The following is a 57,671-nucleotide window of genomic DNA, read 5'->3' on the forward strand; positions in this document are numbered from 1 at the left end:
GCAAAATAAACTTAGAAAGTGAACTTGGCCACGGAAGTTCCTTCTTCTTTGAAATGGACATTAAATGTGATACCAATGCAATGGATGAGGTTTCCTTTGAATTAGATCCGGAAGAATTTGAATTTAAGGGATTACATATTTTGATTGTGGAAGACAACAAAATAAACCAAGTAATCACCAAGAAAATGTTAACCAAAAAGGAGATTACCTGTGATATTGCAAACAATGGCAACGAAGCTATAGATATGGCCAAGGCAAATACCTATAATGCTATTCTAATGGATATTCATATGCCCGGAATAAGTGGTGAAGAAGCTACCCGTCAAATAAGAAAATTTGATGAAGAAATTCCCATTATCGCCTTAACGGCTATTTCTTTGGACGACAGTTTGGACAGCTTTTATGAAGCTGGCTGTAATGATGTAGTAACCAAACCATTTAAGCCAGAGGTATTCTACCAGAAAATTGGAGAGAACATCTTTAGAAAAAAGATGGAGGGTCAAGTCTAAATCAATTCAATCACGGCCTTTTTCAATACCTTATGATCTTCATCTGAAAAATGATGGGCCACTTCCAAATAATAAAGATTCTCAACTTTACCTTCTAACCTAACAAAGTCTTTTTCAGTGGTCAGCACTACATCATAGTCTTTAAATTGACGTATTTCTTGATCCGAGAAATAATGATGATCGCTATACTCAAAATGTTTGAATTCCAAACCAAGATTGATTAGATAAGAAACTAAGGGTTTGGGAAAAGCTATTCCAGTGACCAATGCAACCTTTTTACCATTTAGCTCAGAACGCTCAACACTTCCCTCTGCATTTTTAAAGCTATTGGCATACTTAAAATGGCAAAAAAGCACTTTTTGATTATTTGATGGTTTCAACTTTTGTGAAATGGAGGTTTTTTCATCTTCCAATAAAGATTCAGGGCATTTTGTAACAATAATGATATCTGCTCGCTTTGACTCCTTTTTACTATCTCTAAGGTTTCCTGTTGGCAAATACCAATCGCTGAAAAACAAATTGTCATATGCCGTTAATAAAATAGAAAAACTAGGTTTTACCTTTCTATGCTGAAAAGCATCGTCCAAGAGAATAACATCTGGCTTGACGGTACTTTGAAGTTTAGTAATGCCATTTCTTCTATCCGCGTCAACCGCTATTATGGCCTGCGGAAATTTTTTAAACAACTGAAAGGGTTCATCACCCAAATCCTCTACTGAGCATTTTTTATCAGCAAGCAAAAAACCTTTAGACTTTCTTTTATAGCCCCTACTTAAAACCGCTACCTTTTTATCACCAATTAATCGAATTAAATATTCTATCATTGGTGTTTTACCAGTGCCACCAACACTCAGGTTACCCACGCATATAGTAGGCGTTTTATACCTTACAGATTTGAAGAATCCAATATCATAAAGAAGATTCCTTACATAAACGACCAATGCATAAATAAAAGAAAATGGAAATGCTATTTTCCGAAGCAGTTGCAGCATATAGCGAAAATATAATATTTTATCTTTAGCAACATTAAGAAACATCAAATGACCGTAAAGGATATTACAAAAATACTGGAAGAACTTGCTCCATTGTCCCATGCAGAAGAATTTGATAATGTAGGATTACTGGTTGGCAATTATAACATGAATGTAAAAGGCGTTTTAGTTACTCTGGACACTCTTGAAAATGTTGTGGATGAAGCTATTAAGAAGGACTGCAATATGATTGTGAGCTTTCATCCCATCATATTTAAAGGGCTTAAAAAACTAACTGGAGCTAATTATGTAGAAAGAGTAGTTTTAAAGGCCATAGCCCATAATATTGCCATTTACAGCATGCATACGGCCTTGGACAATAGCAATATGGGGGTAAATGCTAAAATCTGTGAGGTCTTGGGCATTCAAAATCCAAAAATTCTTATACCAAAAAAAGGAACAATCAAAAAATTAACCACTTATGCCCCAATAGCTAATGCCGATGCTGTTAAATCTGCTTTGTTCAACGCTGGGGCCGGAGAAATGGGGAAATACAGTAATTGTAGCTTTAGCACCAATGGTGATGGTAGTTTTAAGGCAGGGATTGATGCCAATCCAACAATTGGTAAAATAGGAGAAACCCATTTTGAAAAAGAAGTGCAAATCAATATGATTTTTTCCTTTGAAAAAGAAAAATCCATCGTATCAGCCCTTTTTGAAGACCATCCTTATGAAGAAGTAGCATATGAAATAGCCACTTTAGAAAATACCAACCAAAATATTGGTATGGGAATGTATGGGGTTCTTGATACTGAAATGGATGAAAGCACTTTTCTTCAAATGGTTAAGAAAAGAATGAATGCTTCCGTTGTTAGACACTCCAATTTGCTTGGTAAAAAGGTAAAAAAGGTAGCGGTACTAGGTGGTAGCGGTGCATTTGCAATTTCCGCGGCAAAAAAAGCAGGTGTTGATGTTTTTATTACTTCTGATCTAAAATATCATCAGTTTTACGAAGCGGAGGGTCAATTGGTACTAGCAGATATTGGGCACTTTGAAACTGAGCAGTTTACAAAAGACTTATTAGTTGATTATCTTATCAAAAAAATTCCTAATTTTGCAATCTCGTTATCGGAAAGTATAACAAATCCCATCAAGTATTTATAATTTATGGCGAAAAAAAAGGAAAACACCGTTGAGGAAAAATTAAGAGCGCTGTATGATTTGCAGTTAATTGATTCTCGGGTTGATGAAATACGCAATGTAAGAGGTGAATTGCCTCTAGAAGTTCAAGATTTGGAAGATGAAGTATTGGGTCTTAAAACCCGTATGGACAAATTGAAAACGGATGTAGAAACTGTAAATTTTGAAATTGCAGCTAAGAAGAACCTCATTGAAGAAGCCAAGACGCTTATTAAGAAATATGCTGAGCAGCAGAAGAATGTAAGAAACAGTCGTGAATTTAATTCTTTGAGCAAAGAAGTTGAATTCCAAGAATTGGAAATTCAATTGGCTGAAAAAAATATAAAGGAGTTCAAGGCCCAAATAGATCAGAAAAAAGAGGTCATAGCAGACACCAAAGAGAAATTATCAGAAAGAGATGGCCACCTAAAGCACAAGAAAAGTGAGTTGGATGCTATTCTTGCCGAAACCGAAAAAGAGGAAAAGGCACTTTTGAAAAAATCTGAAGAGTTTGAAGAAAAAATCGAAGAGCGTTTGATACAGGCTTACAAGAGAATTCGCCATAACGTAAAAAATGGTTTAGCTGTTGTTCCTGTAGAGAGAGGAGCATCTGGTGGTTCTTTCTTTACTATACCTCCGCAAGTGCAGGTAGAGATTGCTTCAAGAAAGAAAATCATTACTGATGAGCATAGTGGAAGGATTTTGGTAGATCCACAGCTTGCAGAAGAAGAACAAGTAAGAATGCAAGGAATGTTCGCTAAAATCTAGAAACATTTTTTTTCTAAAAAGTATAAGCCACCTTTTCAGGTGGCTTTTTTTATTTTATTTCCTATGAATTAAGCTTAGGTACTGGAAAGTAATTCTATCATTTTTTTCTCTACCTCCTCAGAATCCCATTTCGTTTCAATATCTGATAACTTCATGATTTCTTGCATGATTTTCTCTTGCTCATCCCCTATTGCCAAAGCCTCGGCATAAGGTCTTTCTGAAAATGTGACCCTACTATACACGGGAATCCATTTATCTGGATGCTTCGCAGCAAATCTTTTTTCAATTTTCTTTTGCAATAGAAAGTTTGGACTAGCAGTCTTACTGCTCATTTCAATAAAATTTCTATAACTAAGTTCCGCTATTGCATCAGCATTGGGTTTTCTATTTGTCTGGTATTTACTAAATATAACCTCCCAATCATCTCCATAGGTTGTCATTAATTCATCCAACTCATAAATGTCTTCAAAGCCAGCATTCATTCCTTGCCCATAAAAAGGAACAATGGCATGTGCAGAATCACCTACTAAAGCCACCTTATCCCAATAAGTCCAAGGATAACATTTCATGGTAACCATGGCACTTGTTGGGTTCTTAAAAAAATCTCCCGTCAAATTCTCAATCTCCTTTTTAACATTGGGAAAATAAGTTTTAAAGAAAGCCTTTGCCTCTTTTTCAGTGGTAATATTTTCAAAAGAAACTTCGCCCTCAAAAGGTAGAAACAATGTACAGGTAAAACTACCATCAATATTGGGCATTGCGATAAGCATGAATTTTCCTCTAGGCCAAATATGGAAAGAGTTTTTATCCAGTTTATGGGAACCGTCCTCATCTGGGGGAATAGTAAGCTCTTTATAACCAACATCTATAAAGTCCTGAGAATAGTCAAACCTACTTCGACGTTGCATTTTATGCCGTACTCTGGAAAAAGCGCCATCACAACCAAAAATTAAGTCGTATTGATATTCTTTCCATTCGCTCTTTTCTGATTCTCCCGTAAATATCTTAGCATCAGATAGGTTAATATCCCAAACTTTTTCATTGAATCGAAAAATAGTTCCAGCTGCTTCAGCTAAATCAATCATTTTTCGATTTAAAATACCTCTTGAGATGGACCATATGGCTTCTCCTTCCTTGCCGTATTTTTGAAAATATACTGGCTTATCATTTACATGCATAGCCCTTTTGTTTAAAGGAATTGCAATGTTTTTGATGCTGTCCTCCAAACCTACTTTTCTAAGTGATTTCCAGCCCCTATTACTCATGGCCAAATTAATGGAACGTCCAGAAAAATCAATTGTCCTAATATCGGGCCTTCTGTCAAAAACTGTAACGGAATGCCCATGTCTTTTTAAATAAATGGCTAAAAGCGAACCCACCAATCCAGAACCGATGATGGCAATATTTTTAGGAGTTTGTGTCATACATGCCCATAAGGCCAATTCTAGTTAAATAGTAAAAATAAGAAATTTCAAAACTTGCTCATTAGTCCTTAGTAAATAACAAAATAGGAGTTTGCAGTCCTAACTCTATGGTAAACAACAAAAAGGGCGTTAAAAACTTAAAACTTTGTGGTTTTTTTAACAGTAGATCGCAAGCTTTTGGTACTAAAGTTGATGTATATAAAGTAAATATTCCGCTTAGGCGTCCATATATATGCAAAAAGTCCTTCACAAAAATTGTGAAGGACTTTTTCCCTTTTATAATATGTTTAATGATTATTCTAAAATTCCATCTACAATACCATACTTGACAGATTCCTCTGCTCCCATCCAGTAGTCGCGATCAAAATCTTTCATTACTTTATCATAATCTTGTCCGCAGTTATCGGCCAATATTTTTGCCCCAAGTTCTTTGGTTTTAATGATTTCCTTAGCTTGGATTTCAATATTCGAAGCTTGCCCCCTTGCACCTCCACTTGGTTGGTGAATCATTACACGGGCATGGGGCTGTATAAACCTTCTACCCTTCTCGCCTACTGATAACAAAATAGAACCCATGGATGCGGCCAAACCAGAACAAACGGTAGACACCGGGCTCTTTATTTGCTTTATTGTGTCGTAAATAGCGAAACCAGAGGTTACATATCCACCCGGACTATTGATAATCAATTGAATTTCCTTGTTGTTTAGTAAATCCAAATAGAGTAAACGGTCAATAACGTGCTTTGCAGAATCATCATCTACCATTCCCCACAAAAACACTTTACGTTCCTCTAATAATTTTTCTTGGACTAACTCTTGAACCTTGCCTTTTTTTGAACTCATTTTTTATTTGTTGAAAGTTTCAAAATTAATCAAATTCTAAGGAAGTTATAGTCTTCATGAATCTACTTGTTCAAATAAAATTATTTTGTTTTTATCTCGACCTTTTTTGATACCACCTCTTTAATAGGAATTACAAATTTTCCAGTCTTGGTCAACAATGTCAATGTATTATTTTCTATTGCTTCTATTGTCCCTTCATTTTTGCCAATTACAACTTTATCACCCACTGCATACGTTCTTCTTGTATAAAAAGAACGCAACAGGTCTGTAATAATGTCTCGGGAACCCAGCCCCAATCCAATTGCGAATGCCAAAAGGAACGACCCCAAAATTAAGGTGATGTTGTTGGTAATAATTGTAGTGTCAATACCCGCTTGGTTTAGCGCAGTTATAGAAATAAAAATTACAATAATGTAAAACAACATATTACTTACTAAATTAGATCCTCCAAATTCCAAGGAATCGAACAATTTTTTTACCGTTGTTTTGATAAAATTCCCAATATAAAGTCCAATCATCATCAACGCCAGAGCACTGAACAATCTTGGCAGATAGCGTAAAAGATTCCCTATTTCTGTAGAAATGATTTCCCAACTGAGTATATCTGCTGCAACTATCAAGAACACTAGGAGCAACAACCACTTAACAAAACCAAGAATCACTTTAATAATATCAATTTTAAAATCTCCCTTTCCAAAAAGGTCCATCTCATTGATTTTATCACTAAGCGTATCCATTTTAGCAAGTTTTAAAACCTTACCCAAAACAAAAAGAACAATTTTGGTAACTAACCATCCTACCAAAAGAATAATTAGTGCCCCAACAATTTTGGGCAACGCCAATGCCACATCTCTGCCCATTGCAGCTAGGGAATCAAAGGTCAAGTTCTTCCATTCGTTAATTGTTTCCATATCTATAGTTTTATACTGTTGTTTTTAATTGTTTCCTGATGTTCTAAAAAGCTTTCGCAAAGCTGACCCAATATTAAAAGAGAACAGGGAAGCCAAGTCCATAATCAACTTTGCTGCTGCAATATCGTTCATTACCTTTTTCTTCATTCCAGGAGGTACCTCTCTCAATGAGGCCTCTAACTCCCTAAACGGATTTCTTTTTTTCTTTGCCATCTATTATAAGGTATTATAGATTTCCAATAGTTTCTCTTTTGCCCTTTTTAAGCGCATTTTCACCGCACTTTCTCCAAGTTCCATCAATGTCACCAGATCTTTTATCGAGGCTCCATCTTGATATTTTAACAACAAAATGGATTTGTCTTCCGCAGATACCAGTTCTAGTGCTTCTTTTAGCTTATTAGCCTTCATTTCGAACAGGCTATCATCTGGCACTTCAACGATTAACTTATGTTCCGAATTTTCAACTGGAACAGACTTATCACTCATTTTGCGCTGCTTGTTCCTGTTTACATAGTTCACACAAAAGTTATATGTAAAGGAATATAGCCAGGTAGAAAACTTGGACTTTCCCTTGAACATTTTCAACTTAATGAACAATTGTAGAAAAACATCTTGAGTTAAATCCTCTGCCTCGTCCTGTGATCTGGCAAATCCATAGCATTTGTTATAGACCATTTTTCCGTAACGATCGTACAACTTACCAAATAACATAGGGTTGTTGTTTGCAACAATTCGTTCTACCAATTCCTCATCAGATAAATGAGCATATGGGTCATCTGCTTCCAAAGATTTCTTATCTAGGTTATTTATAAGAATTAGAAACAGCCTTTTTAGAAAAGTCACTTGAAACGTTTTTTAGGTCCTATTAAATTCTTTGTAGAATCGTTGAACAAGATAATTTAAAATGAGAGTATATTTGAACTAAAATTTATCATGAAAGTCACTTCTCTTTTCACGGCCTTATCTTTTTTCATCTTTTTGTCTTGTAAAACAGAGCCAAAGAAGACAATATCAGAAGAAAAGACAGAACAAACGGTTCTTGAAAAAATAGCTTTTGCCCATGGTTACGAAAATTGGAAATCGGTAAAAGAGTTTACATTCACCTTTAATGTGGACAGGGATAGCTCTCATTTTGAACGTACTTGGATTTGGAAGCCAAAGTCAAACCATATTACATCCATTTCTGAAAATGATACCCTTGTATACAATAGGAAATCCATGGATAGCATTGCCACCAAAAGAAATGGTGGTTTTATTAATGACAGATATTGGGTTTTAGCTCCTTTTAATCTTATTTGGGATTCTGAAAATTTCACTTATAAACATGCTGAAGAAGAAAAATCTCCTATTAGTGGTGAACCTATGCAAAAACTGACCATAGTATATTCCAATGAAGGAGGATATACTCCAGGTGATGCTTATGATTTTTACTTTAAGGATGATTTTATTCTTCGTGAGTGGGTTTTTAGGAAAGCAAATCAAGCTGAGCCATCAATGACAACGACTTGGGAGAATTACATTGATATGGATGGTCTAAAACTGGCACAAGATCATAAAAAAGCTGAAGGAGTTTTCAATATAAACTTCACCAATTTGATGGTTCAAAAAGAATAGTCTAAAAACATTCTAAGACCTATTCTTTTTCAATAACATTGTTACTGCTAAAACAAGTAAAATACAACCTAAAAGGGCATAAAAGCTATGTTTTAAGGATGCACTCTCGGCTAGAAACCCCAAAATAACAGGACCTAACAAAAAGCCGGAGTAACCTGTACCAGCAATAAAAGAGACTCCTTGGGCAGAATCCACTCCTTTAACATTTCCACCGATTCTAAATAATTCTGGAACAATAACAGAGAAACCAAGACCATTGAGAGCAAAGCCTGTTATAGCCCAAATTGTATGTCCTGAAAGCACAAGTAGATAACCAAAAACTGCAATTAAAGAACCCAAGCCCACAATTTTTACTGAGCCTATTTTAGCACTAATTCCATCTCCTAAAAATCTACCTAAGGTCATTGCTGCAGAAAATGCCAAGAAACCTGAACCAATAAGTGCTTCTGGTGCCAAGGTTATTTCTTTTAAATAAAGTCCACTCCAATCTATGATTGCACCTTCACTGCCCATAGCCACAAAACCTATTATCCCCAATAAGAATAAGGGTTTAAACAATTTTAAGCTAAAGGGTTCTTTTTTAACAGGCGCAGCAACTATATGTTTATAGTTCTTATAAATAAGAAGATTGATTATAAAAACAAAGGCAACGGTGATACCCATATGCAATGCAGGGTTTCCAATAATTGGAATCAAAAAACTACCTAAACCAACAATTACACCACCTAGGCTAAAAAAGCCATGAGCAGCTGACATAAAATTTTGCTTGTCCTCTTTTTCAATTTCTGTAACCAAAGTGTTCATAGAAATATCTAAAAGTCCATTAGATGCTCCTAAAAAGAACAGAGAAATCATTAACAAGTAATAGTTTGGAACTAAAAGTGGAAATAGCGCCGCAATACTGCTTAAAACCACACCTGCCCAAGTAGCCTTTCCTACACCAAGTTTGTCAATAATCTTTGAAGCTATAGGAAATATGGTAAAAACACCCAGAGATAGACAAAAGATGGCAATACCCAAGTCAGCCTTATCAATTCCCAATTTATCTTTTATCGTGGGAATGTAAATGGCCCAAGTACCAAACCAAATATTGAGACTTGCAAATACCCATGCCGGTGCAAAATATCTAGGATTGGAAAAAATAAGACGAAGTGACCTCATAGTATCGAATATCAAAACAAAATAACTAAGGTTATAGCTCAATTTTTAACATAAAACATTCAGGAGATAAGACATTTTATTCTGAAATGCTTTTATGAGTCTTTTATTTGGGTAATTTTACTATATGAAACCAATGCTAGAAGCAATCAATGTTGACACAAACACCTCTTTGAAGGCAGAAACATACAACAGTTCAAGTTATTGTGAATCAGCTGGTTGGCATATTCATCCAGAGTTTGAATTGGTCTATGTAAAAAATGGTTCTGGCCTTCTTAATATTGACTCTAAAAAGAAAAAGTATGATAATGGGGTGCTTGTTTTCTTGGGCGGCAACATTCCACATGCCGATTTTGGAAATAAAGATCATGATGATGGTCTAGAGGTAGTCATTCAATTTAAAAAAGAGTTTCTGGATGAAAAACTCAAAGTATTTCCTGAATTAAAAAGAATAAAACAACTTATTGAAAAATCAAAGCAAGTTTTAATTTTTGACCAAGAGAGCAAAAATGCACTCTGGAACAGTTTCAAAAATTTTGAACATATGGACAATCAAGGCAAACTGATAAACTTGTTATCCATTCTTGATTACCTATCCAAAAATGCAACTTATGAAAGCCTATTCGATACCATTTCGCTGAGTAATTATAAAAAAGATGAGATTTGGAGACTAGAGCAGACCTTTGAATACGTTAATACTAATTATCATAAAAACATTTCGGTTACAGAAATCTCTAAGAAATTAGGTTTTACCCCCAATTCTTTTTGCCGATTCTTTAAAAAAATGACCAGTCAGAAATTTATCAGTTTTGTTAATGAATTTCGGATTGGCAAAGCACTTGAATTCTTTAATGAGAACAATACAGTTATTGCAGAGGTAATGTACAAGTCTGGCTTCAATGATCCTTCCTACTTTACCAGACAGTTTAAAAAGTATCAAAATACAACACCTTCTGCCTATTTAAAATCAAAATATAATGAATCACTTTTATAAGATTCCTTGTATTAAAATCTGTTTAAAATCATACTCAAAAGAAAAGGAGAAATAACATTAGTAAATGCCTAGCTTACTTTATAAAAAAGACCGTCCCGAAGAACGGTCTTACATTTTACAACTAGACAAGTTGTCTTAGTGTTAACCCCTGTTGTTATTAATTACATCTTGTTATAAAATTCCATCTGGTAAAATCCCTCTCGTACAAACTTCCACGATAGGTTACACGTTCTCCAACAAAATACCTCCTAGATCGAGACCATTCTTCAACACCATCACATGGGTCTGTTTCTCCCCCAGTATCTGGGTTACCATCTGTGGATGGGTATAAAGAATTTGTTCCTTCTACATCCAAGGTAGATATTCTCGCCTGTCTTTGCGGTAAAAGGTTTCTATTTAAATCTGTAATTGTTGGTCTTCCGTTTTTACTAAAAGTAAAGCTGCCGTACATCATGGTAGAGTTTATATCAAACTGACCTGTCAACAAGGTTGCCGAGTTACTTTTAAAAAACTGATCTTGTGCACCATCTTGTATATTTTCAAAATTGATTCTAATAAAACTATCTCTATCTGACCGATTTTGTTCATGAATATATCCCAAGGTATGTCCAATTTCATGTATGATGACCACAGCTGTGGCTCGAGTGCCCAATCGAATAAAACCTCTGGTTCCATTCATTCCAAGAGTTGCTACTCCAGAATTGCTATTAGATCCTGAAGAAGAAATAGTTACATAATTGGACTGATTTGTGCGTTCCTTGAACGTTACACTGGTTTTACTGGACCATTCATCAAATGACTTTTGAAGCTCAGAACGTACCGAGGAACTAAGTCCATTGATCACATAATAGACAACGCCGTTAGTCCATTTGCGAACACCGCCTCCCAATCCTAGATTGGTTAAGCTTGCATCCGGAACCGGGTTTTCCACAAAAGAATCCGCAGTATCCGACAATTGTTCTTCAAACAATCTAGTGTCACTGCCTGCTAGACTGTAGGTGCCATCTTCTTCAAGCCTAACTTTTACTGGTTCTCCTAAAAAGTATTTGGTAATAAATGCAGTATCCTGATCTTCTATGGATACTTCTTCATCCGGGGTTATCGCATTTTGATCATCAACATCATTCTTCTCGCAAGAAGCAAAGCACATAACCATAATAGTTGTCAAAACCAGCAGTTTTCTTAAACTGATTTTGTGTCTCATTTTTTCATTTTTACGTTTCATGTTCATTTTAATTTTGGGGTTAAAACTTAAATATGTACGTAAGAAAAACTGAGATAGTAAGTGATTACTGCATCTTTTCGATGAACGGAAGGCAAATAGAACGATACTTGTACAATCAATAACAATCTGGAAAACGGAACTGGGAAATAAAAATCGCTATCCTGTTATAGTTTCTTTTTGGAAAGAATGCCCTGTTTTAAAATCTGTCCAAAACTATACATATCTGAATAAGAACAATAAAATGGTGCTGGAGCCAGCCGGATAACGTTAGGCTCTCTCCAATCTGTAATTACACCATTCTTCATGAGGTAATCGAACAAAGCCTTGCCTTCTCCATGTAAAAAAACGGAGAGCTGGCAACCTCGGTCCTTAGGAGTAATAATTTCAAAAGAACTTTCTACTTCTTTATCAATCTCCTTTAAAACAAATTCAAGGTAGGCCACGATTTTTTTCTGCTTTTCAATAAGAGCGTTCATTCCAACCTCATTAAAAAGTTCCAAAGAAGCCAAGTACGGTGCAATAGACAATATGGGCGGGTTGCTTAATTGCCATGCATCAGCAGTCTCAATTGGGTCGAATTCTGGCTGCATCAAAAAACGGGTTTCTTTTTTTGTGCCCCACCATCCTTCAAAACGCGGAATATCTTTCTTGGCCAAGTGTTTTTCATTTACAAAAATGCCCGAAGCATTTCCCGGGCCACTGTTCATATATTTATAACTGCACCAAGCTGCAAAGTCAGCATCCCAATCATGAAGTTTGAGTTCCACGTTGCCAACAGCATGAGCCAAGTCCCATCCTACAAAAGCACCAACAGATTTTCCTGCGCTTGTAATGGTCTTCATGTCCAGCACTTGTCCGTTATAATAGTTGACTCCCCCTATAAGTACCAAAGCCAACTCATCCCCTACTTCATTGATTTTTTCAATAATATCTTCTGTTCTCCAGGAATGTTCTCCATTTCTCTTTTTGACCTCAATTATGGCTTCTTTTGGATCAAGGCCATGGAACCTCACCTGGCTTTGCAGCATGTACTGGTCTGAAGGGAATGCTTTTTCCTCGCAGAGAATTTTAAAGCGTTTATTATTTGGTCTGTAAAAAGACACCATCAATAAATGAAGATTTACAGTAAGTGTATTCATTACCGATATTTCTTGAGCCTTAGCACCTACCACTTTGCCCAAACCTTCCGCCAAGCGTTCATGATAATCCCACCATGGTTTTTCTGCGTAAAAATGTCCTTCTACTGCAAGTTCCCGCCAATCTTTCATTACATCGTCTACAAACTTCTGAGTTCTTTTAGGCTGCAACCCTAAAGAGTTTCCAGTAAAGTAGATAACATCCCTGCCATTTACCTGTGGATGGTGAAATTCTTGCCTGTATTTGGAAAGCTCATCTTCTGCATCCAACTGTTGTGCAAATTCAAGGGAATTTTGGAAAGCCATAGTTTTGGTTTGTTTCAAAAATACAATTTGTGGGCTTATTTAATTTGTGTAATTCACTCTAATCGCATTTCAATAAGGTGTTTTTTAAAGCCTACTTTTTCATAAGCCTTTATTGCTGGAATATTATCTTCATAGACGGTCAACCTAACTTCTTTATATCCTTTTGATTTTGACCAATCTTTCAATTCTTCCACAATTTTTGCATTGATACCTTTTCCCCTAAAATCTTGATGGGTGAACATGAAGCCCAGGTATGCATAATATTCATGGTCAAGATAGTGTCTCGCTTTTTTGGGAACTGCATATCCAGATGCTACCACCCGTCCCTCTATTTCGACTACCAAAACACAAGAATTCTCATCTAGTACTATTTGTTTTAGGTCATAGTAACTAATAGGATCTTCCTTTAAAGTAACATCAAAAGGGCGTTCTGCCGTAATGAGTTCTTGTTCAAAATCTAAAAGAACTGGCAAATCTTCCAAGGTCGCATTTCTTAACTTAAAATCTGGTGATGTCATAATCATCCATTTAATTAAAAAGTGAAATCCTAATGTAGTTCTTTTCTATATTTTTACGAAAATTTAAGCATGCATTTCCTATCACCCATATTGGAAAATTATATCAGGGACAACTCTGAGGCAGAACCAGAAATTCTCACAGAACTGACAAGGGAGACTCATTTAAAAGTTGTGCAACCCAGAATGATCACGGGACATTTTCAAGGTAGGGTGCTCAGCTTACTTTCAAAAATTATATCTCCCAAAAATATTCTTGAAATTGGCACCTATACTGGTTATTCTGCTATCTGCTTGGCTGAAGGGCTGCAACAAACGGGCGAATTACATACTATTGAGGTAAATGAGGAGTTACATGATTTACAGCGAAAGTATTTTGATAAAAGTGGTTATGAAACTCAGATTGTACAACATACTGGTGATGCCTTGGATATTGTTCCAACGCTAAATCTATGCTTTGACCTTATCTTTATTGATGCACAAAAGGTAAACTATGATGCTTATTTTGAGGCTGCCATTAAAAAAACAAGGTCTGGCAGTATTATTCTTTCTGATAATGTTTTATGGTCCGGAAAAGTTGTGGAGCCCTTAGCTAAATCTGATAAAGCCACTGCTGTTCTGATTGACTACAACCAAAAACTAAAAAATGACCCTAGGGTTGAAACTGTTATTCTTCCCGTTAGGGATGGATTGACTCTGAGTAGGGTAAAATAAAACGGTTGTACAATTTGTAAAAAAGTAGTCCAGTTAAAATACCAACTAAAGCTCCTACTATAATATCTAGAGGATAATGAACGCCTACATATATTCTACTTATTGCAAATAGCAATGGCCATATAAAAAACAAAACCAACCATCTGACCTTTTTCCTAAGGAAAAGAAAGACCAAAACGGTTATTGAAAAAGAACTTGCAGCATGTCCTGAAAAAAAACTGTAGTCTGTAGGGCTTTTTAAAATACGGATCAAAGTATTAATTTCTTCTGTATTATTAGGTCGAAGACGTCCTACCCATGTTTTGGTCAAGTGTGTAACAATAATGATAAAAAATACCAATCCAAAAATGGTCATTAGCTTATAAAATGCCTCTTTCTTTGGAAATTTCAATACAAGAAGTACTATGAGCAATAGAAATAAGGGAATCCAAGTGGTTATTTCAGTTATGATAGTCCAGAAAGCATCATATTTTTCTGTACCAAGGGCATTAAGATAAACAAAGGTGTCCTTATCCCACTTAAGAAGTTTCTCTAACATGGGTTATTTAGTGCTTCTTTTAACGGCACCAGTAACCTCATCTACATTTTTCTTGACCTCATTAATTTCTTTCCTGATATCTTTTGTGAAATCCGTATCAATACCCTGTTTTTCAGCACTTTTTTGAATTTCACGCTTTATATCATCCGTGGCATCACGCAACTGCCGCATTCCCTTGCCCAATCCTTTGGCTATTCCCGGGATTTTATCCGCACCAAATACCATCACCACTATAAAGAGGATAAAAAAGATTTCGCCGCCGCTTATAAATAGAAAATGCATAGAACAAATATAATGAGAACTTGGTAGTAAAATAAAAAAAGCCCTGTGAAATCACAGGGCTCTTAACATTCATTTTGAGTTATTACTTGCCTTTGATATTTTCTTTGAATTTATCAAAGTCAGATTTCTCTTCTTTAATTGGCCAAGAATTATTGGCAGTATCAATATCTGCAGTCTCTAATTTTGGGTCAACTATAATACCAACCAATTCTTTTTCTGAAGAAATTACCCTTTTTACTTCAGCATCATTCTTTCTCCAAATTTCGGCGGGGTATGTAACATTTTCCTTGGTTCCATCTGCATAAGTGTATTCAACAATCAATGGCATGGGTATACCTCCTGGTTTGTCAAAAGTAACCTCATAGAAATATTTAGGCTCTACAACCTGAGCTCTTTCAGCCTCGGTCATGTTGTCCATCATAAATTCCTTCAAGTTTTGAGAAGTTTCTGTTGGTGACTTCCCTTTTAACTCCGGAGAAAAATCTTCACTGTCCTCTTCTGCTAAATATACCAATGGTGGCAAATCAGCTTCCGTTAAATTCCTGTCAGCCATATATTTTTCCATTTCTTTGGTAGGCTTATCAGAAACAAAGTATTTTTTCACTCCCTTAACGCCTATATCAACATAATCCGTGGTGTAGAACCAACCTCTCCAATACCAGTCTAAATCTACTGCAGATGCATCTTCTAAGGTTCTAAAGAAGTCTTCTGGGGTAGGATGTTTAAATTTCCAACGTTGTGCATAGGTTTTAAATGCATGGTCAAACAATTCTTTGCCCATAACCGTTTCTCTCAAAATATTTAAAGCTGTAGCCGGCTTTCCATATGCATTTGGCCCAAGTTGATATACATTTTCTGGGTTCGACATAATGGGTGAAATATGGCTTTGATCCCCGCTCATGTACGGTACTATTTTAGAAGGTTCTCCTCTACGAGATGGATAGTTACCATTTGGAGCGATTACTTCTGGGTAGTTTTTACCAAACTCTTGCTCTGCCAAATACTGCATAAAAGTATCTAAACCTTCATCCATCCAACCCCACTGGCGTTCATCAGAATTTACAATCATTGGGAAGAAGTTATGACCTACTTCATGAATGATAACGCTGATCATCCCATATTTTGTTCTATCAGAATAAGTACCGTCTTCATTAGGACGTCCGTAGTTCCAACAAATCATTGGATACTCCATCCCTTGATTTTTTGCATGTACAGAAATCGCTTTGTGGTAAGGATAGTCAAACGTGTGCTTAGAATATGTTTTTAAAGTTTGTGCAACTGCTTTGGTTGATTGTTCTTCCCAAAGTGGGTTTCCTTCTTTTGGATATAATGAAACAGCCATTACGTCTTTACTGCCAATCTTTACAGCTTGCATATCCCAAACAAACTTTCGGGAAGTTGCAAAACCATAATCACGTACATTGGTAGCTTTAAATTTCCAAGTCTTTTTCTTTTCTGAAAAGCCTTTTTCAGCAGCTTCCGCCTCTTCTTGCGTTACTATTACCACAGGCTTGTCATAAGACTTTTTAGCCATTTCGTATCGCTTCATCATATCTTTTGAGAAGACTTCTTTTCTGTTCTGCAATACTCCTGTGGCATCCAAAACATGATCAGCAGGAACAGTGATGTTTACATTATAGTTGCCAAATGGAAGTGCAAATTCTCCACTGCCCCAAAATTGGTGGTTCTGCCATCCTTCCACATCGCTATATACTGCCATACGCGGGAAGAATTGTGCAATTACATAGGCACGATTTCCATCTTTTGGAAAATATTCATAACCTGAACGTCCTCTTCCATTAACATGATCGTTAATATTGTACCACCACTTAATAGAAAAAGAAATTTGCTCCCCACTTTTTAGAGGTTGAGGAATATTCAACCGCATCATGGTTTGGTTTATGGTGTATGATAAAGGTCTGCCATTGGCATCTTTCACATATTCAATATTGAAACCACCATCAAAAGGTTCACTAACATAAGTATTTGCGAAGTTTCCAGTTGTATAAGCAAAGTTTACACCGTTGCCATCCCTTAATGGGGATTTAGAATCCTTAGCACGAACATTTTGATCCAATTGCACCCAAAGGAACTCTAAATTGTCCGGAGAATTATTAAAATAAGTAATCGTTTCTTCACCATATATTTTGGAGTTTTTATCGTCCAATTCAATATTCATATCATAATCTGCCCGTTGCTGATAATAATCTGGGCCAGGGGCTCCTGAGGCGGAGCGATATGTGTTCGGAGTAGCGAACTCCTCGTACAACTGTTTAAACCTGCTTTGATTGTAATGGCCTGGGTCTCGCCCTTCTTTGACTTCCTCCTCTTCCTGTGCTATGGCCATAGCGCCAAAAAGGAACAATATAGAAGCAAAATAATACTTGATTTTGTTCATTTTCTTTTTGATTTTAAAACGTTGAAAAATAACTTTTTTTTAACCAATTGTTAAGGATTAGTTATAAGTTTAACATTCCTTTATTATTCTCTTTGATCAACACAAAACTCTTCTTTTGTCCATTCCATTTTATATGGACAATGTTTTGCTGTTCTTCGAACATATCGGTTAAGATCTCATTTTGGATGGATATTGACTTCAGTTCAGAAAAATTTACATCGGTCAACTCTAAATAACAAAGCACTACATCATTGTCATATTTTTTTCCCAAAAAGGAATACTGTGCTATTTCACCATTAAGTTCAATGGCAAATTTTGCTTTAAAATATTTTTTAATGTATTCATCAGAAACTTTGGCTTCATCGCTGGTGGCCAACTTAGCATTAATATCGTATCGCTCTTTTAACAGTTCCTCTAAATCATCAATAAAAATGCGACTGGTAATTTGAAATGATGCATTTTTTTCTGAATACTCCACATTGGTCACGCTAACATAGAACTTATGTGCTACGGTAAAAGATAAAAATAGTATTGCCATTATTGGCAATACCATGTTTCTTACTACTTTCAAATTCATCATATCTTAATAGACTTGGTAACAATTATGATGTTACACTATTTTCCGAATAATTCTTTCAATCCAAACTGTACAAACCACATGCCAAATTATGAATCAATCAAGACTATTGTTTTTTCGATAGGCCCGACTCTTCAAAACTAGAAAATCCCACAACTTTAATTTATCCTTTGAATCCACCGTCTGCTGAAATTGCTCATCAACTTCACAGAAATACATAAAATCCTCAATTTTTTCCGAAGGAATTTTTAAGGTGACCACAAAAAGGGAGTCAACATAAAAATCTTGGACTCTTTGTGTTCTTGCATAAGCCTTATCTACTTTGACTCTATTCTTCAGCATTTTTGTCCGTCCAGTAATAGCATTGATGATAGGATCCAAAGGTGGGGTTAAAATCATCCCTACATTAAATTTTCCAAAAGTAGCTTGTTGTAGTTTACGTTGACTTTGTGATGGTATTTTTTGATGGGCATTTGGCAATCCCAACGCCTCCGCACTTACATCTTTTTCCAATTGCAATCCGCCCAAATCTTGCCCCAAATCTCCAGAAAGATCATATGGTTTAACTACTACTTCACTTAACTCATTTACAAATTCCTCCAGAGGAACTGTTATAAAACTTGTATTGAAAAGCACTTCATTAACCGGTAAAATTTTTCTTTTAAACTGAACAGCAGAAAATATAAGGGTATCATTCAGTTTTATCAAAATGGAAAAGTTTCCATCAATATCAGTAATTACCGCCTTTTCGGTAGTAACATTCTGCACAACAACCCCAACAACATCTTTGCCTTTACTATAAACCTTTCCTCTTAATTCCTTTTGTTGGGCGCTAACCGAAAAAGCAACCAAGAACAACAATGAAAAAAGGAGCTTAATCCTCATCCAACTCGGCTAAATACGTTTTACTATGGGTTACCAAAAAATCAATCAACTGAAACTCATTCTCCTTCCGCAGTAAGGTTTGGGATGGTACTTTATCGTCACAGTAAATTAAAAAAGCATCAATTTTATCTTGGGGCAACCTTAAGTCAACCACAAAAAATTCATCTTCATATACTTGGCGCAATACTTCACTAACCTTTAATGGGGTTTTGTCTTCACCATCTTCCTTCTTTGAGTTGAACATCGCCTTAAAAATATTCACAAAATTTATGCCGTCCCGCATTCCACGTACACTGCGCGATTCAGCTACATTTTCCACTTCTGTGCTACGATCAATTTCATATTCAAAACCTTTAAAGTTATCATTTTTCACTTCTAGAAATTTCTGTTGATTTTCTGGGGTTATGACCACTTCATCTAATTGCGTCACTTTTTCTGTTACCTCGACCACCAATCTGTTGTTGTTCAAAATTTCTGGTGTAATCGTAACCACTTCCAACTGATAATTCACTGCAGTAAAGACCAGTTGATCCCCTTCTTTCACCAAAATGACGAATTGTCCATCATCATTGGTAATTGTAGCGGTTTCAGAGGTGGAGTTAATAACATTTTCATTGGCAACATTACTGCCTCTGTATAGTACCTTGCCTCGCAAAATCTGCCTGTTATCCTGTGCTAGCGCAGCAATTGAGAAAATAAAAGAAAATAAAAGTAGGATAGTGTTTTTCATAAAAAGCCATTTAGCTCAAGTTAAAGAAAACCCTTGAGAAGCATATAAAAAAATAAACACACTCTAAACTTTTGTTAATTCTATAAAATAGCTTGATTCACAGGCATGTCCGTTCACCTTAGAACTAAGGTATTTTGACGGTAATAATTAGAATAATCCGATCATAAAGTTAGTTTTGTCAATTACGTTTTGAAAATCCTCAAATACTCAAACACTGTGAAAACACAACTTCTATATTTTGTCCTTGGCCTACTCCTAGCGACGACTTCCCTTAAAGGGCAGATTAAAATTGGTGACAACCCACAAACATTAGATCCTGCATCCGTTTTAGAATTGGAGAGCAACTCTCGGGTATTGGTCATTACCAGAATGACCACAATACAAATGGAAAACACATCTCCCTTAAGAGGTGCTGTTGTCTATAATACAGACACGCAATGTGTTCATTTTTATGATGGAGCCCTTTGGATCAATCTTTGTGATCGACCCGATGAGCAAACCTTTACTACGGATGCCATCGTAAATTTTAGTCCAACCATGATCATAACCCCAGATGCCAATGGTACCAACTTTAATTTTGAAGTTGGAGAAATACGGGGCGAAAATATTGTAGATACATCCATAAATGGTTCTGTTGATATACAAGAAGGCTCTATTACAGGCCTTCAATTGCAAGATGCTACGGTATCCTTTGATAAATTAGCAGAAGGAACATCTAGTGGAGAACTTTTACAATGGGCTGGTCCTTTAAGTGGTTGGGTTTTGATAGATGAATCTGCTCTAACGGTTACCGAGATTGATGGGGTTATAGGAAATGAAATTGTAGATGCTGCAGACGGAACATTAGTACGCACCGGATTAGGAGATAATGCGAATCCATTTGTATTAGATGTCAGTGTGGGAGGAATAACTAATGCAGAGTTAGGAGCAGATGCAGTTACTTCGGATAAAATTTTAAATGGCGAAGTGGATACAGATGATATTGCGAATGATGCGATAACAAATGCAAAAATGGCGGATGATGCCATCGATACCGATGAAATTGTCGATGATGCCGTGACAGCAGATAAAATAGACCTTAGCGTTGCAGGAACTGGACTCAACCAGGCCGTGGATGGTTCCCTGGAAGTGGACGTGACCGCAATTTCAGGCGATGGGGACATCACATCAACCGATGGGACGATAGCATTCGTGGGAACGACCACAGATGCACTCTTCGAGGATGTGTCCTTCGACGTGGCGGACAATGCCATAACAAATGCAAAAATGGCGGATGATGCCATCGATACCGATGAAATTGTCGATGATGCCGTGACAGCAGATAAAATAGACCTTAGCGTTGCAGGAACTGGACTCAACCAGGCCGTGGATGGTTCCCTGGAAGTGGACGTGACCGCAATTTCAGGCGATGGGGACATCACATCAACCGATGGGACGATAGCATTCGTGGGAACGACCACAGATGCACTCTTCGAGGATGTGTCCTTCGACGTGGCGGACAATGCCATAACAAATGCAAAAATGGCGGATGATGCCATCGATACCGATGAAATTGTCGATGATGCCGTGACAGCAGATAAAATAGACCTTAGCGTTGCAGGAACTGGACTCAACCAGGCCGTGGATGGTTCCCTGGAAGTGGACGTGACCGCAATTTCAGGCGATGGGGACATCACATCAACCGATGGGACGATAGCATTCGTGGGAACGACCACAGATGCACTCTTCGAGGATGTGTCCTTCGACGTGGCGGACAATGCCATAACAAATGCAAAAATGGCGGATGATGCCATCGATACCGATGAAATTGTCGATGATGCCGTGACAGCAGATAAAATAGACCTTAGCGTTGCAGGAACTGGACTCAACCAGGCCGTGGATGGTTCCCTGGAAGTGGACGTGACCGCAATTTCAGGCGATGGGGACATCACATCAACCGATGGGACGATAGCATTCGTGGGAACGACCACAGATGCACTCTTCGAGGATGTGTCCTTCGACGTGGCGGACAATGCCATAACAAATGCAAAAATGGCGGATGATGCCATCGATACCGATGAAATTGTCGATGATGCCGTGACAGCAGATAAAATAGACCTTAGCGTTGCAGGAACTGGACTCAACCAGGCCGTGGATGGTTCCCTGGAAGTGGACGTGACCGCAATTTCAGGCGATGGGGACATCACATCAACCGATGGGACGATAGCATTCGTGGGAACGACCACAGATGCACTCTTCGAGGATGTGTCCTTCGACGTGGCGGACAATGCCATAACAAATGCAAAAATGGCGGATGATGCCATCGATACCGATGAAATTGTCGATGATGCCGTGACAGCAGATAAAATAGACCTTAGCGTTGCAGGAACTGGACTCAACCAGGCCGTGGATGGTTCCCTGGAAGTGGACGTGACCGCAATTTCAGGCGATGGGGACATCACATCAACCGATGGGACGATAGCATTCGTGGGAACGACCACAGATGCACTCTTCGAGGATGTGTCCTTCGACGTGGCGGACAATGCCATAACAAATGCAAAAATGGCGGATGATGCCATCGATACCGATGAAATTGTCGATGATGCCGTGACAACTGACAAGATATTAAACACTAATATCACACCAGCCAAAATAGAACCCTCTCTAACGGATGGACAAGTGTTGACAACTGTTAGCGGGGCAGCAGAATGGCAAAGTCCTTACCATGCAATTGGAAAAGTAGATACTGCTACTCCAGCAAACATTTCAGGGGCTAGTATCGCAATCATTGGAACAGGAAATTATCAAGTAGTTTTTTCATCTAATGCAACTTCATTGGATTATGTAATACAACTAACTGTTTTGAACGTTGCAGCAAATGGATATTCCATCGAAGTGGTTACCCAAGCAGTAGACAATTTTACTGTTCAAATTACGGATTCGACTGGGGCAGCAATGGATGCTTCATGGTATTTTACAGTAATTGATTTTTAAGACTTTGAAAAACCTTCTTTACATATCGTTCTTCCTTTTTACCAGCTTTATCCAGGCTCAAACAGCTCTATATAACAGTGGGAACATTCGTATACACCCAAACGGCAATCTAGGTTTTCACACCAACCTGATTAATGAGGTAACCTTTGATCAAAATCAAGGATTGGCCGGGTTTTATGGAGATAATGTCATTCAAGTTTCGGGGAGCATATCCCCTACCTTTAATGATATTGAAGTTATGGCTTCCAACAATGTCTTTTTGCAGAATTCAGTCAATGTGCTTAACAACGTAAATTTTGTAGATGGTAATGTTCTTTCTCCGCTAAATGACCAAACAACCTATCTTAATTTTTCCAATAATGGTTTTTTCACGGGCGAAAATGATACCTCCAAAATAACTGGTTTTGCAGCAATTACTAACCGAAGTATTTTTTCTTTTCCTGTAGGTGACCAATTCCAATTGAGGCCATTACTTTTAGAATCTCAAAATGAAACAGCTTTAGCCGTATGTGCGTATTTCTTTGAAAACCCATCTAACCCATCCTCTATTTTAGAAAGTTATAATGTGGAGGAAAAAGTAAGGGATATTGGTACAGTGACCAATCGGGAATTTTGGATTATACAGAGTGATCAAACAGCGACAGTAACCATTAGTTGGAATGAAAGAAGCGCTTTGAGTCTAATTCCAAACACTACGGCAGGCGCAATTATTGTAGTTGGTTGGAGCAAACAAGCAAACCAATGGGTCGTTATTGGTAATTCAGCTTTAAGTGGCGATATTTCTCAGGGGTTTGTTACCTCTCAACCCTTTGTCCCTAGTGATTACGAGGCCATCACCTTTGGAACAGTTCCATTGCCAACAGATACTTTTGCAGTAGACAATCCTACATTGGGCAACTATTTTTTAAGCCCAAACGGAGACGGTACTAATGAATTTTTAGTACTTGAAGGCATGTCCGAATCTCCAAATAATAGCTTAAGAATATTTAATCGCTTTGGACAAAAGGTTTTTGAAAAAATTAATTATGTTGATGAATTCACAGGAGTTTCAAATACAGGCAGTCTTTTACTAAGTCAGGATATTGGCCTTCCCGAAGGCGTCTATTATTATCTCGCCACCTTGGATGATTTAGAATTAGAATATCAAGGTTTCCTTTTTCTAGATAGATAAAGTGTAAGAATAATACTTCAAATATATCGGCTTAAATCATTATAAATTAGCCTTTTGACACGCTATATTTCATTTTACAACATTCCTATCTAACTACACAACATTTACTGGTAATTCCTAGGGTATGCTCTTATTTTTAGCCAGTTATCAAATGTGTAGCGATGAGATTGAGAAGAATTTTACCCTTTTTTGCCCTATTATTTTCTGTTTTTGTTTTTTCTCAGGTTAAAGTTGGAACCAATCCAAACGTAATTGACCCTTCGTCAATTATAGAATTGGAAAGCAACAACAAGGCTTTAGTCTTAACCAGATTGACATCCGCACAAATGCAAAGTATTGACCCATTGCATGGTGCTTTAATTTATAATATTGAAACATTATGCGTGCACCTTTACAATGGAGCACAATGGGTTAATCTTTGTAATTCTTCCAATACAACAGGATTTTCTTTTGTAGATAATAATGATGGAACCTTTACCATCAATTACGATAACGGAACAGTTTTTACATCTTCAGATTTAACAGGACCTACAGGGCCACAGGGGCCAACGGGACCCACAGGGGCCGATTCAACAGTACCGGGACCGCAAGGACCGGCAGGGGCCGATTCAACAGTACCGGGACCACAAGGACCGCAAGGACCAACGGGACCCGCAGGAGCTGACTCAACAGTACCGGGACCACAGGGACCGCAAGGACCCGCAGGAGCCGATTCAACAGTACCGGGGCCACAAGGGCCGCAAGGACCAACGGGGCCACAAGGACCACAGGGACCAACGGGACCCGCAGGAGCCGACTCAACAGTACCGGGGCCACAAGGGCCGCAAGGACCACAGGGACCAACGGGACCCGCAGGGGCCGACTCAACAGTACCGGGACCGCAAGGACCACAGGGACCTGCAGGGGCCGACTCAACAGTACCGGGACCGCAAGGGTCACAAGGACCCGCAGGGGCCGACTCAACAGTACCGGGGCCACAAGGACCGCAAGGACCACAGGGACCTGCAGGGGCCGACTCAACAGTACCGGGACCACAAGGGCCGCAAGGAGCTGCAGGGGCCGACTCAACAGTACCGGGACCGCAAGGACCGCAAGGACCCGCAGGGGCCGACTCAACAGTACCGGGGCCACAGGGACCGCAAGGACCCGCAGGAGCCGACTCAACAGTACCGGGACCACAAGGACCGCAAGGACCAACGGGACCCGCAGGAGCTGACTCAACAGTACCGGGACCACAGGGACCAACGGGACCCGCAGGGGCCGACTCAACAGTACCGGGACCGCAAGGACCACAGGGACCGGCAGGGGGCGACTCAACAGTACCGGGACCACAGGGACCGCAAGGACCCGCAGGGGCCGACTCAACAGTACCGGGGCCACAAGGACCGCAAGGACCAACGGGGCCACAAGGACCACAAGGACCACAGGGACCTGCAGGGGCCGACTCAACAGTACCGGGACCGCAAGGGTCACAAGGACCCGCAGGAGCCGACTCAACAGTACCGGGACCACAGGGACCGCAAGGACCCGCAGGGGCCGATTCAACAGTACCGGGACCACAGGGACCGCAAGGACCCGCAGGAGCCGACTCAACAGTACCGGGACCACAAGGACCGCAAGGACCAACGGGACCCGCAGGAGCCGACTCAACAGTACCGGGACCACAGGGACCAACGGGACCCGCAGGGGCCGACTCAACAGTACCGGGACCACAAGGGCCACAAGGGCCGCAAGGACCACAGGGACCAACGGGACCCGCAGGAGCCGACTCAACAGTACCGGGACCACAGGGACCGCAAGGACCCGCAGGGGCCGACTCAACAGTACCGGGGCCACAGGGACCGCAAGGACCAACGGGGCCACAAGGACCACAGGGACCCACAGGGGCCGACTCAACAGTACCGGGACCGCAAGGACCACAAGGGCCACAGGGACCCACAGGGGCCGACTCAACAGTACCGGGACCACAGGGACCAACGGGACCCGCAGGGGCCGACTCAACAGTACCGGGACCGCAAGGACCACAGGGACCAACGGGACCCGCAGGAGCTGACTCAACAGTACCGGGACCACAGGGACCGCAAGGAGCCGCAGGAGCCGACTCAACAGTACCGGGGCCACAAGGGCCGCAAGGACCACAGGGACCAACGGGACCAACGGGACCCGCAGGGGCCGACTCAACAGTACCGGGACCACAAGGGCCACAGGGACCAACGGGACCGGCAGGGGCCGACTCAACAGTACCGGGGCCACAAGGGCCGCAAGGACCACAGGGACCAACGGGACCCGCAGGGGCCGACTCAACAGTACCGGGACCGCAAGGACCACAGGGACCAACGGGACCCGCAGGAGCTGACTCAACAGTACCGGGGCCACAAGGGCCGCAAGGACCACAGGGACCAACGGGACCCGCAGGAGCCGACTCAACAGTACCGGGACCACAGGGACCGCAAGGACCACAGGGACCAACGGGACCCGCAGGGGCCGACTCAACAGTACCGGGACCGCAAGGACCACAGGGACCGCAAGGACCCGCAGGAGCCGACTCAACAGTACCGGGGCCACAAGGACCGCAAGGACCACAGGGACCAACGGGACCCGCAGGGGCCGACTCAACAGTACCGGGACCACAGGGACCGCAAGGACCCGCAGGGGCCGACTCAACAGTACCGGGACCACAGGGACCGCAAGGACCCGCAGGAGCCGACTCAACAGTACCGGGACCACAAGGACCGCAAGGACCAACGGGACCCGCAGGAGCTGACTCAACAGTACCGGGACCACAGGGACCAACGGGACCCGCAGGGGCCGACTCAACAGTACCGGGACCACAAGGACCACAAGGACCGCAAGGACCCGCAGGAGCTGACTCAACAGTACCGGGACCACAGGGACCAACGGGACCCGCAGGGGCCGACTCAACAGTACCGGGACCACAAGGGCCGCAAGGACCTGCAGGGGCCGACTCAACAGTACCGGGACCGCAAGGACCGCAAGGACCGGCAGGGGCCGATTCAACAGTACCGGGACCACAAGGACCGCAAGGACCAACGGGACCCGCAGGAGCTGACTCAACAGTACCGGGACCACAGGGACCGCAAGGACCCGCAGGAGCCGACTCAACAGTACCGGGACCACAAGGGCCGCAAGGACCTGCAGGGGCCGACTCAACAGTACCGGGACCACAAGGACCGCAAGGACCCGCAGGGGCCGACTCAACAGTACCGGGGCCACAAGGGCCGCAAGGACCACAGGGACCAACGGGACCCGCAGGAGCCGACTCAACAGTACCGGGACCACAGGGACCGCAAGGACCCGCAGGGGCCGACTCAACAGTACCGGGACCACAGGGACCAACGGGACCCGCAGGGGCCGACTCAACAGTACCGGGACCGCAAGGACCACAAGGACCACAGGGACCTGCAGGGGCCGACTCAACAGTACCGGGACCACAGGGACCAACGGGACCCGCAGGGGCCGACTCAACAGTACCGGGACCACAGGGACCGCAAGGACCCGCAGGGGCCGATTCAACAGTACCGGGACCGCAAGGGTCACAAGGACCCGCAGGAGCCGACTCAACAGTACCGGGACCACAAGGACCGCAAGGACCAACGGGACCCGCAGGAGCTGACTCAACAGTACCGGGGCCACAAGGGCCGCAAGGACCACAGGGACCGCAAGGACCCGCAGGGGCCGACTCAACAGTACCGGGACCACAAGGACCGCAAGGACCCGCAGGAGCTGACTCAACAGTACCGGGACCACAGGGACCAACGGGACCCGCAGGGGCCGACTCAACAGTACCGGGACCACAAGGACCGCAAGGACCCGCAGGGGCCGACTCAACAGTACCGGGACCGCAAGGACCGCAAGGACCCGCAGGGGCCGACTCAACAGTACCGGGGCCACAGGGACCGCAAGGACCGGCAGGGGCCGACTCAACAGTACCGGGACCGCAAGGGTCACAAGGACCCGCAGGAGCCGACTCAACAGTACCGGGACCACAGGGACCGCAAGGACCCGCAGGGGCCGATTCAACAGTACCGGGACCACAGGGACCGCAAGGAGCCGCAGGAGCCGACTCAACAGTACCGGGACCACAAGGACCGCAAGGACCCGCAGGAGCTGACTCAACAGTACCGGGACCACAGGGACCAACGGGACCCGCAGGGGCCGACTCAACAGTACCGGGACCACAAGGGCCGCAAGGACCTGCAGGGGCCGACTCAACAGTACCGGGACCGCAAGGACCGCAAGGACCGGCAGGGGCCGATTCAACAGTACCGGGACCACAAGGACCGCAAGGACCACAGGGACCAACGGGACCCGCAGGAGCCGACTCAACAGTACCGGGGCCACAAGGGCCGCAAGGACCACAGGGACCAACGGGACCCGCAGGGGCCGACTCAACAGTACCGGGACCGCAAGGACCACAGGGACCTGCAGGGGCCGACTCAACAGTACCGGGACCGCAAGGGTCACAAGGACCCGCAGGGGCCGACTCAACAGTACCGGGGCCACAAGGACCACAGGGACCAACGGGACCCGCAGGGGCCGACTCAACAGTACCGGGACCGCAAGGACCACAGGGACCTGCAGGGGCCGACTCAACAGTACCGGGACCGCAAGGGTCACAAGGACCCGCAGGGGCCGATTCAACAGTACCGGGACCACAGGGACCGCAAGGACCACAAGGACCACAGGGACCTGCAGGAGCCGACTCAACAGTACCGGGACCACAAGGACCGCAAGGACCAACGGGACCCGCAGGAGCTGACTCAACAGTACCGGGACCACAAGGACCGCAAGGACCAACGGGACCCGCAGGAGCTGACTCAACAGTACCGGGACCACAGGGACCAACGGGACCCGCAGGGGCCGACTCAACAGTACCGGGACCGCAAGGACCGCAAGGACCAACGGGACCCGCAGGAGCTGACTCAACAGTACCGGGACCGCAAGGACCACAAGGACCAACGGGACCTGCAGGGGCCGACTCAACAGTACCGGGACCGCAAGGGTCACAAGGACCCGCAGGAGCCGACTCAACAGTACCGGGACCACAGGGACCAACGGGACCTGCAGGGGCCGACTCAACAGTACCGGGACCGCAAGGGTCACAAGGACCCGCAGGGGCCGACTCAACAGTACCGGGGCCACAAGGACCACAGGGACCAACGGGACCCGCAGGGGCCGACTCAACAGTACCGGGACCGCAAGGACCACAGGGACCTGCAGGGGCCGACTCAACAGTACCGGGACCACAGGGACCGCAAGGACCCGCAGGGGCCGACTCAACAGTACCGGGACCACAGGGACCACAGGGACCTGCAGGGGCCGACTCAACAGTACCGGGACCGCAAGGGTCACAAGGACCCGCAGGGGCCGACTCAACAGTACCGGGGCCACAAGGACCGCAAGGACCACAGGGACCTGCAGGGGCCGACTCAACAGTACCGGGACCACAAGGGCCGCAAGGAGCTGCAGGGGCCGACTCAACAGTACCGGGACCGCAAGGACCGCAAGGACCCGCAGGGGCCGACTCAACAGTACCGGGGCCACAGGGACCGCAAGGACCCGCAGGGGCCGACTCAACAGTACCGGGACCACAAGGACCGCAAGGACCAACGGGACCCGCAGGAGCTGACTCAACAGTACCGGGACCGCAAGGACCACAAGGACCAACGGGACCTGCAGGGGCCGACTCAACAGTACCGGGACCGCAAGGGTCACAAGGACCCGCAGGAGCCGACTCAACAGTACCGGGACCACAGGGACCGCAAGGACCCGCAGGAGCCGACTCAACAGTACCGGGACCACAAGGACCGCAAGGACCAACGGGACCCGCAGGAGCTGACTCAACAGTACCGGGACCACAGGGACCGCAAGGACCCGCAGGGGCCGACTCAACAGTACCGGGGCCGCAAGGACCGCAAGGACCCGCAGGGGCCGACTCAACAGTACCGGGACCACAGGGACCGCAAGGACCCGCAGGAGCCGATTCAACAGTACCGGGACCACAGGGACCACAAGGACCGGCAGGGGCCGATTCAACAGTACCGGGGCCGCAAGGACCAACGGGACCCGCAGGGGCCGACTCAACAGTACCGGGACCGCAAGGGCCACAAGGACCACAGGGACCTGCGGGACCAGTAGGACCTCCACAAACGTTAAGTAAATCTGGGGTTACTATTTCTTTAAGTGACGGAGGTGGGTCCGTAGACGAAACAACAACAACATTAACTCAAAATAATACTACAGGAGTAATTACCTATACTAACGAAGCATCTACTCCTCAAACGGCAAATACGGTTGGTGTTGAAACTAATAATAGCATTACAGTAGCAGCAAATGGAGGCGCTTTTTATGAAAGCCCAATTAAGGCATTTGGTAAAATTGCTTCTAATGGATCGGTGACCAAAGCTACCGCAGGTATTACGGTCACCAAGCTTGGCGGAAATGGTCGTTATCGTGTTAATCTACCAGCTGGATTAGTATCGGATGCAAACTATATCATTCAATTGACTCAACCTGGCAGAGGTGGAGCTGGAAATGATGACCCCGGCATATCTTACAATAACCAGACATCATCAAGTTTTGAAGTCATAGTTGGCGATAATGACAATGGTGGAGGCGATCGATTTCGATTTAATTCTGAATTCATGTTTACCATTTTAGATTTATAAATAACTATGAGAAAAGTATTTGCAATATTAATTTTTGTTCTAACGGTCCACTTTTCTTATGCTCAAATTGAGGCAGGTTTACTGTTTAGCCTCAATACAGGAAATACCTCTGAAATAAATGCCATTACTGGTATGCAGCAGGGACAAATGTTATTCAATACGGATTCTCGTGAACTACTAGTTTTTAACGGAACTAATTGGGTCACTACTTCAAACTCAAATTGGCTTTTGACCGGAAATGCAGGAAACACTGGATCATTCTTAGGTACAACCAATGATGTCAGTATGGATATAAGATCTAACAATGTTAGTACCCTTGAGTTTGGAAGAAGACAAACATTAGGATTAGTCCAAAATTATAATGATTATACGGATGGAAATCAATACCTAACATATCTTAAAGGTGCTAATGGAGTTTCAGCTTTACAATTTCAGGCAGATGCCGCTGCCTTTTATAAACCTATGTTCTTTACCAATAGTGACGGAAACTTTAGACTTAAAGGAAGTGCAGCAGGCACTGACTTTTTTGAAATTGGATCTAATGGAGTTTCCAATGCTGGAGAATTAGAGTTTATTATCGCTGATGATGGTGCTGAACCTTTTCTTTTTAAACGCTTTGATTATAGAGACCAACAACTTAAAGAGCTTTTTAGAATTCAAGGAAGTGCAAATGCACAAAATGCAAAACCCAGAGTAGGTATAAACACTGGGCAAATGGCCAATTCAACCCTTGAGGTTAACGGATCTGTGTCCACTGCAATCGTAAGAATCACGAATAATATTACCCTTACAGAAGATCATCATACTATTATCATGACAGGTGGTTCCCCAAATATAACCTTACCAAATGCAAATAGTTGTCAAGGGAGGGTTTACATTGTTAAGAATTATTCAGGCGGTACCAGGTTCAGTTCAACCTATAGGGCTGATAGTGGAGGAACCAGTACTCAAATCCGTAATGGGAGATGCTATACTTTTCAGAGTGACGGTGTAGAGTGGCAACAAATAGTAAGAGACTAGGATAGATCTTTAAAAAAGAAAGAATGAGAGTACCCATATTTGTTATTTTATTGTTTTCGTTTTTGACCATAGCAGCTCAAACTCCTACTGCGGGTGAATTGATACAAGTACACAACGCCACTTCAATAGAAATGAATTCTATAAACAGCCCTATTGATGGATCTATTATATACAATACAACTACCCGTAGTATACATTTTTATAGCAACTCCAACTGGGTAGAAGTACCCAATGTAGCAAATATCTATGTAGGGGCATTCCAAATTTCTGGTTTGGGAAATCAAAACATAACTGGTCTTCCATTTGAACCCAGTAATATTACATTTTCTGCACACGCCAATGTGGAAAGTTTAAACCTTAATTCAGACAATGCAGTGGGCAACAACAATACAGGTATTGCAAATTCCTTTGGTTCGATGAATGGATTTGCCAGAAATGATGGCAACACTATTGCGGAACAGGTAATATATGTAGGTGGAAGTGGAAATTCCATCAATGACATTTCAAGATATGCTTCTAACTCGCATTGTATTGGTTTAAGATATGGCAACCAAAACGGAAACAATCTTGGTGTAACTTCAGCAAGTGTTACAAGTTTTAACACAGACGGTTTCACCATCAATACAGATAGTTTTGCCGATGGTATTATAGTACTCTTTCAAGCGTATAGATAGATGTTTATAAGAAACAAATACATACAATCATTATTTTTAGGTTTATTCCTAGTATTTATAACCTTTTCTTGGGGGCAAGATGCTGTCCACAATTTTGGAAACCTTCAATTTCATACAACTGCTTCTGTTGGGTTTCATATTAACTTGATAGATGATGGTGTTTTTGATAAAAATCAAGGACTAACCGGTTTCTATAGCCAAAATCAGTTGAGAATTTCTGGGACTTCAAACCCAATTTTTGATGACTTAGAAATTGTTACAGAAAACGGGTTAATTCTTGAAACTTGGATGGGAGTCACTAACAATTTAAACTTTGTTGTAGGTGATATCATTACTTCAAAAAATGAAAATAACAATTATCTCAATTTCATAGATACTTCATTTTATGCTGGTTCTGGAAACCTTACCCATATTAATGGATATGCAGGTGCCACAAACAAGGAACTGATTACTTTTCCTGTAGGTGATGGTGACCGGATAAGGCACCTTACCTTGACATCTGATGCAATTAACAGTTTAGCCAGATGTGCTTATTTTAACGAAGACCCCAACAATCCAGTTTCTTTAACTCAACAATTTAATACCGACAACAAGGAATTTGATGACTTACAAATAAGCGAATTAGAATTCTGGCGATTAGAAGGCAATCAACCTTCAGTAGTAAACTTAACTTGGGACATTAATAGCAATACAGGATTACTGGCTGAAGATATTGAAAACCTAATGGTTGTTGGTTGGAACAAGACAGAAAATAGATGGGAAAGATTAGGTAATTCTTCTATTTCTGGAAATTTGCAAGTAGGCAGTATTACTTCAGAAACTTTTGTTCCAGACGACTATGAAATAATTACTTTAGGAGGGACGGATGATCTTCTGGAGCCTTTTACCGTTTTAGATTTGGACAATTACTTTTTGACTCCAAACAACGATGGGATAAATGATTTTTTATTGATAGATGGTATTGAAAATACTCCCAATAACCTTCTTAACATTTACAACCGCTACGGCGTTCTGGTCTATTCCAAATTGAACTATTCCAATGAATTTAATGGCCGATCTAATCGTAACACAGTAATCAGCAGAAGTTCTGGACTATCCGCAGGAATTTATTTCTACATTCTTACTGTAAATGATACTCGAGAAAAATTTCAAGGGTATATGTACATTTCTGATTAAGAATGGTCGGTCCCAAGATTCAGTAGGACTAAAAAATACTTCTTAACTTGTCACATAAATCAAATCCATTCTATGAAAAGAAGGACTTTCATCAAAAAAACAGCAGCTTCAGGTCTTGCTTGTACTTTTCCACCGGTTTTAACTCTTAATTCTGACCCAGACTATTCTATTCTTGAACTTATGGGCAAAGCCGAAATAGCACTTTATGGAGAGGGTATTAATTTAAGGGAAGAGGCATATGAGGCTTTTGTAAAAATGAAAAAAGCTGCATATTCAGATGGTTTTGATATTAAAATGGTATCAAGTTTCAGAGATTTTTACAGACAGGAAGGTATTTGGGAACGAAAGTACCTACGTTACACAGAAGATGATGAAATGCAACCCTTGGATGCCATTGATAAAATTATTGAATATTCCACAATCCCTGGCACCAGCAGGCATCACTGGGGAACGGACATTGATATTATTGATGGATTTCCTAAAATTACCGGTGATGTTCTTGTTCCTGAAAAATTTGAAGAAGGAGGTCCATTCATGAAGTTTAAGGCATGGCTTGATGAAAACTCAGAAAGTTTTGGATTCTATTTGGTTTATACCGATGAACCCAAAAGAAGAGGTTTCAAATACGAACCTTGGCACTATAGCTATGCCCCTATATCAATTCCTATGTTGACTGCCTTCAGAAAAAAGAATATTCTTAAGTTACTTCAAAATGAAGATTTTGTTGGCTGCGAACATTTTACTACCGGATTTCTAAAGACTTACATTCAAAATAATATTTTAGATATCAATCAAAACCTGTTATAAGCCTTTTTTGTATCTTGAATTTCTAAGAACACTATTACCATGAGAAGAGGAAGTTGGAAAATTCGTATCCTTATCGGCTTGGCTATTGTAGCTTTTGCATTTGTCCAACGCTGCAGTAATAAGGAAGAGAATCCATATACAGGAAGAGTTCAAAACATAAACATGTCTGCTGACCAGGAGATTGCCATTGGTTTGCAAAGTGCTCCAGAAATGGCCCAACAGCATGGCGGACTGTATCCAGATGAAAGAATGCAAGCTTTAGTAGATGCTGTAGGCAATAAGCTCATTCAGAATAGTATAGCAAGAGAAACACCTTATAGATATGATTTTCATTTATTGGCTGATGATAGAGCCATAAATGCATTTGCATTGCCCGGTGGGCAGTGTTTTATTACTTATGCCCTATTCTCGCAACTTACAGAAGCACAGCTGGCAGGTGTACTTGGTCATGAAATTGGTCATGTAATAGGAAGGCACTCTGCTGAACGGATCGCTGAAAGCAGTTTTTGGCAAACTTTGGCAACCGGCGCATCGGTTGGTGGTGATATGGGCAGCTTGGTAAGCGGTATTGGCCAGAATACATTGTTGAAAAATGGAAGGGGTGATGAACTGGAAAGTGATGAGCTCGGAGTATTATTTATGATTCAGGCTGGCTATGACCCATACGAAATGATCAAGGTGATGGAAATTTTAAAATCAGCTGCTGGTCCAAATAGAGTTCCAGAATTTCAAAGTACCCATCCCGACCCAGAAAACAGGATTGAAAAAATCAAAGAAGCCATTGAAAAATATTCAGGTCGATAGAATCGGTGTGTTCATCGATTAAAACTTTCTATTCATCAATTTTGACTACCTTTGATTGACCCCAAATCATTAATACCTATCTATAACCTCCTTTGTGCTATCTAACGAGAAGAACACATGGGAACACTATTACATTTCAAAAGTCTTTACACGGAAGCGTTTGATGACTGTAGGCCTAGCTTTGTTGTCCTTTTACTGAAAGGATATGCTATATTTTGCGGCATACTGTTATTTATGGCACTGTACGCATTTTTATATCGAGCCTTTACTGGGTTCGATTTTTAAAAAAAACGAGAATCGTTTACTCTTTTACATGAACACTATAAAAGTAGATGAATAAAAAAGCCCATCCTTTGGATGGGCTTTTTGCTGAATGAATAAACTCCTCAATTTATTTCTTCATAGCCAATTTAAGTATTTCCATTGCTTCCACCGCATTTGATAGCTCAGCATATTTTTTCGCAGTATAGCCTTTGTCACATCGCTTTTTAATGTTTGCTCCATTAGCAATAAGCAACTCCAAAATTTCCGTTTGATTGTAACGAGCTGCAAAATGGATTGGAGCCATTCCTAGCGATTTTTGATTTACATCCTCTCCCAATTCAATCAGCTTTTTCACTGTTTCAAAATCCCCTTTTACAATTGCTTTGCAAAAGGAACTAAGTTCAACAGAAACCTCTGTCGAATTCAAATCAGCTTCAAAAGTTGTTGCTGTTTCATTGGCGCATACGCCTGTAACTGCCAGCATACATGCTGCAGCTACTGTTAGGATTGTTTTTCTCATGATGAATAATTTTTGATTATAGATTTAACTTATATAAAAATAGACTCCGTCAATCCCCAAATGTTACAGCATTAACACTTAAATAACTAAACTTTAACAACACCGTTTTTTTTAACATAAATTATTAACAAATCCGCAAGTAGAAAAGCCTAAAAAGACTAGGGCATCCAGCTAAATCATTATATTTTTGGAACTCAATACAATACCATGAACAAGAAGACAATCCTGATGATATTGGATGGCTGGGGTAAATCGCCAGACCCAAAAATTTCAGCTATCGCTCAAGCAAATACTCCATTTGTAGATTCTCTATATTCCAAATACCCTGATGCAAATCTGCTTACAGACGGAATGAACGTAGGTCTTCCAGAAGGTCAGATGGGAAATAGTGAAGTGGGCCACATGAACTTGGGTGCAGGAAGGATAGTTTACCAAGATTTAGCAAAAATCAATAAGGCCGTAAAAGAAGACACGCTTAAACAAGAAGTGGTTTTAAATGATGCTTTTGATTATGCCAAGTCCAACAACAAACCTGTACATTTTTTAGGTTTGGTAAGTGATGGCGGTGTACATAGCCATGTAGACCATTTAAAAGCTTTAATAAAAGCATGCCATGAAAGTGGGGTGCAAAAATCCTTTGTTCATGCGTTTACAGATGGGAGGGATGTCGATCCAAAAAGCGGGAAAGGTTTTTTGCAAGATATTACCGACTACTGCTCAGATAAAAATACCAAACTTGCAACCGTTATAGGGCGGTATTACGCCATGGATCGTGATAAAAGATGGGAGCGGGTTAAATTGGCCTACGATGTAATGGTGAATAATGAAGGAGAAAAGGTAAAGGATATTTCTGAGGCCATTCAAAAAAGTTATGATCAAGGTGTTACGGATGAATTCATAAAGCCATTGGTCTTAACCGATACGGCATCTAATTCCTTGGCAAAAATTGAGAATGGAGACGTTGTAATTTTCTTCAATTTTAGAACGGATAGAGGGCGGGAACTTACACAAGTATTAAATCAGCAAGACTTTCATGAACAAAATATGCATAAGTTGGACCTGTACTATGTTACTATGACCAATTATGATGATTCGTTCAATGGTGTTAAAGTTGTATACGACAAAGAAAATCTAAAAGATACGCTAGGCGAAGTTCTTGCCAGGAACGGAAAAAAACAAATACGTATTGCAGAAACAGAGAAGTATCCCCATGTGACCTTCTTCTTCAATGGAGGTAGAGAAGAACCTTTTGATGGAGAAAAAAGAATTTTATGTCCTTCGCCCAAAGTGGCGACCTACGATTTGAAACCGGAAATGAGCGCCTATGAAATTAGGGATGCCATTATACCAGAGTTACAAAAAGGAGAAGCTAGTTTTGTGTGCCTTAACTTCGCAAATCCAGATATGGTAGGCCATACAGGGATTATGGAAGCCGCAATCAAAGCCTGTGAAACTGTTGATGAATGTGCCAAAGACGTCATTACGGCTGGATTGGAAAATGGTTATTCAACAATAGTGATCGCTGATCATGGAAATTGCGACACCATGGTAAACCCAGATGGAAGTCCCAATACTGCCCATACAACAAATCCAGTTCCGCTTATATTGGTAGACAATGATATCAAAGAAATAAAGGATGGGGTATTGGGTGATATAGCTCCAACTATTTTAAAATTAATTGGAGTTGAAAAACCTTCGCTGATGACTCAAGAATCATTGATATAGCGAAAATTCTCCTGTTTCTTATGAAACCACAATTAATTGATTTCCTCTTATCTTTGCCCTCATGATAAAGATTAAGACTGCAGAGGAGATAGAACTAATGCGAGAAAGTGCATTAGTGGTTTCCAGAACTTTAGGGATGTTGGCCTCTGAGATTAAGCCAGGAGCAAATCCATTACAGCTGGACAAATTGGCTGAGGATTTTATTCGCGAGCAAGGAGCAGAGCCAGGTTTTTTGGGTATGTACGATTTTCCCAACACATTGAATTGGAGTCCAAACGCGCAGGTTGTACATGGTATTCCAAATAATGAACTACTTAAAGATGGAGATATCATATCAGTGGATTGCGGCGCATTCAAAAATGGATTCTATGGAGACCATGCATATACTTTTGAAGTTGGCGAGGTAGCAGAAGACACCAAAAAATTACTTAAGGTCACTAAGGAATCCCTTTATATGGGAATTCGAGAATTTAAATTGGGAAACCGAGTGGGTGATGTTGGTTTTGCCATTCAAAACTATTGTGAAAACCATGGGTATGGTATCGTTAGAGAATTGGTAGGTCATGGATTGGGCACTGAGCTTCATGAGGACCCTCAAATGCCTAACTATGGTAAACGAGGTCGTGGGAAGAAGTTTGTGGATGGAATGGTTGTGGCCATTGAACCTATGGTAAACATGGGTACTCGAAGAATAAAGCAACTTAAGGATGGATGGACCATTTTGACTGCTGATGGAAAACCCAGCGCTCATTTTGAGCATGATGTAGCCCTTATAGATGGAAAGCCAGAACTGCTTTCCACTTTCCAATATATTTATGATGCCCTTGGTATTGTAAACAATGAAGAAGAAGAGTTTAGAAGTAAAAAATTACAACTTTAGACCACACCATCTTGCTTTTGCCAGGATAAAACCAAATGAAACGGCTCTTTAAATTTTTCTTGAACCTTATCCCAAGACCATTACTTATTAAACTAAGTTATTGGGTAAGACCATTAGTAGCCTTTTCTTTAAAAGGGAATAATTACACTGACCCTATTGACGGAAAAAGTTTTAGAGCATTTCTGCCTTATGGTTATGAAAATCCCAGGGAAAATGTGCTCTCCCCCTCTACCCTATCTTTAGAACGGCACAGATTGCTATGGCTGTATTTAAAAAATGAAACTGACTTCTTTACCAAAGCAAATAAAGTGCTTCATTTTGCGCCGGAACAAGCTTTTCATAAGAGATTTAAACAACTAACCAATATTGATTACACCACAACTGATTTAAACTCTCCATTAGCCGAAGTAAAAGCAGATATCTGCAATCTTCCATTTAAGGATGATTCTTTTGATATAATTCTCTGCAACCATGTTTTGGAACATATCCCTGATGACACTACTGCTATGCAAGAGTTATTTCGCATTCTAAAACCGGGAGGTTGGGGGGTTTTTCAAATTCCGCAGGACCTAAAAAGAGCGGAAACTTTTGAAGATGATTCCATAACCAATAGAAAGGAAAGAGCAAAAATTTTTGGTCAATATGACCATGTTCGTATTTATGGCAAGGATTATTTTGACAAATTAAGAAGTATTGGTTTTAAGGTTGAAGAAGTTGATTATACGCAAAAATTACCTAAAGAAGAAGTTGAAAAATATAGATTGGCCAAAGGCGAAATCATTCCCTTTGTCAGGAAATGATTTTCGCCATAGTAAGCTGCTTTCAGCTATACTTATCTTACTGCATTCAATTTCACCTCAAGCTCTTCTGCATTGATGTTTTTTGCTATAATTATTCCTTCAGGATCTAACAAAAAATTGGAAGGAAGTGATGAAAGCAGATAAAGTTTAAAGATTGATTGGTCTTTATCCAGGATTTGATTCCAACCAATTCCATCTTTTTCAATTGCTTTTCGCCATAAAGAAGCATCTGAATCAATACTAACACCAATAATATCGAACTTGACATCTTTATATTCCTCATAGAGTACCATTAGTTTGGGGTTTTCAACCCTACAAGGCCTGCACCAAGATGCCCAAAAATCTACCAGCACATAAGAACCCTTAAAATGGGCAAGATCCACTAAAGACCCTTCCATATTATTAGCTTTAAAATTTATAGCCTTACCTCCAATTTTGAACTGATCTGCCATATCTATTCTTATCCGTAGTGAACTGCTCATTCCACTTTCTGGATATTCGGCTTCAAATTTTTCTAACATTTCCTTGAAAAACTTATTGTTCTTATAAAGGTCAAAATAAGCCAAGGCGTCATATGCCAAGGCTGAAGGTCCCATTTTGCGAACAAGATTTTCCATTGCTGCTATAAATTTGACCAAAACTTCGTCTTTCCTTTTTTCTAATTCAGCAATCCGTTCCACATCATTATTTTTCATGGCCAGATCAAAATCCTGAATCATATCCGCAAAAAATTCCTTATTAAGGCTTTCAATACTTTGGTTGAAATTAGACTCAGCTGCCACATTGGACTCCAATAAAATCTCCTCATCTAACCTTAACTTGATTAAACCACTTTGCTCCACCGCAATTCTCATTTCTTTGCCTGTATTCAGTTTTACGGTATAAATAGAAGGCTCCAAATACTGATCTATTATTCGATAATTTTCACCAAGCTCACCAAAGGATAGAGATTCCAATTCTACAAACTTTTCACTTTCAAAATTATACTTAGAGACCAGAATTCCAGTGATTTTTTCAGAACCAACCTCAAATGAAAAAATAGTTTTTAGTTCTTGATTTGACTTACACCCATTTATAAACAGGCACAGCAACAATAGAGTTTTGATTGTTTTCATAATTGATGTTTATTTTAGTCAAATGTATGCTGGCAATGAACATCAGTCGTCTTAAAACGTGAATCCGAACCCTTTTTTCAGAATCATTAAAAATCTAGAATGTTAATTATATTTGGCTTTAAACTCAGAAGGAGTAATTCCTGTTTTTTTCTTGAAGGCCGTATTAAAAGATGACTTTGAATTAAACCCTACTTCATACAATACTTCCAATATTGTCTCATTGGGATCTTTGGGGCTCATTAACCTTTTTTTAGCGCAGTTTATTCTAAAGGTGTTTATAAAATCTACAAAGTTTTGATCATAATGATCATTGATTAGTTCAGACAGTTTTCGTTTTGGAATATCCACCTCTTCTGCAAGCACGGCGATGGTCAAGTTTAGGTTCTTAAAAGATTCTGTTTGGGACAAATGGTTTTCTATTCTGGAAATAAGAATTTTATTTTCTTCCAGTGATGTGTTAATTCTTTTTCGGGAAATCAATGAAGTCGAAAATTCCAAATCCTCTTTACTATAACCAAAAGGCTTTCTTGATGAAGTAAACCCATTAAAGTAAAGTAGATTAATGGCCATAAGTACTAATATGTAGACAATATTTTCTAGCAGATAGGTATTAAATTTAAAGAGGAAAGCGATAAACTGGGTTATGTCAACAAATACTATCAATGAAAAAATGATAAAAACCCAATGAAGCCAACCCATGTTTAACCACTCCAATCTTGAGTAACTATCCTTTACTACCTTCTTATATCTTCTAACTTCTAAAAAACATAATAAGATGTAAATAAAAATATGTGTCCCATAAGCAATATAGATTTCAGGTATGCAAATGCCTCCCTCACTAATTACAATTCCAATACAAATGGCTAGAAACGGAAGAAAATGAAGCACTTGCTTTGTTTTAAAAACAAATTGTTTTTGTGCTATAGCGTTAATATAGATAAAGAGTAACGGTCCATAAAGAAAACCGTAAGCACAGTTAATACTCTGAAAATAAGTGCTTCCAATTCCTCGATTAGCGAGAAACAATCCCAAAATTTGCATTGTTAATGTCCCAATTATGGCTGCCAGTATAAAATCACCCTTATCTTTTTTGAGGTTAGAAACCAATATGTAAAGTGTGAGTAAAGCTCCTTGAAAAATTATAATGATATGGATAACATTGGTAAAGGAAAACATGTGGTATGGCCTGGACGAATATGTTGGCTAAATATACAAAGAGGCTACTAGATATAAATACCAATATTAAAGCACGCTATTTTAAGGCTTCAATTATCGGAGTTTACAATCAAACTTTTAAATCCAGGGGTCATAAACTCTTGCGTTTCTCCCCTTTCATCCAAATAAATGATATACGCTTCCAAATTATCCTGATTAGCCAACAAGTTTCTGGTGTCGTCCAAATCCATTGCCATAAAAGCTGTTGCATATGCATCCGCCTCAGCGCAGGAACTTGCTACCACACTAGTTGCCAAAACATTTGAGTTTTTAGTATATCCAGTTTTAGGGTTGATTGTATGTACATACTTTTTTCCCGTTTCTGGGTCTATTCTAAACTTCCTATAATTTCCAGAAGATGCCATTGCCTTATCTTCTAGAACGATTATCTGTTTCAACTGTCGTCCAACCTCAACCTGAGGGTCGTCTATCCCTACACTCCATTGTTTACCTGAAACACTATTTTGGCCCCTCGTTATAACTTCTCCACCTAATTCAACCAAATAATTCGTTATTCCTTTAGTGTCCAATAGCGTTCCTAAACGATCAATAGCGTACCCTTTAGCAACAGCATTAAAATCAAAACGTAATTCTGAATGGGTTTTAGTTATTGTACCATCATGGTTCAATTTTACTTTATCCCAACCTACATACCCCAATAAACTATCAACTTTAAGACTATCCAATTTTAGCTGTTTTCCCGGCCCAAAACCCCAAGCGTTTGCTAAGACACCAATAGTTGGATCAAAGTAGCCATTAGAGGCTTCATATACCTCACTAGAAGTCTTAAAAACCTCCTGGAACATATGATCCACCGTTATGGTTGAATCACCATTATTAATTTTTGAAATATCTGATGTAGTGATATAAGTTGAAAGTGATTGATTGATCACTTGAAAAACAGAATCGATTTCTTGTTGATAATCCAGTTCTATATCTGAAATATAGATAATGGAATAGGTAGTGCCCAGTGCATTACCAACGTTTTGATTTTTTATCAATGTATTGGAATTGCATCCAAGAACCAGGACAAGTCCAATTATAAAAAGTATTCGTTTTGTCATTTATATTTCAATTAGTCCTTGATAATCCACAATGTATTCTTCATTTAAATATACTGGTAACTCCTGGTTTGATGCGTTGGAAAGTCCCACACCCGCATAATACGTCTTAGCTTCAAATTTATCAGCATGACTCTTTAATTTCTGCATCAGCTTCACATCAAATTCTTTTGTGTTCTGGGGATACACTACGTTGCGTACCACAATAAAATGTAGAATTTTGTCCTTAAGACAAACGTACTGGGGATTCTTCTTTGGTTTACTGTTGATACCCATAAATTCAAAACCATCTTCCTCCAATTGTCTACCAACAATATTCATGGCCAAATTATGAAGCTCTTGTTCTGTTAATACTCTTCTCATATAATTAAAAAAACCGATACTTGAAGGTATCGGTTTGTATTTTAGATTCCCGCCTTGGCAGGAATAGCAATCCGTTCATTATCCTCCAAAGTCATCAAACCTGATGTGCTCATCTGGAATACCAAAATCCTCTCCCATTTTCTGAACAGCTTTGTTCATTAACGGAGGACCACAGAAATACAATTCTATATCTTCAGGAGACTCATGATGATTTAGATAATTATCTATAACACAGTTATGAATAAATCCAACAAAACCATCTCCATCAGCATCCATATCTTCTTTTACTTTCCAATTATCCTCTTCCATAGGCTCAGAAAGCGCCATATAGAATTTAAAATTTGGAAATTCTTGTTCTAATTGTTTAAAGTGATCAATGTAGAACAACTCTCTTTTTGAACGTCCTCCATACCAATAGGTAACTTTTCTATTTGTTTTTAGGGTTTTGAACAAATGATATAAGTGTGAACGCATTGGAGCCATACCTGCACCACCACCTACATATAGCATTTCAGATTCTGACTCGTTGATAAAGAACTCACCGAAGGGTCCTGAAATAGTAACAGGGTCGCCTTCTTTTAATCCGAAAATATAGGAAGAGGCAACACCAGGGTTCACATCCATCCATCCATTTTTGGAGCGATCCCATGGTGGAGTCGCAATCCGCACATTCAACATGATTTCACGACCTTCCGCAGGATAAGAAGCCATGGAATAAGCACGTTCCACAGTTTCCGGATTCTTCATGATCAGTGGCCACAAATTAAATTTGTCCCATTCATTCTTGAATTTATCCGGAGTTTCATGCTCTTCTGGGTGAGCCGTAATATCAATATCCGAATACTTCACTTCGCATGGAGGAATTTCAATTTGAATATATCCACCTGCTTTATAATTCATATCCTCAGGAATCTCAACAACAAATTCCTTGATAAACGAAGCAACGTTGTAGTTACGTACAACTTTTCCTGCCCATTTTTTAATTCCGAAAACTTCTTCAGGAATGGTAATCTCCATGTCTTGCTTTACCTTAACTTGACAGGCCAAACGCGCACCATGTTGAAGCTCTTTTCGAGAAAAATGCGGAGTTTCGGTAGGCAATGCCTCACCGCCACCTGAAAGCACGTGACACTCGCACTGAATACAGGTTCCACCACCACCGCATGCTGATGGCAAAAATACTTTTTGGTTTCCTAATGTAGAAAGTAAAGTGCCGCCAGAGGCTACTTCTATTTGCTTCTCTCCGTTAATGGTCAATGTTACCGGACCAGAAGGTGAAAGTTTTTCTTTGGTGAAAAGTAACAACGCTACCAAAAGCAATAATAAAACTAGAAATGCAACTACCGTTATTAAAATAGTACCACCCGTACTTGTAGCTAATATCATCTTTATTTGTTTATGACTTCATTATAAGAGACCGCTTTTTCTTCGTCTTCAATCTCTTTTTTAATTTCTTTTTCTTCAATAGTTTTTGCTGTGGTATTCTCCACTGGTTCAGGAGCTTCATTATCTCCTGTCAACATTCCACCAAAACTTTGAAATCCTATTCCCATCAATCCGGTAATGATAAATGTGATTCCCAATCCACGAAGTGGTGCTGGGACATTGGAATATCTGATTTTTTCACGAATCGCTGCAATGGCCAAAATTGCCAAAAACCATCCTATTCCCGAACTAACTCCATAATTGAAAGCTAATCCCAACGTAGGAATTTCTCTTGCTTGCATAAATAGCGAACCTCCTAAAATTGCACAGTTAACAGCTATCAAAGGCAAGAAAATACCCAAAGAATTGTATAGGGATGGAGAGAATTTCTCTACTACAATTTCTACCAATTGCACCATAGTTGCTATAGTAGCAATGAATAAGATAAATGATAAAAAGCTTAGGTTATAATCTGCATACTCTGGGCCTAACCAAACCAATGCTCCATCTTGCAAAAGGTATTGATCCAACAACCAGTTTAATGGCACGGTAACCGCTAAAACGAATATTACCGCAGCGCCCAATCCTACAGCGGTTGCAACTTTTTTGGATACGGCCAAATAGGAACACATTCCTAAAAAGACCGCAAATACCATATTATCTATGAAGATGGACTTAAAAAACAGTTCTAAATGTTCTAACATATTCTCTTATTTATGCTTCTTCTATTAATGCTTTATTTCTTGAACGCTGCACCCAAATAATGATTCCAACAACTATCAATGCTGCTGGTGGTATAATCATAAATCCGTTGTTCTCATATCCTGTTGCATATAGCCAAGTCTTTGCTATTGGATCTCCCAATACAGGAATTCCAAATAAGGTCCCTGAACCAAAAAGCTCACGGAAAAACCCAACAATGATCAGTATTACTCCATAGCCAAGTGCGTTACCAATGCCATCTAAAAAGGATTTCCATGGACCATTACCCAAAGCAAAGGCCTCAAAACGCCCCATGATAATACAGTTGGTTATAATCAACCCAACAAAAACCGAAAGGGTTTTACTCAACTCATACGCAAATGCCTTTAAAACCTGGTCTACAATAATTACCAAGGTTGCCACAACGATAAGCTGAACGATAATCCTGATTTTTGAAGGAATCACGTTACGCATCAATGAGATGACCACGTTACCCACTCCCAGTACGAAAATCACCGAGATTGCCATTACCAAAGAGGCTTTAAGTTCCGCTGTAATTGCTAATGCTGAACAGATTCCCAAAACCTGAATGGTTATTGGGTTGTTATCCGCTAATGGGTCTAAAATTAGATTTGCATCTTTTTTTGAAAGCAATGCCATATTAATTCGTTCTAATGGTTTCTAAGTAAGGTTTGTAAACCTTTAAGGTTTCTTTTATCATCGCTGAAACTCCATTTCCAGTAATCGTTGCACCTGCAAGTGCATCCACTTCATTATCCTCTTTATCATTGTTCAATGGATCATTGTTTCCTTTTGCTACACTTACACCAGCATAACTTTTGCCTTCCAATAAAGATTCTCCTATGAAATCATCCATAAAAAAGCGCATTTTTATATTTGCGCCAAGACCGGGGGTTTCCGCTTTATGATCAAAATAAACTCCCTGAACGGTCATACTATCATCAACCGAAATAAAACCCCAAATGGCATCCCATAATCCTTTACCGTACATTGGTAGAATATATGATTTCTTGCCATCTTTTTCACCGATAAAAATGGGCAACCGTGCTTCACCTCCGCTTTTAAAGGCAGCCAGCTGTTTCTTCATATCAATCAAAAAGGCTTGGTCATCTTTTTGAACCTCACCATCCACAAAAACATATTGTTCTTTAATGTATTTTAAAAACTCACCCTCAACTACATCTGTAGGAATAAAATTTACCCCACTATCTTCTGTATTCTCATTTACACCCATGGCGTAAAGGATATTCTGTTGTTTTTCAAAACGTTCATTTTCCTTGATTCTATCATTTAGGCCAGATGCCAAAAAAGCAAGGACAGAACCTACAATTACAACCATTATGATTGCAAAGATTACGGTATATGAGTTTTTATCTGTGTTAATTCCCATTATTATACTGTTTCCGTTTTTAACGCTTCAACACCATCAGTAACCTTAGGATGTATAGTAGCCGTCTTTAATCGTTTCATTCTTCTTTTGATATTACCTCTTACCACATAGTGGTCAATTGTAGGTGCAAAAACGTTCATTAACAGGATTGCCAAGAACACTCCTTCTGGGTACCCTGGATTGAATACACGAATCATTACAGACATAAACCCTATCAAGAATCCATAAATCCATTTACCCCTATTGGTCTGCGATCCGGTTACAGGGTCAGTTGCCATGAAGACTATACCAAAGGCAAGACCCCCTACCAACAAATGTTGCCAGTATTCAAAACTCATTAATCCATAGAACTTGCTATACTCCGGAATCCATTCAGCAGCAACTATTCCATTAAAAATTAGTCCCATTGCAAGAGATCCGATCACGGCGCTCAACATAATTCGCCATGAAGCTATTTTTGAGAAAACAAGGAACAATCCGCCAAGTAAAATCAATACTGTTGACGTCTCGCCTACTGAACCAGGAATAAAACCGTAAAACATATCTGAAAGCGAGTATGAAAATTCAGTACTCCCTTGAGCTAAATATCCCAAAACGGTCTCCCCAGAAATGGCATCAGCGGAACCCGCTTGCGTTACACCTTCTTTGGCACCATGCACCCATACCTTATCACCACTCATCCAAGTAGGGTAAGCAAAGAATAAGAAAGCACGAATGGTCAATGCGGGATTCAATATATTCATCCCAGTTCCTCCAAAAACTTCTTTTCCTATTACTACACCGAAGGCTACTGCAACGGCTAACATCCATAATGGCGTATCTACAGGTACTATAAGAGGAACCAACATTCCAGTCACCAAATATCCTTCTTCTACTTCATGACCTTTTATTACGGCAAAAATGAATTCAATTGCCAATCCAACTCCATAAGAAACTATAACAATTGGTAACACTGTTATTGCTCCTAACCAAAAGTTCTCCCATGTTAGAAAGTGTTCGAAAAGTGAAAATTCTGCAGGAAAACCATTAATTGCGGAATAATGTTGATAACCCGCATTGAATATTCCAAATAAAAGACATGGAACCAAAGCCATAATCACCGTATTCATCGTACGCTTTAAATCGTCAGCTGAACGAACATGACTGCCAGAATGCGTAGTTTCATTTGGCGAATACAGAAAAGTATGTATGGCATTAAAGGCAGGTGCCATTTTTTTACCTCTATACTTTAATTTAATCTGATGTAATTTTTCTTTCATGCCCATATTATCCAATTTCTTGATGCAATAAATCCAAACCTTCCCTGATTATCTGCTGGTGTGGTTGTTTTGAAATACAAATGAATTCCGTTAATGAAAAATCCTCCGGAGCCACTTCATACAATCCCAATTGTTCCATTTCATCTAAATCCTTAACCATACATGCTTTAAGTAGTTGCAACGGGTAAATATCCAACGGAAAAACGTCTTCATAAAGGCCTGTGACCACAAAAGCTCTATGCTCACCATTGGTATTGGTATCCAAATCGTATTTCTTTTTGGGCTGCATCCAAGAAAAGGTCAAAGCTCTTGTGGATGATATTTTGTTGAAAACTGGCTTATTCCATCCAAAAAATTCATAATCATCGCCTTCTGGAATAGCGGTTACTGTATTATTGTAGAATCCAAGATAACCTTCTGGGTGTGTTTTTGAACCTGTAAGCACATCGCCATTAATCAATCTAAACTTATCTTGATTAACTCCGCTTCCATATAAAAAAGTAGAAATTTCAGCGCCTATTTTAGTACTATAGTATTTTGGAGCTTTTACAACAGAACCCGCAAGTGCGATTATACGCTCCGCATTAAACTTTCCTGTTAACAACAACTCTCCTATAATCACCAAATCTTGGGGAGTTACGGTCCAAGCAACCTCTCCTTTATTAATAGGATCAATTTTGTTTATTTGGGTTCCAACCAATCCTGCAGGATGTGGTCCAGATACTTTATGAAGTGTAATCCCGTCTAATTTCTCAAGAGGAGAATTACCTGCTCCACCAACTGAGACATGCACCTGACCGGGTGTTAACTTGCCCAAAGCAGAAATTGCCGCTTGCAGCTCTACTTCTTTACCGTTTAAAACATAATTGGCATCTGCCGCTAAAGGGGCTGTAGTATAACCAGATATGAATATAGCCTTAGGTGTTATTTCCGGATTTGCGATAATATCATAAGGGCGTTGTTTTAAAAATGACCAACCACCAGATTGCAATAAAAAAGTCTTGATACTCTCAGCATCAGATTTTTCTATATTAATTGTTTTATGCTCCAAATACTCTTGCGTTTTATCCGCAAGGATTTTGAGCGTTAAGATTTTTCTTCTAGCTCCACGAATAATTTCCACCAATTCACCGCTTACTGGAGAAACAAAGAACATATCTTCTTTGTTCTTGTTGTAAAAAAGAGGTTCTCCCGCTTTAACTTCGGCCCCCTGTTTTACCAACATTTTTGGTGTTATTCCGTGAAAATCATCTAGGTTTAGGGCGTATACGTTACTTAAAACGGCTTTGGAAGTAGTCTGTTCTGCTGCCCCGATAAGGTTGATGTTTAACCCTTTTTTAATCCGGATGTCTTTAGACATATTGTTGTAGACCTTTTGTTAACAAAATTGCAAGCAAATTTAGCACTAAAAGGATTGTTTTCATAATTATTAACCATAAAAATGGGATTACATCGAGCTAAACTTGCTAGGCACACTTTTTGTTTACCTTTACCCAAAATTTACGCCCTAAATGCGCTTTGTGATCAAACAAATCTTTTTACTCCTTTTTGTTTCCAGCATTTTTGCACAGGTACAGGAAGAAGTTAATCCTCCAGTCAATATAAAGTCCATAGTTTTTAAAGGTCCTACAGAAGATCAATTCCCTCTCATCAAACTTGGAGAATCCATGACTTTGGAATTTGATGACCTTACAGCTAATGAACAAGACTATTATTACAAAATTATACATTGTGATTACGATTGGACCCCATCACAATTGTTAAAATCGCAATACCTAATTGGAATAGATAACCAGCGCATCATTGATTATGAAAATAGCTATAACACTCTTCAGCCCTATTCCAACTATAGACTGACCATCCCCAATGAAAATGTACGTTTAAAAGTAAGTGGCAATTATGTTTTAGAAATTCATAACAGTTATGGCGAACTGCAATTTTCACGAAGATTTTTGGTGTACAGAGATTTGGTAACCGTTGGTGGCACCGTAAAACGCTCTAGGGATTTTAACTTCCTTAATGAAAAACAGGTAGTTCAATTTAATGTTAATACCGCAGGGTTCCCTGTGGTTAACCCAAAGAAAGAAGTTAAAGTGGCTATTTTACAAAACCACTTTTGGCCAACAGCTTTGTACAATATAAAACCGCAATTTACGGTTGGAACCGAACTTGTGTACAAATATGACCAGGAAACAAGTTTTTATGGAGGCAATGAATTCTTGAATTTTGACACCAAGGATTTAAGGTCACCAACTTTTGCCATATCCAAAATTGAGTTCAAAGAATTATATAATCACTATCTATTTACCAACACCTATAGGTATGACAGACCGTACACCTATTTCCCTGATATAAATGGTGACTTTGTTGTACGAACCTTACAAGGTGAAGATGTATCTAGAGAAGCGGAGTATACCGAAATTCATTTTAGCCTTCCTTATTCAAACGAGATTGGGCTGGACAATGTTTACGTTTTTGGAAAGTTCAATAACTATGACTTAGGTGAAGAAAACAAAATGACTTTTAATTCAGAAACAGGAAAGATGGAACTTACCCTTGTTATGAAGCAAGGCTTTTACAATTATAAATATGTAGTTGAACGACAGGATGATACCATTGACCTTAACTATGTAAGTGGAAACTTTCACTTTACTGAAAACAACTATCTTATTCTTGTTTATTACCGTGATTTTGGTGATATGTATGATAGTATTATAGGAATAGGCTCCGTTAATTCTAGAAATATCAGCAATTAATTATCTTTAGCTCCTAATCCTTGAAATGGAATGGAGGATAAAAAACCAACCTTAATAACCAAAGGCCGCTATGAACTTAAGTTTAGAGGAACCAAATGTCTTAATTGTGGTCACCTTCTTGACATAAGCGATAAATATTGCCCCAATTGCTCTCAGGCCAATAGCACCAAGAAATTAGTCCTTAAAGATTTTTGGGATGAGTTCTTTTCTAACTTGATCAACTACGATTCCAAGTTATTAAAAACACTATATGCCCTTCTGGTAAGACCGGGCACCATGACCAAAGATTATATTAAAGGTAAGCGTATCGCCTATACCAATCCATTCCGATTTCTATTAAGTTTGGCATTTCTGTATTTTTTAATGGTCACTTATGATAATAGTTTTTCCAATTTGGACAATCTTGGTTTAGAAGATAAAATTGAGCAAACTGGCCCCATGTCCTACAGTTTTAACAATGGAAAAACTGCCGCTGACAGCATCAACGCAAAGGAACAGACCGAAAAAGCACTAAAACAGCTTGATTCCCTGAAAAATTTAGAAAACGTTCCTATTCCAGGAATTCAAAATTTAGACTCACTGCAGACTTTAATAGGTCAAGGGATAAAAGAAGAGGCAAAAAAAGATTCTTTTATGCTTGCAAATCCTCGAAAATATTTTGAAAACCTTCAAAACAACAATTCTGGAGGTCTTGGGGGAAGAATGGAGTTTTTCTTTACATTTCTGCAAAAGGACTCAATAAAAACCTTCGAAGAAGCAAAAGAAAAATATGGGGCCAATGAAACATGGAGAAATAAAGTGGCCTTTAATGGATCCAAGAGCTCTCTTAAAGCAATTGCACAACCTGGTACATACTTAAACAATACAATTGCCAAGCTGCCTTTGGTCATTTTCTTCTTTCTTCCCATATTCACAGTTTTCCTTTGGGTGGTTTACATCAGAAAAAAATACACCTACACCGATCATCTTATCTTTAGCTTTCACAACCAATCATTATTATTTATCTTGCTCATCCTTAGCCTAATAATAGATTCTATTTTTAGTGTGACGAGTGCCGGTATTTTTTTACTGATTTTCGGTTTTTACCTGTACAAAGCAATGAGAAAATTTTATGGGCAAGGAAGGGTTAAAACGATTGTCAAATACATTTTCCTAAACACGATGTTCGCCTTTTTAGGTTTTATTGTGGTAATCATTTTGTTTACGGGAAGTGTCTTTACCTATTAGAACTATGTTCACTCAAATCACAAAAGGAATTAAAGTATCTGTGCAAACCACTTTCGAGGGCACATTCTTTAAAAACTACAAAATGCATTATGCTTTTGGATATACTATCACCATAGAAAACCAAAGTAAAGACTCGGTTCAGCTAACTGCTAGGCATTGGGATATTTTTGATGCACTTAAAGAAATAGAAACTGTTGACGGTGAAGGTGTAATTGGTAAGAAACCTGTAATAAAACCTGGTAAATCGCACACCTACAGTTCTGGTTGTTTGTTGGCATCCCCTATTGGTGCTATGCGCGGCTATTATCACATGGTCAATTTCACTTCAACAGAAGAATTTGAAGTAGATATCCCAACCTTTAAGTTTGCAGCTCCTTTTGCCATAAACTAGTTAGAATTCATTTTATATTGGCTATTCCTTTCACTACCTTTGGTGGAATTTTTAACACATAAAATTCACCATTATGGGAAAAGGTTTTTTTCAAGTTCCAACGGCATATAACGAGCCAATAAAGAGTTTTGCTCCCGGCACTCCGGAACGTGAAGAAGTACTGCAACAATACGATGCATACTACAAGGGTAATGTTGAAGTTCCTTTATATATAGGTTCTGAGGAAATAAAGACTGGAAATACTAGATCCATGTCGCCACCACATGAGCATAAGCATATAGTTGGAAAATTCCACTTAGCTGAAAAGAAACATGTAGAGCAAGCTATTGCAAACGGTTTGGAAGCGCGAGAGGCTTGGGCCAATTTAACTTGGGAACAACGAGCTGCTATTTTCCTAAAAGCTGCAGAATTGATAGCGGGTCCTTACCGCGCAAAAATCAACGCTGCCACCATGATCGCGCAGTCTAAAACAATTCATCAAGCTGAGATTGACGCCGCTTGTGAATTTATAGATTTTCTTAGATTCAATGTAGAATACATGACTCAGATTTATACTGAGCAACCAGAATCTGCAGAAGGTATCTGGAATCGAGTTGAATATCGTCCATTAGAAGGTTTTATATACGCCATTACACCATTTAATTTTACTGCCATTGCAGGGAATCTACCAGCAAGTGCAGCAATGATGGGGAACGTTGTTATCTGGAAACCAAGTGACAGTCAAGTGTTCTCTGCAAAAGTAATTATTGATGTTTTCAAAGAAGCTGGGTTGCCAAACGGAGTAATCAATGTTGTTTTCGGAGATCCGGTAATGGTTACCGAGACTGTTCTTTCGAGCCCGGATTTTTCTGGCCTTCATTTTACAGGTTCCACTTTTGTCTTTAAAGAATTATGGAAACAGATAGGAAATAACATCCACACTTATAAAACATATCCAAAGATTGTTGGAGAGACAGGTGGAAAAGATTTTATTGTTGCACACCCATCTGCAAAACCAAAACAAGTATCCACAGCCATTATTAGAGGAGCATTTGAGTTTCAAGGACAAAAATGTAGTGCTGCATCAAGAGTATATCTACCAAAATCTATCGCAACTGAAGTTTTAGATTTTGTTAAAGCGGATATTGCCTCTTTTAATAAGCCTGGTTCTCCTGCGGATATGAGTAATTTTATTACTGCCGTAATCCACGAAGGTTCTTTTGATAAGCTTGCCAAATATATTGATCAGGCCAAAGCTGATAGCAATGCAGAAATAATTGCTGGAGGTAACTATGACAAATCTGTCGGTTATTTTATTGAACCTACGGTTATCTTAACCCAAGACCCAAAATACACTACAATGTGTACTGAGCTTTTTGGTCCTGTAGTTACCATCTATGTATATGAGGATGCTGACTGGGCGAAAACTTTGGAATTGGTAGACAGCACATCAGAATACGCTTTAACAGGTGCTGTTTTGGCCACAGATCGTTATGCAATTGATGAAGCCACTAAGGCTCTTCAAAATTGTGCCGGTAATTTCTATATCAATGATAAGCCAACCGGAGCTGTAGTAGGACAACAACCATTTGGAGGAGCAAGAGCTTCAGGTACCAATGATAAAGCCGGTTCTGCTCAAAATTTATTGCGTTGGGTATCTCCAAGGTTGATAAAAGAGACTTTTGTTACTCCAGAAGATTACAGATATCCATTTTTGGGGTAAATAAATCACATACAATGAACGTTTCGGCCTATTTGAAAAGAATTAATTATAATAAAAAGGTTGAAATTGACAAACAAACTTTGTTTGGACTTCAAAGGGCACACTTGTTAAGTGTGCCCTTTGAAAATTTAGATATTCATTACAAAAAACAAATCGTTTTGGATATTGATACAATTTTTGAGAAAATCGTCAACCGTAAGAGAGGTGGGTTCTGTTACGAACTTAACAGTCTTTTTTATACTCTTCTGAAGGAAATTGGATTTAACGCAAAAATTATTTCTGCACGGGTATATTCTGAAAAAGAACAATACGGCAAGGAGAAGGATCACTTGGCTATCCTAGCAAACATTGGGACAGAACAATTCCTGGTCGATGTGGGCTTTGGGAAATTCTCATTAGAACCTCTTCCATTAAAGTTTAATAAAACCCTCGTTGATGATTACGGAAAGTTTGTTTTTGATAATTATGACAAAGATTATTTGAGGGTGTCCGAACAAAAAAATAATGTTTTAGAACCCCAGTATATCTTTAGCACAAAACAGCACAAATTATCTGAATTTAAGGATATGTGCGAATATCATCAAACCAGTAAAGAGTCTCATTTCACTCAAAAAAAGGTGATTTCCATAAGCACTGAGCATGGACGTATCACACTGAATAACAGTAAAATAAAAATTACCGATGGGTCAAAAACTAAAGAAATCGAATTTAGCAAAGACCAATTCGAGACTTATCTTAAAGAATACTTCGATATTATTGTAAAAATTGAAGAACCAAAGTAAACATAGAGCTTTCTTTCTTGTACCGCCAGAAGTACAGCTTCTGGACATGGCAGGTCCAGCGCATCTTTTTTATGAAGCAAATGAGTATGGTGCCCAGATTGAAACTCATTATTTAAGTCTAAACACATCGAACAAAGAAGTATCAAGTGCTGGGATTTCGCTAGGTAATTTGGAGAGTTTTGAAAACTTTACATTGGGAATTCATGATCTTCTTTTTATTCCAGGTTTGGAATCCCATCTATTTTTTGATGAAAAATTTGTACAACAAAACCAGCGATTTTTTCTGTGGTTGCAAAAACTAAATCAAAACGGCGCTAAAATCTGTTCTATCTGTACTGGTGCATACGTCATAGCTTTTGCAGGTCTTTTTGATGGAAAAAATTGCACTACCCATTGGAAATATTTAGAGGAGTTTCAATCAAGGTTTCCCAATACAAAACTACGTTCAGATAGGTTAATCGTTAAAGACGGTAATCTATATTCCAGTGCTGGAGTTTCATCAGGAATAGATTTAGCTTTATTTCTTTTAGAAGAACTCTATGGACCTGTTTTCGCTACAAAAATCGCCAAAGAAGTAGTGATATACCTTCGCCGAACAGAACACGACCCACAACTTAGCGTCTTTTTACAGTACCGAAATCATTTGGACAATCGCATCCATCAGGCCCAAGATACTTTAGCTCAAAATCTTGATAAAAAATTAAAAATAGAAGAGCTTGCTGAAAATGTGCATATGAGCCCAAGAAACTTGACACGCTTGTTTAAAAAGACCACTGGAATTACAATAGGCGATTATTTGGTTAAGCTTCGTGTTGAGCGTGCCGTGCAACTACTCTCAAATGGCTCTAAGGTGAGTACAGTATCCACGGCATGTGGATTTCAAAGCAGTAATCAATTAAGAACTTTGCTTAAAAAACATACTGCCTCTCTTCCTTCAGAATGGCGAGAATAATTGTCCCGATGTTGCGCATGGTTGTCCTTCCTAAAGCAACATGGGTAGGTTAACTTTGTAGCTCATCAAAAATCAAAAAAATGAGCAGATTAGTAATACCATTCTTATTGCTTTTTGGAATTGCATTCAGTTACCCCCAAAATAGCATCAAAACATCCGAAGTATATGTTTGCCCTCCATGTGGGCTTAAATGTGATAATGATGAACATGACAGTCCCGGAATATGTTCATTCTGTAATATGAAGCTTATGAAAAAAGAAGATTTAAAAACCATTGCCTTCTATTTACAGGACAGAGTTGAAGTCCTTGATTTTGCTGGCCCCATGGAAGTGTTGTCCTATGCTGGGTTTAACGTTTTCACTGTTTCCGCTACCAAAGAACCAATAAAGTCACAAGGCATTCTTAGTGTTATTCCAGATTATACTATAGACAATGCACCTGAGGCAGATATTTTGGCATTTTTTGGAGGTAATGCATCACCAACCTCTAAAAACCCTGAGGTGATGAAATGGATTAAAAAACAAGAAAATGTAGCATATCATTTTTCAGTTTGTACCGGAGCTTTTATTTTGGCCGAAGCGGGAATATTGGATGGGAAAACAGCAACAACATTCCACAGTTCGCTAGACAACCTCCGAGACAACTATCCTAAAATAAATGTTCGTAAAAATGTGCGTTTTGTGGACAATGGAAAGGTGATCACGACAGCAGGTATATCTGCAGGAATAGATGGCGCATTACATTTGGTTGCAAAACTACATGGGTTAAACGCCGCTAAGCGCATTGCATACAATATGGAATATGATAATTGGCAACTTGGTGATGGGTTAATCCTGTCTGAGGATAATCCATATGAAAACAGAATATCCACTACTGATCTGATGGCTTTTGAAGGGCTTTATGAGTACAAAGATGGCGGTCAAATTATATTGAAAATCAATAAAAAGGATGGCGACCTTTATACAATGATAGATGAGTTGGTTTATCCACTTTATCATGAAGTGGATGATACATTCTCTAATATTGGTGATGATGAAATTTTCTTTAGAAGAAACGACAAAAACCAAATTGTAGGCTATTCTTTAGCAGAGGATGGTAAACTGTACAAGAAGTTATAGAAGAAATTCTTTTAGGAATAGAATCCATTTCAGGTTTCAATTCCCTATAATCAAAATATACTTCACACAATACCTTTATTAGTACATATCATTCATAAACCCAAAGACTAGAACCGTAAGATCTCCCCTTTATCTGAAGAAAGATTTCTATATATTTCTTCCCGTGAGTCATGCTTCCTTTAGCACATTTAGTAAAGTGTATAAATAAGCCGCTCTAAACATTATCTGTTTCTTTTTTTTCAATCTGTATTTCCAGTAATGGCTATATGCAATTAAAGTATGCTGAAAAATATATTGATGGGCAAATTAAAATTGAAAGCTATTTGAAAGACAATACGTTGGACAGTTTATATGTTGAGTACCACAAAAATGGTAGAATAAAAATTAAAGGTCAGTTTAAAGAGTGTAACACCACAAAAGAGGCTGTCCAAGCTCAAAGCACGGAAAGTAAAGCTCATTATTATAATGATACATTAAACATTAATCCAGGGAAAAGACATGGCCTATGGTCAGAGCATTATGAAAATGGGGTTGTAAAATCAAAATGCAATTACAATTATGGCTTACAGCATGGAAATTCACTTTTTTATGACCGAAACAGGAAGCTTATAAGTTCACATTACTACGTAGCCGATAAAGAAATAAGTATGCATAAATTTGGTAGTGATGGCAAATTGGAATTAAGCAAAGCCCATTTTTATAACTTCAATAAAGGTTCTACACAAAAGTTAAAAATGACTTTACTCTGGGAATTTCATAAAGACGGCGCACTTAAAATCCAAAGAGAAATCAAATTATTAGAAGATAATCGGCAACGCCAATCTTTTAAAGAATATTACGCCAATGGAATATTAAAAACCGAAACAGAGTTCTTCAATGGCAACAAAGATGGTATTCACAAAGAATATCATAAAAATAGTAATCCAAAATACGAGGGCGTTTTTAAAGAAGGTAAAGCTATTAACAAGCACCACTACTATAACCTAAACGGACAAAAAACATCAACTGAATA

General features: G+C 39.7%; 53 protein-coding genes (2 of these 53 only partly in view). 26 read left to right on the top strand and 27 right to left on the bottom strand.

What is annotated here, in order from left to right:
- Positions 1–509 carry the 3' portion of a response regulator gene (locus SJY44_RS15670; RefSeq protein ID WP_396590428.1) on the top strand. 1,666 nt of this gene lie to the left of the window's left edge, so 509 of the gene's 2,175 nt are visible here — the last part of the coding sequence; its start codon lies beyond the left edge, outside the window; the stop codon is at positions 507–509.
- On the opposite strand, the gene lpxK is transcribed toward SJY44_RS15670, so the two are convergent.
- The gene (gene lpxK / locus SJY44_RS15675; RefSeq protein ID WP_396590429.1) at positions 506–1,501 is read right to left on the bottom strand and encodes a tetraacyldisaccharide 4'-kinase; all 996 of its coding nucleotides are present in this window, start codon (positions 1,499–1,501) and stop codon (positions 506–508) included. The two genes, SJY44_RS15670 and lpxK, sit on opposite strands and share 4 nt — an antisense overlap.
- Positions 1,502–1,549: 48 nt before the next feature.
- Between lpxK and SJY44_RS15680 the strand changes: the two genes are divergently transcribed.
- Together SJY44_RS15680 and SJY44_RS15685 are read left to right on the top strand one after the other, a co-directional pair.
- The gene (locus tag SJY44_RS15680; RefSeq protein WP_396590430.1) at positions 1,550–2,644 is read left to right on the top strand and encodes a Nif3-like dinuclear metal center hexameric protein; all 1,095 of its coding nucleotides are present in this window, start codon (positions 1,550–1,552) and stop codon (positions 2,642–2,644) included.
- 3 nt (positions 2,645–2,647) lie between these two features.
- Positions 2,648–3,427 (top strand): C4-type zinc ribbon domain-containing protein, encoded by a 780-nt coding sequence (locus tag SJY44_RS15685; RefSeq protein ID WP_298931165.1) that lies wholly within the window; start codon positions 2,648–2,650, stop codon positions 3,425–3,427.
- Between the two features lie 74 nt (positions 3,428–3,501).
- Here SJY44_RS15685 and SJY44_RS15690 read toward each other — a convergent pair whose 3' ends face one another.
- The 5 genes from SJY44_RS15690 to SJY44_RS15710 all read right to left on the bottom strand — a co-directional run bounded on the left by SJY44_RS15690 (position 3,502) and on the right by SJY44_RS15710 (position 7,448).
- On the bottom strand, positions 3,502–4,851 hold the full coding sequence (locus SJY44_RS15690) for an FAD-dependent oxidoreductase (RefSeq protein ID WP_396590431.1): 1,350 nt from the start codon (positions 4,849–4,851) through the stop codon (positions 3,502–3,504).
- A gap of 294 nt (positions 4,852–5,145) precedes the next feature.
- Positions 5,146–5,694 carry an ATP-dependent Clp protease proteolytic subunit gene (locus tag SJY44_RS15695; RefSeq protein ID WP_298931158.1) on the bottom strand — a complete coding sequence of 183 codons (549 nt, stop codon included), beginning with the start codon at positions 5,692–5,694 and terminating at the stop codon, positions 5,146–5,148.
- An 80-nt stretch (positions 5,695–5,774) separates the two neighbouring features.
- Positions 5,775–6,605: a mechanosensitive ion channel domain-containing protein gene (locus SJY44_RS15700; protein WP_298931156.1), complete on the bottom strand. Its 831-nt coding sequence runs from the start codon at positions 6,603–6,605 to the stop codon at positions 5,775–5,777.
- 24 nt (positions 6,606–6,629) lie between these two features.
- The gene (locus tag SJY44_RS15705) at positions 6,630–6,818 is read right to left on the bottom strand and encodes a hypothetical protein (RefSeq protein ID WP_298931153.1); all 189 of its coding nucleotides are present in this window, start codon (positions 6,816–6,818) and stop codon (positions 6,630–6,632) included.
- 3 nt (positions 6,819–6,821) lie between these two features.
- Positions 6,822–7,448 (bottom strand): sigma-70 family RNA polymerase sigma factor, encoded by a 627-nt coding sequence (locus SJY44_RS15710; protein ID WP_298931150.1) that lies wholly within the window; start codon positions 7,446–7,448, stop codon positions 6,822–6,824.
- A gap of 90 nt (positions 7,449–7,538) precedes the next feature.
- Between SJY44_RS15710 and SJY44_RS15715 the strand changes: the two genes are divergently transcribed.
- Entirely contained in the window at positions 7,539–8,219 is a 681-nt protein-coding gene (locus SJY44_RS15715; RefSeq protein WP_396590432.1) for a hypothetical protein, read from the top strand.
- A gap of 12 nt (positions 8,220–8,231) precedes the next feature.
- Here SJY44_RS15715 and SJY44_RS15720 read toward each other — a convergent pair whose 3' ends face one another.
- Positions 8,232–9,380 (bottom strand): MFS transporter, encoded by a 1,149-nt coding sequence (locus SJY44_RS15720; RefSeq protein WP_298931144.1) that lies wholly within the window; start codon positions 9,378–9,380, stop codon positions 8,232–8,234.
- Between the two features lie 124 nt (positions 9,381–9,504).
- On the opposite strand from SJY44_RS15720, the gene SJY44_RS15725 reads away from it, so the two are divergent.
- Positions 9,505–10,371, top strand: a complete 867-nt coding sequence (locus SJY44_RS15725) for an AraC family transcriptional regulator (RefSeq protein WP_396590433.1) — start codon at positions 9,505–9,507, stop codon at positions 10,369–10,371.
- 157 nt (positions 10,372–10,528) lie between these two features.
- Here the strand turns inward: SJY44_RS15725 and SJY44_RS15730 are convergent, their stop codons facing one another.
- From SJY44_RS15730 to SJY44_RS15740, 3 genes are all read right to left on the bottom strand, one after another.
- On the bottom strand, positions 10,529–11,575 hold the full coding sequence (locus SJY44_RS15730; RefSeq protein ID WP_396590434.1) for a M12 family metallopeptidase: 1,047 nt from the start codon (positions 11,573–11,575) through the stop codon (positions 10,529–10,531).
- Between the two features lie 185 nt (positions 11,576–11,760).
- Complete coding sequence (gene kynU, locus SJY44_RS15735) at positions 11,761–13,038, bottom strand: kynureninase (RefSeq protein ID WP_298931137.1); 1,278 nt, start codon at positions 13,036–13,038, stop codon at positions 11,761–11,763.
- Between the two features lie 53 nt (positions 13,039–13,091).
- Entirely contained in the window at positions 13,092–13,556 is a 465-nt protein-coding gene (locus SJY44_RS15740) for a GNAT family N-acetyltransferase (protein ID WP_396590435.1), read from the bottom strand.
- 69 nt (positions 13,557–13,625) lie between these two features.
- Between SJY44_RS15740 and SJY44_RS15745 the strand changes: the two genes are divergently transcribed.
- Positions 13,626–14,267, top strand: coding sequence for an O-methyltransferase (locus SJY44_RS15745; protein WP_396590436.1), 642 nt, complete (start codon positions 13,626–13,628; stop codon positions 14,265–14,267).
- Here the strand turns inward: SJY44_RS15745 and SJY44_RS15750 are convergent.
- The 6 genes from SJY44_RS15750 to SJY44_RS15775 all read right to left on the bottom strand — a co-directional run bounded on the left by SJY44_RS15750 (position 14,233) and on the right by SJY44_RS15775 (position 19,677).
- Positions 14,233–14,805 (bottom strand): phosphatase PAP2 family protein, encoded by a 573-nt coding sequence (locus SJY44_RS15750; protein ID WP_396590437.1) that lies wholly within the window; start codon positions 14,803–14,805, stop codon positions 14,233–14,235. The genes SJY44_RS15745 and SJY44_RS15750 overlap by 35 nt on opposite strands.
- A 3-nt stretch (positions 14,806–14,808) precedes the next feature.
- Complete coding sequence (locus SJY44_RS15755) at positions 14,809–15,087, bottom strand: twin-arginine translocase TatA/TatE family subunit (protein ID WP_109665424.1); 279 nt, start codon at positions 15,085–15,087, stop codon at positions 14,809–14,811.
- Positions 15,088–15,169: 82 nt separating this feature from the next.
- Positions 15,170–17,485, bottom strand: coding sequence for a M1 family metallopeptidase (locus tag SJY44_RS15760; protein ID WP_396590438.1), 2,316 nt, complete (start codon positions 17,483–17,485; stop codon positions 15,170–15,172).
- A gap of 61 nt (positions 17,486–17,546) precedes the next feature.
- Entirely contained in the window at positions 17,547–18,065 is a 519-nt protein-coding gene (locus SJY44_RS15765) for a DUF6702 family protein (protein ID WP_396590439.1), read from the bottom strand.
- Positions 18,066–18,158: 93 nt separating this feature from the next.
- Positions 18,159–18,947 (bottom strand): hypothetical protein, encoded by a 789-nt coding sequence (locus SJY44_RS15770; protein ID WP_396590440.1) that lies wholly within the window; start codon positions 18,945–18,947, stop codon positions 18,159–18,161.
- Positions 18,937–19,677, bottom strand: coding sequence for a hypothetical protein (locus SJY44_RS15775; protein WP_396590441.1), 741 nt, complete (start codon positions 19,675–19,677; stop codon positions 18,937–18,939). The genes SJY44_RS15770 and SJY44_RS15775 overlap by 11 nt, the downstream gene beginning before the upstream one ends.
- Positions 19,678–19,893: 216 nt before the next feature.
- Between SJY44_RS15775 and SJY44_RS15780 the strand changes: the two genes are divergently transcribed.
- The 9 genes from SJY44_RS15780 to SJY44_RS15820 all read left to right on the top strand — a co-directional run bounded on the left by SJY44_RS15780 (position 19,894) and on the right by SJY44_RS15820 (position 35,276).
- The gene (locus SJY44_RS15780; protein WP_396590442.1) at positions 19,894–22,650 is read left to right on the top strand and encodes a beta strand repeat-containing protein; all 2,757 of its coding nucleotides are present in this window, start codon (positions 19,894–19,896) and stop codon (positions 22,648–22,650) included.
- Between the two features lie 4 nt (positions 22,651–22,654).
- Entirely contained in the window at positions 22,655–23,821 is a 1,167-nt protein-coding gene (locus SJY44_RS15785; protein ID WP_396590443.1) for a gliding motility-associated C-terminal domain-containing protein, read from the top strand.
- Positions 23,822–23,982: 161 nt separating this feature from the next.
- Positions 23,983–30,510: a hypothetical protein gene (locus SJY44_RS15790; protein ID WP_396590444.1), complete on the top strand. Its 6,528-nt coding sequence runs from the start codon at positions 23,983–23,985 to the stop codon at positions 30,508–30,510.
- 6 nt (positions 30,511–30,516) lie between these two features.
- Positions 30,517–31,530 carry a hypothetical protein gene (locus SJY44_RS15795; protein WP_396590445.1) on the top strand — a complete coding sequence of 338 codons (1,014 nt, stop codon included), beginning with the start codon at positions 30,517–30,519 and terminating at the stop codon, positions 31,528–31,530.
- A gap of 23 nt (positions 31,531–31,553) precedes the next feature.
- Entirely contained in the window at positions 31,554–32,204 is a 651-nt protein-coding gene (locus SJY44_RS15800; protein WP_396590446.1) for a hypothetical protein, read from the top strand.
- Entirely contained in the window at positions 32,205–33,380 is a 1,176-nt protein-coding gene (locus tag SJY44_RS15805; RefSeq protein ID WP_396590447.1) for a gliding motility-associated C-terminal domain-containing protein, read from the top strand.
- 72 nt (positions 33,381–33,452) lie between these two features.
- A complete protein-coding gene (locus SJY44_RS15810) occupies positions 33,453–34,187 on the top strand; it encodes a M15 family metallopeptidase (RefSeq protein WP_396590448.1) in 735 nt (244 codons plus the stop codon).
- A gap of 39 nt (positions 34,188–34,226) precedes the next feature.
- Positions 34,227–34,991, top strand: coding sequence for a M48 family metalloprotease (locus tag SJY44_RS15815; protein WP_298930025.1), 765 nt, complete (start codon positions 34,227–34,229; stop codon positions 34,989–34,991).
- Between the two features lie 117 nt (positions 34,992–35,108).
- Complete coding sequence (locus tag SJY44_RS15820) at positions 35,109–35,276, top strand: DUF6747 family protein (protein WP_313789959.1); 168 nt, start codon at positions 35,109–35,111, stop codon at positions 35,274–35,276.
- Positions 35,277–35,382: 106 nt separating this feature from the next.
- Here the strand turns inward: SJY44_RS15820 and SJY44_RS15825 are convergent, their stop codons facing one another.
- Positions 35,383–35,775 (bottom strand): ankyrin repeat domain-containing protein, encoded by a 393-nt coding sequence (locus SJY44_RS15825; protein ID WP_298930027.1) that lies wholly within the window; start codon positions 35,773–35,775, stop codon positions 35,383–35,385.
- Positions 35,776–35,982: 207 nt separating this feature from the next.
- Between SJY44_RS15825 and gpmI the strand changes: the two genes are divergently transcribed.
- The 3 genes from gpmI (at position 35,983) to SJY44_RS15840 (ending at position 39,180) form a co-directional block, all read left to right on the top strand.
- The gene (gpmI, locus tag SJY44_RS15830; protein ID WP_396590449.1) at positions 35,983–37,500 is read left to right on the top strand and encodes a 2,3-bisphosphoglycerate-independent phosphoglycerate mutase; all 1,518 of its coding nucleotides are present in this window, start codon (positions 35,983–35,985) and stop codon (positions 37,498–37,500) included.
- 61 nt (positions 37,501–37,561) lie between these two features.
- Entirely contained in the window at positions 37,562–38,380 is an 819-nt protein-coding gene (gene map, locus SJY44_RS15835; protein ID WP_396590450.1) for a type I methionyl aminopeptidase, read from the top strand.
- Positions 38,381–38,415: 35 nt separating this feature from the next.
- Entirely contained in the window at positions 38,416–39,180 is a 765-nt protein-coding gene (locus SJY44_RS15840) for a class I SAM-dependent methyltransferase (protein ID WP_396590451.1), read from the top strand.
- Positions 39,181–39,212: 32 nt separating this feature from the next.
- Here the strand turns inward: SJY44_RS15840 and SJY44_RS15845 are convergent, their stop codons facing one another.
- The 10 genes from SJY44_RS15845 to SJY44_RS15890 all read right to left on the bottom strand — a co-directional run bounded on the left by SJY44_RS15845 (position 39,213) and on the right by SJY44_RS15890 (position 49,091).
- Positions 39,213–40,295, bottom strand: coding sequence for a TlpA family protein disulfide reductase (locus tag SJY44_RS15845; protein ID WP_396590452.1), 1,083 nt, complete (start codon positions 40,293–40,295; stop codon positions 39,213–39,215).
- 102 nt (positions 40,296–40,397) lie between these two features.
- Positions 40,398–41,471, bottom strand: a complete 1,074-nt coding sequence (locus tag SJY44_RS15850; RefSeq protein ID WP_396590453.1) for a helix-turn-helix domain-containing protein — start codon at positions 41,469–41,471, stop codon at positions 40,398–40,400.
- Between the two features lie 89 nt (positions 41,472–41,560).
- A complete protein-coding gene (locus tag SJY44_RS15855; RefSeq protein WP_396590454.1) occupies positions 41,561–42,574 on the bottom strand; it encodes an FAD:protein FMN transferase in 1,014 nt (337 codons plus the stop codon).
- Positions 42,575–42,934: a Na(+)-translocating NADH-quinone reductase subunit F gene (locus SJY44_RS15860; protein WP_298930045.1), complete on the bottom strand. Its 360-nt coding sequence runs from the start codon at positions 42,932–42,934 to the stop codon at positions 42,575–42,577.
- Between the two features lie 78 nt (positions 42,935–43,012).
- Complete coding sequence (gene nqrF / locus SJY44_RS15865) at positions 43,013–44,320, bottom strand: NADH:ubiquinone reductase (Na(+)-transporting) subunit F (RefSeq protein WP_396590455.1); 1,308 nt, start codon at positions 44,318–44,320, stop codon at positions 43,013–43,015.
- 2 nt (positions 44,321–44,322) lie between these two features.
- Positions 44,323–45,063 carry an NADH:ubiquinone reductase (Na(+)-transporting) subunit E gene (gene nqrE, locus SJY44_RS15870; RefSeq protein WP_298930050.1) on the bottom strand — a complete coding sequence of 247 codons (741 nt, stop codon included), beginning with the start codon at positions 45,061–45,063 and terminating at the stop codon, positions 44,323–44,325.
- 10 nt (positions 45,064–45,073) lie between these two features.
- Positions 45,074–45,721 (bottom strand): NADH:ubiquinone reductase (Na(+)-transporting) subunit D, encoded by a 648-nt coding sequence (locus SJY44_RS15875; protein WP_396590456.1) that lies wholly within the window; start codon positions 45,719–45,721, stop codon positions 45,074–45,076.
- A gap of 1 nt (position 45,722) precedes the next feature.
- On the bottom strand, positions 45,723–46,472 hold the full coding sequence (locus SJY44_RS15880; protein WP_396590457.1) for a Na(+)-translocating NADH-quinone reductase subunit C: 750 nt from the start codon (positions 46,470–46,472) through the stop codon (positions 45,723–45,725).
- Between the two features lie 2 nt (positions 46,473–46,474).
- A complete protein-coding gene (locus SJY44_RS15885) occupies positions 46,475–47,737 on the bottom strand; it encodes an NADH:ubiquinone reductase (Na(+)-transporting) subunit B (protein WP_396590458.1) in 1,263 nt (420 codons plus the stop codon).
- A gap of 1 nt (position 47,738) precedes the next feature.
- Positions 47,739–49,091 (bottom strand): Na(+)-translocating NADH-quinone reductase subunit A, encoded by a 1,353-nt coding sequence (locus SJY44_RS15890; RefSeq protein ID WP_396590459.1) that lies wholly within the window; start codon positions 49,089–49,091, stop codon positions 47,739–47,741.
- 151 nt (positions 49,092–49,242) lie between these two features.
- On the opposite strand from SJY44_RS15890, the gene SJY44_RS15895 reads away from it, so the two are divergent.
- The 8 genes from SJY44_RS15895 to SJY44_RS15930 form a co-directional block, all read left to right on the top strand.
- Complete coding sequence (locus SJY44_RS15895) at positions 49,243–50,487, top strand: DUF5103 domain-containing protein (RefSeq protein WP_396590460.1); 1,245 nt, start codon at positions 49,243–49,245, stop codon at positions 50,485–50,487.
- Positions 50,488–50,517: 30 nt separating this feature from the next.
- Positions 50,518–51,714, top strand: coding sequence for a DUF3667 domain-containing protein (locus SJY44_RS15900; RefSeq protein ID WP_298930061.1), 1,197 nt, complete (start codon positions 50,518–50,520; stop codon positions 51,712–51,714).
- 4 nt (positions 51,715–51,718) lie between these two features.
- A complete protein-coding gene (gene apaG, locus SJY44_RS15905; RefSeq protein WP_298930063.1) occupies positions 51,719–52,105 on the top strand; it encodes a Co2+/Mg2+ efflux protein ApaG in 387 nt (128 codons plus the stop codon).
- Positions 52,106–52,178: 73 nt separating this feature from the next.
- On the top strand, positions 52,179–53,807 hold the full coding sequence (gene pruA / locus SJY44_RS15910) for an L-glutamate gamma-semialdehyde dehydrogenase (protein WP_396590461.1): 1,629 nt from the start codon (positions 52,179–52,181) through the stop codon (positions 53,805–53,807).
- A gap of 14 nt (positions 53,808–53,821) precedes the next feature.
- Positions 53,822–54,589: an arylamine N-acetyltransferase gene (locus SJY44_RS15915; RefSeq protein ID WP_396590462.1), complete on the top strand. Its 768-nt coding sequence runs from the start codon at positions 53,822–53,824 to the stop codon at positions 54,587–54,589.
- The gene (locus SJY44_RS15920; RefSeq protein WP_396590463.1) at positions 54,573–55,541 is read left to right on the top strand and encodes a GlxA family transcriptional regulator; all 969 of its coding nucleotides are present in this window, start codon (positions 54,573–54,575) and stop codon (positions 55,539–55,541) included. The genes SJY44_RS15915 and SJY44_RS15920 overlap by 17 nt, the downstream gene beginning before the upstream one ends.
- An 80-nt stretch (positions 55,542–55,621) precedes the next feature.
- A complete protein-coding gene (locus SJY44_RS15925; protein WP_396590464.1) occupies positions 55,622–56,659 on the top strand; it encodes a DJ-1/PfpI family protein in 1,038 nt (345 codons plus the stop codon).
- A gap of 266 nt (positions 56,660–56,925) precedes the next feature.
- Positions 56,926–57,671 carry the 5' portion of a toxin-antitoxin system YwqK family antitoxin gene (locus tag SJY44_RS15930; protein WP_396590465.1) on the top strand. The gene runs 40 nt beyond the window's last position, so only the first 746 of its 786 coding nucleotides appear in the window; the start codon lies at positions 56,926–56,928; the stop codon falls past the right edge of the window.

Origin of the sequence: Allomuricauda sp. R78024 (assembly GCF_044596045.1) — a bacterium.
In the GTDB taxonomy this organism is placed as follows: Bacteria; Bacteroidota; Bacteroidia; order Flavobacteriales; family Flavobacteriaceae; genus Flagellimonas.

Bases quoted from the DNA above. Each gene is read 5' to 3' on its own strand.
- lpxK (WP_396590429.1), bottom strand. From the start codon at position 1,501: ATGCTGCAACTGCTTCGGAAAATAGCATTTCCATTTTCTTTTATTTAT.
- SJY44_RS15680 (WP_396590430.1), top strand. From the start codon at position 1,550: ATGACCGTAAAGGATATTACAAAAATACTGGAAGAACTTGCTCCATTG.
- SJY44_RS15685 (WP_298931165.1), top strand. From the start codon at position 2,648: ATGGCGAAAAAAAAGGAAAACACCGTTGAGGAAAAATTAAGAGCGCTG.
- SJY44_RS15690 (WP_396590431.1), bottom strand. From the start codon at position 4,851: ATGACACAAACTCCTAAAAATATTGCCATCATCGGTTCTGGATTGGTG.
- SJY44_RS15695 (WP_298931158.1), bottom strand. From the start codon at position 5,694: ATGAGTTCAAAAAAAGGCAAGGTTCAAGAGTTAGTCCAAGAAAAATTA.
- SJY44_RS15700 (WP_298931156.1), bottom strand. From the start codon at position 6,605: ATGGAAACAATTAACGAATGGAAGAACTTGACCTTTGATTCCCTAGCT.
- SJY44_RS15705 (WP_298931153.1), bottom strand. From the start codon at position 6,818: ATGGCAAAGAAAAAAAGAAATCCGTTTAGGGAGTTAGAGGCCTCATTG.
- SJY44_RS15715 (WP_396590432.1), top strand. From the start codon at position 7,539: ATGAAAGTCACTTCTCTTTTCACGGCCTTATCTTTTTTCATCTTTTTG.
- SJY44_RS15720 (WP_298931144.1), bottom strand. From the start codon at position 9,380: ATGAGGTCACTTCGTCTTATTTTTTCCAATCCTAGATATTTTGCACCG.
- SJY44_RS15725 (WP_396590433.1), top strand. From the start codon at position 9,505: ATGAAACCAATGCTAGAAGCAATCAATGTTGACACAAACACCTCTTTG.
- SJY44_RS15730 (WP_396590434.1), bottom strand. From the start codon at position 11,575: ATGAGACACAAAATCAGTTTAAGAAAACTGCTGGTTTTGACAACTATT.
- kynU (WP_298931137.1), bottom strand. From the start codon at position 13,038: ATGGCTTTCCAAAATTCCCTTGAATTTGCACAACAGTTGGATGCAGAA.
- SJY44_RS15740 (WP_396590435.1), bottom strand. From the start codon at position 13,556: ATGACATCACCAGATTTTAAGTTAAGAAATGCGACCTTGGAAGATTTG.
- SJY44_RS15745 (WP_396590436.1), top strand. From the start codon at position 13,626: ATGCATTTCCTATCACCCATATTGGAAAATTATATCAGGGACAACTCT.
- SJY44_RS15750 (WP_396590437.1), bottom strand. From the start codon at position 14,805: ATGTTAGAGAAACTTCTTAAGTGGGATAAGGACACCTTTGTTTATCTT.
- SJY44_RS15755 (WP_109665424.1), bottom strand. From the start codon at position 15,087: ATGCATTTTCTATTTATAAGCGGCGGCGAAATCTTTTTTATCCTCTTT.
- SJY44_RS15760 (WP_396590438.1), bottom strand. From the start codon at position 17,485: ATGAACAAAATCAAGTATTATTTTGCTTCTATATTGTTCCTTTTTGGC.
- SJY44_RS15765 (WP_396590439.1), bottom strand. From the start codon at position 18,065: ATGATGAATTTGAAAGTAGTAAGAAACATGGTATTGCCAATAATGGCA.
- SJY44_RS15770 (WP_396590440.1), bottom strand. From the start codon at position 18,947: ATGAGGATTAAGCTCCTTTTTTCATTGTTGTTCTTGGTTGCTTTTTCG.
- SJY44_RS15775 (WP_396590441.1), bottom strand. From the start codon at position 19,677: ATGAAAAACACTATCCTACTTTTATTTTCTTTTATTTTCTCAATTGCT.
- SJY44_RS15790 (WP_396590444.1), top strand. From the start codon at position 23,983: ATGAGATTGAGAAGAATTTTACCCTTTTTTGCCCTATTATTTTCTGTT.
- SJY44_RS15795 (WP_396590445.1), top strand. From the start codon at position 30,517: ATGAGAAAAGTATTTGCAATATTAATTTTTGTTCTAACGGTCCACTTT.
- SJY44_RS15800 (WP_396590446.1), top strand. From the start codon at position 31,554: ATGAGAGTACCCATATTTGTTATTTTATTGTTTTCGTTTTTGACCATA.
- SJY44_RS15805 (WP_396590447.1), top strand. From the start codon at position 32,205: ATGTTTATAAGAAACAAATACATACAATCATTATTTTTAGGTTTATTC.
- SJY44_RS15810 (WP_396590448.1), top strand. From the start codon at position 33,453: ATGAAAAGAAGGACTTTCATCAAAAAAACAGCAGCTTCAGGTCTTGCT.
- SJY44_RS15815 (WP_298930025.1), top strand. From the start codon at position 34,227: ATGAGAAGAGGAAGTTGGAAAATTCGTATCCTTATCGGCTTGGCTATT.
- SJY44_RS15820 (WP_313789959.1), top strand. From the start codon at position 35,109: ATGGGAACACTATTACATTTCAAAAGTCTTTACACGGAAGCGTTTGAT.
- SJY44_RS15825 (WP_298930027.1), bottom strand. From the start codon at position 35,775: ATGAGAAAAACAATCCTAACAGTAGCTGCAGCATGTATGCTGGCAGTT.
- gpmI (WP_396590449.1), top strand. From the start codon at position 35,983: ATGAACAAGAAGACAATCCTGATGATATTGGATGGCTGGGGTAAATCG.
- map (WP_396590450.1), top strand. From the start codon at position 37,562: ATGATAAAGATTAAGACTGCAGAGGAGATAGAACTAATGCGAGAAAGT.
- SJY44_RS15840 (WP_396590451.1), top strand. From the start codon at position 38,416: ATGAAACGGCTCTTTAAATTTTTCTTGAACCTTATCCCAAGACCATTA.
- SJY44_RS15845 (WP_396590452.1), bottom strand. From the start codon at position 40,295: ATGAAAACAATCAAAACTCTATTGTTGCTGTGCCTGTTTATAAATGGG.
- SJY44_RS15850 (WP_396590453.1), bottom strand. From the start codon at position 41,471: ATGTTTTCCTTTACCAATGTTATCCATATCATTATAATTTTTCAAGGA.
- SJY44_RS15855 (WP_396590454.1), bottom strand. From the start codon at position 42,574: ATGACAAAACGAATACTTTTTATAATTGGACTTGTCCTGGTTCTTGGA.
- SJY44_RS15860 (WP_298930045.1), bottom strand. From the start codon at position 42,934: ATGAGAAGAGTATTAACAGAACAAGAGCTTCATAATTTGGCCATGAAT.
- nqrF (WP_396590455.1), bottom strand. From the start codon at position 44,320: ATGATATTAGCTACAAGTACGGGTGGTACTATTTTAATAACGGTAGTT.
- nqrE (WP_298930050.1), bottom strand. From the start codon at position 45,063: ATGTTAGAACATTTAGAACTGTTTTTTAAGTCCATCTTCATAGATAAT.
- SJY44_RS15875 (WP_396590456.1), bottom strand. From the start codon at position 45,721: ATGGCATTGCTTTCAAAAAAAGATGCAAATCTAATTTTAGACCCATTA.
- SJY44_RS15880 (WP_396590457.1), bottom strand. From the start codon at position 46,472: ATGGGAATTAACACAGATAAAAACTCATATACCGTAATCTTTGCAATC.
- SJY44_RS15885 (WP_396590458.1), bottom strand. From the start codon at position 47,737: ATGGGCATGAAAGAAAAATTACATCAGATTAAATTAAAGTATAGAGGT.
- SJY44_RS15890 (WP_396590459.1), bottom strand. From the start codon at position 49,091: ATGTCTAAAGACATCCGGATTAAAAAAGGGTTAAACATCAACCTTATC.
- SJY44_RS15895 (WP_396590460.1), top strand. From the start codon at position 49,243: ATGCGCTTTGTGATCAAACAAATCTTTTTACTCCTTTTTGTTTCCAGC.
- SJY44_RS15900 (WP_298930061.1), top strand. From the start codon at position 50,518: ATGGAGGATAAAAAACCAACCTTAATAACCAAAGGCCGCTATGAACTT.
- apaG (WP_298930063.1), top strand. From the start codon at position 51,719: ATGTTCACTCAAATCACAAAAGGAATTAAAGTATCTGTGCAAACCACT.
- pruA (WP_396590461.1), top strand. From the start codon at position 52,179: ATGGGAAAAGGTTTTTTTCAAGTTCCAACGGCATATAACGAGCCAATA.
- SJY44_RS15915 (WP_396590462.1), top strand. From the start codon at position 53,822: ATGAACGTTTCGGCCTATTTGAAAAGAATTAATTATAATAAAAAGGTT.
- SJY44_RS15925 (WP_396590464.1), top strand. From the start codon at position 55,622: ATGAGCAGATTAGTAATACCATTCTTATTGCTTTTTGGAATTGCATTC.